Source organism: Bradyrhizobium sp. S3.2.6, from assembly GCF_040546885.1.
Taxonomy (GTDB): domain Bacteria; phylum Pseudomonadota; class Alphaproteobacteria; order Rhizobiales; family Xanthobacteraceae; genus Bradyrhizobium; species Bradyrhizobium cytisi.
The window spans coordinates 339,693-397,363 of the sequence record NZ_JBEPOS010000003.1; the positions used below are offsets into that span (position 1 = coordinate 339,693).

A 57,671-nucleotide genomic window follows, 5' to 3' on the forward strand; every position below is an offset into this window, starting at 1 on the left:
TGTTGCCGAGGTTGCGCAAGTAGGAGATGGCCCGGCCGATGTCCTTGATGATCGAGGGCTGGATGCCTTCCGTCGGCTCGTCGAGCAGCAGTAGTTTCGGCCGCATCACCAGCGCACGCCCGATCGCCAGCTGTTGCTGCTGGCCGCCGGAGAGATCGCCGCCGCGCCGGCCGAGCATGGACTCCAGCACCGGAAACAACGAGAACACGTCGTCCGGGATGTGCTTGTCCTCGCGCTTGAGCGGGCCGAAGCCGGTCTTGAGGTTTTCCTCGACCGTCAGAAGCGGAAAGATCTCACGGCCCTGAGGCACGAAGCCGATGCCCTTGCGCGCCCGCTCATAGGGCTTGAGGGCCGTGATGTCGTTGCCGTCGAACACGATCGCGCCCGAGGAGATCGGATATTGCCCGACCATGGCGCGCAACAGCGAGGTCTTGCCGACGCCGTTACGGCCGAGCACGCACGTCACCTTGCCGGGCTCGGCCGCGATCGACACACCACGCAGCGCCTGCGCCGCACCGTAGAACAGGTTGATGTCCTTGACCTCAAGCATGGCTCAGCGTCCCAGATAGACTTCGATGACCCGCTCGTTCGACGAGACCTGGTCGATGGTTCCTTCAGCGAGCACCGTACCTTCATGCAGGCAGGTGACCTTGACCCCGAGCTCGCGCACGAACGTCATGTCGTGCTCGACCACCATAACGGTGTGGGTCTTGTTGATCTCTTTCAGCAGCTCGGCGGTGAGATGCGTCTCGACGTCGGTCATCCCAGCGACGGGCTCGTCGACGAGGAGCAGCTTAGGGTCCTGCGCCAGCAGCATGCCGATCTCGAGCCATTGCTTCTGGCCGTGGCTGAGGCTGCCGGCGAGGCGGTTGCGGGCGTCGGTGAGACGGATCGTCTCCAGCACCTTGTCGATACGCTCCGACTCCGCCCTGCTGCCGCGCCAGAACAGCGTGCCTTTGACACTGTGATCGACATTGAGCGCCACCAGGAGATTGTCCTGCACGGTCTGGCTTTCGAACACCGTTGGCTTCTGGAACTTGCGGCCGATGCCGAGCTCGGCGATGCGGGTTTCGTCCAGCCGCGTCAGGTCGGTGACGCCGTCGAACAGCACGGTACCCTCGTCAGGCTTGGTCTTGCCGGTGATGATGTCCATCATGGTGGTCTTGCCGGCGCCGTTCGGACCGATGATGGCGCGCATCTCGCCGGGCGCGAGCGTCAGCGACAGGTTGTTGATGGCGTGGAAGCCGTCGAACGAGACGTGCACGCCGTCGAGATAGAGCATCGCGGAGGTCGCGCGGGTATCCATGACGTTCATGACCGCTTCTCCGCCATCGTCGGTTCGGTGACGCCGTCCTCGGCCGCAGCACTTGCGGTGGCCGCAGCCGGGCGCCTCTCTTTCGACGCTTCCCGCCATGCATTGAAGGTGCCGACGATGCCCTTCGGCAGCAGCAGCGTCACCAGGATGAACAGCGCACCCAGCATGAACAGCCAGTAGGGTGCCAGCACGCCGGAGGTGAAGAAGGTCTTGGCATAGTTGACAACGATGGCGCCGAGCGCGGCGCCGACCAGCGTGCCGCGGCCGCCGACCGCGACCCAGATCACCGCCTCGATCGAATTGCCCGGTGCGAATTCGCTTGGGTTGATGATGCCGACCTGCGGCACATAAAGCGCGCCGGCGACGCCGGCCATGCAGGCCGACAGCGTGAACACGAACAGCTTGTAGGATTCGACCCGGTAGCCAAGGAAGCGGCTGCGCGATTCCGCATCGCGGATCGCAATCAGGACCTTACCGAGCTTGGAGGACACGACCGCGCGGCAGATCAGGAAGCTGACGATCAGGCCGAGGCAGCTCAGCATGAAGAGGGCGCCGCGGGTGCCTTCGGCCTGCACGTTGAAGCCGAGGATATCCTTGAAATCGGTCATGCCGTTGTTGCCGCCGAAGCCGAAATCGTTGCGGAAGAAGGCGAGCAGCAGCGCATAGGTCATGGCCTGCGTGATGATCGACAGATACACGCCGGTGACGCGGGAGCGGAAGGCGAGCCAGCCGAAGCAGAAGGCGAGCAGGCCCGGCACGAACAGCACCATCAGCGCCGCGAACCAGAACATGTCGAAGCCGTGCCAGTACCACGGCAGTTTCGAATAGTTCAGGAACACCATGAAATCAGGCAGGATCGGATTGCCGTAGACGCCGCGGGTGCCGATCTGCCGCATCAGGTACATGCCCATGGCGTAGCCGCCGAGCGCGAAGAAGGCGCCGTGGCCGAGCGAGAGGATGCCGCAATAGCCCCAGATCAGGTCGATCGACAGCGCGAGGATAGCGTAGCAGACATATTTGCCCCAGAGCGCGACCAGATAGGTCGGCACCTGCAGGAACGAGCCCGCCGGCAGCAGCAGGTTGGAGAGCGGGATGAGGATGCCGCAAGCGGCGACGACGGCGAGAAAGATCGCCGCGCCGCGGTCCAGTGATCGCGTCAGCATGTGAGAGGTCATGCTTCCACCGCACGGCCCTTGAGCGCGAACAGGCCGCGCGGCCGCTTTTGAATGAACAGGATGATCAGAACCAGGATCGCGATCTTGCCAAGCACGGCGCCCGCGACCGGCTCCAGGAACTTGTTGGCGATGCCGAGCGTGAAGGCGCCGACCAGCGTGCCCCAGAGATTGCCGACCCCGCCGAACACCACGACCATAAAGCTGTCGATGATGTAGCTCTGGCCAAGATTGGGGCTGACATTATCGATCTGCGACAGTGCCACGCCGGCGATGCCGGCAATGCCCGAGCCGAGCCCGAAGGTCAGCGCGTCGACACGCGAGGTGGCGATGCCCATCGAAGCCGCCATGCGGCGGTTCTGCGTCACCGCGCGCATCTCGAGGCCAAGTGCGGTGTAACGCAGCATCGCGAGCAGGATCATGAACACGGCCAGCGTGAAGACGAGGATCCAGAGCCGGTTATAGGTGATGGTGATCTGGCCGAGATCGAACGCGCCGCTCATCCAGGAGGGGTTGCCGACCTCGCGGTTGGTAGGGCCGAACATGGTGCGCACTGCCTGCTGCAGAACCAGCGACAGGCCCCAGGTCGCAAGCAACGTTTCTAGCGGCCGGCCATAGAGGAAGCGGATGATGCTGCGCTCGATCACCACGCCGATGGCGCCGGCAACGAGGAAGGCGAGCGGCACGGCGATCAGCAGCGAATAGTCAAACAGCGCGGGATAGCGGGTGCGGATCACCTCCTGCACCACGAAAGTGGTGTAGGCCCCGATCATCACCATCTCGCCATGGGCCATGTTGATGACGCCCATCACGCCGAAGGTGATGGCGAGCCCGATCGCGGCGAGCAGCAGCACCGAACCGAGCGACAGCCCGTACCAGGCATTCTGCACCGTGGACCAGACCGCGAGCGAGCTCTGGATCGAGCCGATGGCGCTCGCCGCAGCCTTCGCGACGGAGGCCGGCTGGTCGGTGCCGATGTCGGACAGCAGCGCCAGCGCTTCCTGATCACCGCGCGCCTTGATAGTGGCGACGGCCTCGAGCTTCTGCACTTCGGTGGCGTCGGACTTGAACAGCAGGATCGCCGCGCGTGCTTCACCGAGCGCGGTCTTGACCGATCTGTTGGTTTCCTTGGCGAGCGCGCCTTCGACAGGATCGAGCGCCGTCTCCTCATGCGATTTGTAGACGGATTGCGCGGCCTGGAGCCGCGCGCCGAGATCGGGCGACTGCAGCGTCAGGCTGCCGAGCGCAGCATCGACGCTGCGGCGCAGGCGGTTATTGAGGCGGACGGCGCTTGCGCTATCGGGCACGCTGGCCACGGGCTCGCCGGTCGCGGCGTCAATCGACTTGCCGTCGGTGCCGGTGACGTAAACCTTCTTGCTGTCCGGGTCAGCCATGAGACGGCCGTCCTGGAGCGCGCTGATGATGGGAAAGGCAAGCTTGTTGCCGCTGCTTGCGACCACACCGATCGCTTCGTCCGTATCGGAATAATCGTCGTTGGCGAATTTTGCGACCGCATCCTCGAACGGACCGGCAAAGGCCGGCAGTGCGAACGCGATCAGGAACAGCGAGAGGAGAAAGGTGCAGAGACGAGCGGATAAATCGGTTGGCACTGTGGATCACCCCGGCAGAAGTGGGGAGAAGGCGGCAGAATAGCCGTCTTCTCCCATTGTGCAGTCGAACGTCAGATCCGGATCAGGAGCCGGAACCGAGGCACTTGTTGGTCTTGGTGTTGAAGTTGCCGCACTTCTTGCCGACCCAGTCGCCGATCAGGTCCTTGGAGCCGTCGAGCTCCTTCGACCAGGCGTCGCCCGCGACGAGACCCGGGGTCTTCCAGACCACGTCGAACTGGCCGTTGCCCTTGATCTCGCCGATGAACACCGGCTTGGTGATGTGGTGGTTCGGCAGCATCTTCGAGGTGCCGCCGGTCAGGTTCGCCGCCTCGATGCCTGGAAGCGCATCGATCACCTTGTCCGGATCGGTCGACTTCACCTTCTCGACCGCCTTGATCCACATGTTGAAGCCGATCACGTGGGCTTCCATCGGATCGTTGGTCGTGCGCTTCGGGTTCTTGGTGTAAGCCTGCCAGTCCTTGATGAACTTCTCGTTCGCCGGAGTCTTGATCGACTCGAAGTAGTTCCAGGCGGCGAGATGGCCGACCAGCGGCTTGGTATCGATGCCGGCGAGCTCTTCCTCACCCACCGAGAACGCGACCACCGGGATGTCCTTCGCCTTGACGCCCTGGTTGCCGAGCTCCTTGTAGAAGGGGACGTTGGCGTCGCCGTTGATGGTCGAGACCACCGCCGTCTTCTTGCCGGCCGAACCGAACTTCTTGATGTCGGCCACGATCGTCTGCCAGTCGGAGTGACCGAACGGCGTGTAGTTGATCATGATGTCTTCCTGGGCGACACCCTTGGACTTCAGGTAGGCTTCCAGGATCTTGTTGGTGGTGCGCGGATAGACGTAGTCGGTGCCCGCGAGCACCCAGCGCTTCACCTTCTCGTCCTTCATCAGATAGTCGACGGCCGGGATCGCCTGCTGGTTCGGCGCCGCACCGGTGTAGAACACGTTACGCTCGGACTCTTCGCCCTCGTACTGCACGGGGTAGAACAGGATGTTGTTGAGCTCCTTGAACACCGGCAGCACCGACTTGCGCGACACCGAGGTCCAGCAGCCGAACACGACCGAGACCTTATCCTTGGTGATCAGCTCGCGCGCCTTTTCGGCGAACAGCGGCCAGTTCGAGGCGGGGTCGACGACGACGGCCTCGAGCTTCTTGCCGAGCACGCCGCCCTTCTTGTTCTGCTCGTCGATCAGGAAAAGGATGGTGTCCTTCAGCGTGGTTTCGCTGATGGCCATGGTGCCGGAGAGGGAGTGCAGGACGCCGACCTTGATGGTGTCGTCCGCGGCCTTGGCACCGGAAATGGACGCCAGACCGAGCATCAGTCCGGCGGTCGCGGCGAGAACGCCGCGGCGGCTAAATGACGCCGCTATATCGTGAATGGGTTTGGTAGGCATGGATGTATCATCTCCCTGACGCAGACGTGAAAAACGCTGCGAAACGGCCCCACGGCCGCCTGCGATTAACGGAATCGCAAGAACCATGCCATGGGGTGGGCACTTGCCAAGTGTTTGGTCAGTCTAGACAATTTCGTCGCAATCAAACTTTCGCCGTAGTGCATCTGCCTAAAGTTTTGGCGACGTAAATGTATGCTTATGCGGCAGTCGGTTTATTTTTTAAGCAAAATTCCGCAGATGGCTAAAATTCCGGCATAACTATTTTTGCACTGCAATCGACGTCAGGTGAACGTCTGCCTTGAAACCGCCCCGTCGATGTTCCATATGAGGTGGAGATCGCTTGCGAATCGAGCGGTCGTTGCGAGCCGCGTGTTCTTAAGCCCTCTACGGGCGTCTGGCTTGCCCCATATCTCCCAAGCCATCCGACACCCCAAACACGCAGGTGTCTTCTCGACACCCCTTTGCGCGTGCCCCGCTGATTAGGCCGGGCGCCCGCTTTTGACATGAAAAGAGCCCCTCTTTTGACTTCCTTTCAGGACTTCGGCCTCGCCGAACCCATCGCACGTGCGCTCGCCGAAGAGAATTACGTCACCCCCACCCCCATCCAGGCCCAGACCATCCCCACGGCGCTGACCGGCCGCGACGTCGTCGGCATCGCCCAGACCGGCACCGGCAAGACCGCCGCTTTTGCGCTGCCGATCCTGCACCGCCTGCTCGAGAACCGCATCAAGCCGCAGCCCAAGACGGCGCGCGTGCTGGTGCTGTCGCCCACCCGCGAGCTTTCGGGACAGATCCTCGATAGCTTCAACGCCTATGGCCGCCACATCCGCCTGTCCTCGACGCTCGCCATCGGCGGCGTGCCGATGGGCCGTCAGGTCCGCTCCTTGATGCAGGGCGTCGAGGTTCTGGTCGCCACCCCCGGCCGCCTGCTCGACCTCGTGCAGAGCAACGGGCTGAAGCTTGGCAGCGTCGAATTCCTCGTGCTCGACGAGGCCGACCGCATGCTCGACATGGGCTTCATCAACGACATCCGCAAGATCGTCGCGAAGCTGCCGATCAAGCGGCAGACGCTGTTCTTCTCGGCCACCATGCCGAAGGACATCGCCGAGCTCGCCGACGCGATGCTGCGGGACCCCGCCCGCGTTGCCGTCACCCCGGTGTCTTCGACGGCGGAGCGGATCAACCAGCGCATCATCCAGGTCGACTTTTCGGCCAAGCCCGCCGTCCTGACCAAGCTCCTGAAGAATGAGCCGGTCAACCGCGCGCTGGTTTTCACCCGTACCAAGCACGGCGCCGACAAGGTTGTGAAGACGCTCGAGAGGGCCGGCATTGCCGCCAGCGCCATCCACGGCAACAAGTCGCAGAACCATCGCGAGCGGACGCTGGCGCAGTTCCGCTCGGGCGAAATCCGCACCCTGGTCGCCACCGACATTGCCGCCCGCGGCATCGATGTCGACGGCATCACTCACGTCATCAATTTCGACATCCCGAATGTACCGGAGACCTATGTCCACCGCATCGGCCGCACCGCGCGCGCGGGCGCCGAGGGCACCGCGATCTCGCTGGTCGCCGGCGGCGAGGAGCTCGGCTATCTCCGCGACATCGAGCGGCTGATCAAGGTGGCGCTGCCGCGGGAAGATAACCGCACGGACGCCGGCCGCAACGATGCAGGCCCGCCTCCGTCACAGCAACGGCAGGGCCGGCCGGGCCGCCCGGGCCAGCGCCCGCAAGGCGCAAGGCAAGGTGACGGACGCCGCGCTGATGAGAGGCGTACTGAAGGACGGCATAACGCCGGCAAGCAGGGCGACGGAAGGCCCGGCGAAGGTCGGCATGGTGATAGCAGGCATGTTGACGGACGGCCTGGTGGCGGCCAGAAGGTCTCGAAGGGTGCTCGCCGTCGCCCGGCCGGTGGCAAGCCGCATTCTTCGTCAAACGACCGACCGGAGCAGCGTTCTTCGCATAGCGCCGGCAAGCCTGATGGGATACAAGGCGTGGCCTTTTTGCGCCGCGACAGTCGGCCGATGGGCCAACCGACCCGCAAACCCTATTCGCACTAGCCGTCCACGACCTGGAGAAATTCATGGCTAAGGAAGAGCTGATCCAGTTCGAAGGACTGGTCACCGAAATCCTCCCCGACGCGCGCTATCGCGTGCAGCTCGACGCCGGGCACGAGATCGTTGCCTACACCGCCGGCAAGATGAAGAAGAACCGCATCAAGACGCTGGCGGGAGACCGCGTGACGGTGGAGATGTCGCCCTATGACCTCGAAAAGGGCCGGCTGATTTTCCGTCACAAGGACGAACGTCCCAGTGGGGCGGGTGGACCTCCGCGTCCCGGACAGCGCGGCGGCCAGTTCCGCCGCCGCTGATCCGCTTCAGGCACGCCAGTGCGGAAGTAAAATTCTGACCTGTATGCTGATCCGCCGCTCACATTGCGGCGGATCAAAAAATCGTGCGCGTCAGGATTGTTTTGGCGCCTTATTTCCAATAAAATCCGTTAATCGATTTTCGGCCGGACGACATTGGCATCCACCGGTACAGCCGGTTCAGACACGCTGACGACCCTTCCAGAAATTCGATCTAACCTGCCTGCGCAAGCGGGCTCTTACATTGTGTATCTGAGAAGGAACTACCCCGTGAGCATGGGAACCGTGAAGTGGTTTAACGCAACCAAGGGCTTCGGCTTCATTCAGCCCGACGAAGGCGGACAGGACGTGTTTGTCCACATCAGCGCCGTCGAGCGCGCCGGCCTCGGCTCGTTGCGCGAAGGCCAGAAGATCTCCTACGAGATCGTCGCCGATCGCCGGTCCGGCAAGTCGGCTGCCGACAACCTTCGCGACGCAGGCTGACCTCCAGCGCAAGCGCACCGAATAGCGAAAAAGGCCGTGCGGGATGCACGGCCTTTTTTATGCGCTATCGACGATCTCGCCGGCCATCCGGCTCAGCACGACGTCGGAACGCCACCATAGGCAACGCAGGTGACTTGCCGCGGCCGCGTATAGGAGACATCGCTCAGCGTGACGCCCGACTTCAGGACGTATTTGACGGGAGCCGTGTAGATGTAGCTCACCTGGCTGAAGATGAGATAGGTCGACGGAATCAGGAGCGTCGACGGAATCATCGATGTGACCGTGGTATTGGCCGCCAGTGTCGGCGGCGGAGCTGTCAGACTGGCCTGCGTCGCACCGCTCGCAATGACGGCGGACTTGCTCCATTGAGTCTTGGCGATGCTGTTTGCGTCGATATAGATCTGAGCAATCGTGCCGTTCACGAGCGTATTGTCGTACGGCGTGATGATCGACATGCTCGCCGTGAACGTGTTCTGGAGGTTGGAGTCGGTCACCGTCCCGGAGGACTGCGACGTCAAATCGGACAGAGTCCGCGCAATCAACGTCACCTTGCGGTCGACCGCCACCGCAGGCGATGACATCGCGTGAAATTCCCCAGCGGCAGCGATCTCTGCCCCGATCGGTACCGGAAACTGATTGTTTAAGTGTTTCAGACAATCCGCACCGGCCGGACCGAGTCGTTAAGATCGGGCGGCCCCGCGGACGCGGGGAGAACAGAAAGCCTGCCGCACGCAACAGCGTTGCGCGGGACCGGATGGTCCCGCCCGTCGGCCCCTCGGCTGATCTCGCTAGTTGGTCTTGGCAGCCGCGGCGCCGTTGCCGCTGGCACTGCTGCTCAGCGTCCCGGCCTGATTCATCGTGGTGCTGAAGTAATTGTCGCTGTCGCCGAGCGTGACGCGGCGCTGGCAGATCGGCAGGCAGCTATAGGACTCCCGCTCGATCCCTCGATAGACAGTCACGAGCCGGTCGCTCGGGCCTTCGACCTGGATCTGCCGATCGACCAGAATCTCGCCGCCGCGGTCGAGCGCGATAAAGTTGGTGGCGCCGTAACCCTTGCCGGTCACGACGATCATCCCGCCGGGCTGCAGCGTCACGTCGGCGATCAGGGGATTCCCGACCACGATCGTTGCCACCCTGCCGGGCAGCCGAACGAGCTTGGCCTGGTCGACATTGACCGCGATAGTATCGGCGGTGGGCTCGGCAAGGCCAACGGCCGGCGAAGCCAGCACGGCAACCGCAGCCAGAAGACAGATGCGCGCATGACGGCGCAGGAACTCTTTACGCATACTCTTACCCTGGGACGTCACAAACCGGCAGAATCGATCAAAAAGCGGAGCCGGCGCCCGACCCGGTTAACCTGCCTGTAATTCGTGAACGTTCCGCAAACTCGGCAGGTATTGTTTGAATGGACTGGCGTTTCTGTCGCCCCGGCGCCGGACGCAATCCTATTGGCGGAACGGATAAGCAAGCTGGCCGCCGATTTCCTTCGGCATCGTCGCTTCATCCTTGCCGTAATCCTGCGGCAGCTCGCCCTTCGGCATGCGGAAGGTCCCGAACAGCACGTCCCAGATCGGGAAGGTGCCCGCAAAATTGGTGTCGCCGCCCTCCTCGAGCGAGGTGTGGTGCCAGCGGTGGAATACCGGCGTCGCCAGCACATATCTGAATGGTCCGAAGCTCCAGTTCAGATTGGCGTGCACGAAGGCCGAATGGAAGGTCGTGAACGGGCCGACCCAGATCATCACGTTTGGCGAAATGCCGGCCATCAGCAGCACGACGTCGACGCCGATGGTGCCGAGCATCAGATTGACCGGGTGGAAGCGGGCCGCCGAGATCCAGCTGATCTCCTCGGAGGAGTGATGGATCGCATGATATTTCCAGAACCCGCCGCCGTGAAACAGCCGGTGCAGCCAGTACAGCATGAAGTCGGCCAGGACCAGGAACAGCACGCCCTGCACCCAGAGCGGCAACTGCGACAGCGGGCCGTGGCCGTTGTCGTAGAAGGCGATCAGCTCGTCGGCGTCGTGGATGTTGAAGACGACGCCGGCGGTGACGATCAGGAGTCCGATCCGCATGGTGCGGGCGAACACCGGAACGAAGAACCAGTAGCAGATGTCCGTCACGATCTCGCGCTTGCGCCACCACGACGGACCCGCATTGCAGGCCCAGAAATATTCAAGCACGGTGAAAACCACCGCGAGCATGAGAGTGACCGGGATCACCTTCTCGATGGTCTCGCCGAGCATCAGGGCGACTTGCATGGGTAGGCTCGACATCATCGCTTCTGCTCCAGTCCGCTGACCTCTCTTAGGCCTACTCCGCGAAATTTAAGGGAGAATGAAGTTGATGGCGCGTTCGGAACCGGAACGAATTGCAACCGCCGCCTTAAGGCGAAATTCACTCTGGCCAAAAGCACCGCGTGAGGCACGGGTTTGACCGATCGAATTAACTCTACCGAAAGAGCTCGGCTCACATTCTCGTCGCGTCAAGACAGCGCCGATCGAGGCGACCTCACCAGATGGAGTTTAGTTCATGAAGAACCTGATTGCGCGTTTCGCGAAGGATGAATCCGGCGCCACCGCCATCGAATACGGTCTGATCGCCGCCGGCATCGCGCTGGCCATCATCACCGTCGTCAACAACCTCGGCACCACGCTGAACGCCAAGTTCGGCTCGATCAGCTCCTCGCTGAAGTAAGCCGACCGGCAGACGATGGCAAAAGCCCCGGACCTCCGGGGCCTTTGTTTTTCGGACAGTGCGAGTTCCAGTGGCGTTGCGTAAGCACAGAACCGATGCCGCGGTTGCGGCGAACGAGGCGGACACGGCGCGAGGCGACGCCTCGGCATATTGGGTCTGCCTTGCGCTGCTGCTCGCCATGGTCACGCTCGCGATGCGCATCGCCAGCATGTGGTGAGCCTTTTGGCGCCGGATGACCGGCCCCGAAGCTGCTGCGATCGTTGTCGGTTTGTTTAGCACTGCCCCCTAGCATGCGCCGACGCCCCGATCCGGGCGACGGACCCAGGCCTCAAGACGCAGCCCATGATCCTCGACCTCGCGCGCCTTATGCTCTTCCCGGCCTTGATGGCGTTCGCAGCCGCCAGCGATCTCTTCACCATGACGATCTCGAACCGCGTCTCGCTGGCGCTGGTGGCAGGATTCTTCGTGCTCGCCTTTGCCGGTGGCATGGCACCTTACGAGATGCTGAGCCATGTCGGCGCCGGCGCGCTGCTCCTCGTCGCGGCGTTCACTTGCTTTGCGATGGGCTGGATGGGCGGCGGCGACGCCAAGGTCGCAGCTACCGTGGCGCTCTGGTTCGGCTTCGCCCAATTGATGGACTTCCTGCTCTACGCCTCGCTGTTCGGCGGCGCGCTGACCCTGCTCCTGCTGCAGCTCCGGCAATGGCCGTTGCCTTACGGGCTTGCCGGCCAGGCCTGGCTGGCGCGGCTCCACGACAAGCAGACCGGCATTCCCTACGGCATCGCGCTCGCACTTGGCGCACTGATGGTCTACCCCGAGACCGAATGGGTGAAAGCGATCGACCTCGCTCACCTCGCACTGCGCTGAACGCCCAGGATACAGCCGGCGTTAAGGCGATTTAGATACGCCTCATTAACCATGCTTTGACGAATAGCTGGTCAACTGCCGATTACGGCGGCGGCAGCGTCGCGGCGTACTGTGGAAAGTGAAGCGTATGAATAGGGCACGCATAGTCGTCCTGACGGTCGCCATCTGCGCCGGCGGCATCGCCGCGTATCTGGCGAGCGGCTCGGACTCTGCGCCGCCTCCAGCGGCTCCGGTCGCGCAGCTTCCCACCACCGACGTCCTGGTCGCCAAGAACGACATCGGCCTCGGGCAGACCGTGAAGCCAGACGACGTGCAGTGGCAGACCTGGCCGACCGCGACAGCCAGCGCCGCCTTCATCCGCCGCAGCGAGCGCCCCGACGGCGCGACCCAGGTCACCGGCTCGATTGCGCGCGCCCCCTTCATCCAGGGTGAGCCGATCCGCGACCAGAAGCTGGTCAAGGCCGATGGGTCCGGCTTCATGGCTGCGATCCTGCCGAGCGGCATGCGCGCCATCTCCACCGAAATCTCGCCGGAGACCGGCGCGGGCGGCTTCATCCTGCCGAACGATCGCGTCGATGTGCTGCTGACGCGCCGCCTCAAGAACCCGGACCAGAGCTCCGGCGCCCAGGATGTCGTCACGTCCGAGGTCATTCTGGTCAATGTCCGCGTGCTCGCCATCGACCAGGCGCCGAAGGAGAAGGACGGCCAGAACGCGGTGGTCGGCAAGACCGTGACGCTGGAACTCAATTCCGCACAAACCCAGCAGCTTTCCTCGTCCCGCCAGGCTGGAACGCTGTCGCTGGCGCTGCGCAGCATTGCCGACGTCAAGATGAGCGAGATCACGCTCGATGAATCCGCGCAGAAGCGCGATGGCGTTTCGATCATCCGCTACGGCATTCCAAGCCAGGCGGCGAAGGCACGATGAGGACAGTCGATATGAGATGCAGGGCAGATCTGGCGACGATGCGGACCTCGATGGTTCGCGCCCTGTCGTTCTCGGCCGCTCTCGCGCTGACGCTCAACCCCGCGTTGACGCCCGTAATCGCCGCAGATTACCGTCCCGCGGCGCCGGTTGCAGCCGACGGCCAGATGAATGCGCGCTTCCTCTCGCTCGGCATCGGCAAGTCGATCGTGATCGACCTGCCGCGAGACATCAAGGATGTGCTGGTTGCCGATCCCAAGATCGCCAACGCGGTGGTCCGCTCGTCCCAGCGCGCCTATATCATCGGCGCCTCGGTCGGCCAGACCAACATCGTGTTCTTCGATTCCGCCGGCCAGCAGATCGCCGCCTATGACATCGCGGTCAAGCGCGACCTCAACGGCGTGCGCGCGGCGCTGAAGCAGATCCTGCCCAATTCCGACATCCAGATCGACGGTCTCGGCGACGGCGTCGTCCTGACCGGGACTGCGGCCAACCCACTCGAAGCGCAGCAGGCCAACGATCTCGCCGCACGCCTTGCCGGCGGCCCCGAGAAGGTGGTGAATTCGATCGTGGTCCGCGGCCGCGACCAGGTGATGCTGAAGGTGACCGTCGCGGAAGTCGCGCGCACCGTCATCAAGCAACTCGGCATCGACCTCACGGCGAACCTGAACTACGGCACCTCGGTGGTGAGCTTCAGCAACTCCAACCCGTTCACGGCGCTTGGCAAGAATCTCGTAGACGGCAACGCTCTGACCACCAAGTTCGGCGCGACACCGTCGGTGCAGGCAACCCTGCGCGCGATGGAAACCGCAGGCGTGATCCGGACGCTGGCCGAGCCGAACCTGACCGCTATCTCGGGTGAATCGGCGACCTTCATCGCCGGCGGCGAATTCCCGGTGCCGGCTGGTTATGCCTGCGACCCCACCACGCATGTCTGCACCACCCAGATCAGCTTCAAGAAGTTCGGCATCTCGCTCAACTTCACCCCCATTGTGCTGACCGAGGGCAAGATCAGCCTGCACGTGATGACCGAGGTCTCGGAACTGTCGAATGAAAATGCGATCACGCTGTCGCAGGCCGTGACCTCGACTTCGGTCAACTCGCTGACGGTGCCGTCGATCAAGACCCGCCGTGCCGAGACCTCGCTGGAAATTCCCTCCGGCGGCGCGATGGCGATGGCCGGCCTGATCCAGCAGCAGACCAAGCAGGCGATCAGCGGATTGCCGGGGCTGATGCAGCTCCCGATCCTCGGCACCCTGTTCCGCAGCCGCGACTTCGTCAACAACACGACCGAGCTGGTCGTGATCGTGACGCCCTATGTCGTCCGCGCGGCGGCGCCAAAGGACCTGTCGCGGCCGGATGACGGCTTCGCGGCGCCCGCGGATCCGCAGGCTGAACTGATCGGCAACATCAACCGCATCTATGGCGTGCCGGGCCGGACCGAGCCGGCAAAGAACTACCGCGGCACCTACGGCTTCATCACGGACTGATGGCGGAACGGGGATATAGTATGATCACAACACGACCCCAGACCCGCTACCGCGCCGCCGGCCTCGGTGGCGCGCTTGTCGCTATCGCGCTCGCGCTCGGCGGCTGCCAACATGACGAGGCGGCCACTGCTTCCATTCCCGACGATTACAAGCAGCGTCATCCGATCGCGATCGAGGAACAGAACCGTTCGATCGTCGTGTTCGTCGGTCACGCCCGCGGCGGCCTGACCGCAGCCCAGCGCGCCGACGTGATGGGCCTGGCCTCGACCTGGATGCACGAGGGCACCGGCGCCATCCACATCGATGTGCCGTCCGGAACGCCGAATGCGCGCCCGGTGGCGGAATCGATGCGCGAGATTCAGGCGATGCTGGCAGCGGCGGGCGTTCCCCCGCGCGGCATCATCGCCCGTCCCTACCAGCCGGAAGACAAGCGCTTCCTGCCGCCCATCCGGCTGACCTATTCCAAGATCGCCGCGGTCGCGGGCCCCTGCGGCCTGTGGCCGGAGGATCTCGGCCCCTCGATGAAGAACAAGAGCTGGTTCGAGAACAAGGACTACTACAATTACGGCTGCGCCTATCAGCGCAACATTGCGGCCATGGTCGACAATCCATCGGACCTCGAGCAGCCGCGGTCCGAAACTCCGGCCTACACGGCGCGCCGCACTGCCGCCTTCGAGAAGTATCGCAAGGGAACTCCGACGGCGGTTGCCTATCCCGAGGCTGATAAGGCCAAACTCAGCGACACCGGCAAATGATCAACTACGCGCGCCAGACTCAAGAAGAGCAGCCGGAGACCCCTGCGCCGTTCGAGGAGCATATTGCGCCCGCGCCGCGCGTCTCGGTCCAGGCCTTCTGCGAAACCGTGGAGACTGCTGCAGCCGTGCAATCGGCGGGCGAGGATCGCCGTCTCGGCAAGGCCCATCTGAAGATCCAGATGGGCGGCATGGCGGCTGCGATCGAAGCCTATCGCTCCGCACCAACGCCGAACGTGATCGTGCTCGAGAGCGACGCCCGCAACGATTTGCTGGCCGGGCTCGACCAGCTGGCCACCGTCTGCGACGCCGGTACCCGGGTGGTCGTGATCGGCCGCATCAACGACGTCATGCTCTATCGCGAGCTGGTGCGCCGCGGAGTCAGCGACTACGTGCTCGCGCCGGTTAGTGCGATCGACGTCGTCCGCTCGATCTGCAACTTGTTCTCGGCGCCGGAAGCCAAGGCGGTCGGCCGCATCATTGCCGTGGTCGGCGCCAAGGGCGGCGTCGGCGCCTCCACCATCTCCCACAACGTCGCCTGGGCAATCGCGCGGGATCTCGCGATGGACGCCGTGGTCGCCGATCTCGACCTCGCCTTCGGCACCGCCGGGCTCGACTACAACCAGGACCCGCCGCAGGGCATCGCGGATGCCGTGTTCTCGCCCGATCGCGTCGACACGGCCTTCATCGACCGCCTGCTGTCGAAATGCACCGACCACCTCAGCCTGCTGGCGGCGCCGGCGACGCTCGACCGGGTCTATGATTTCGGCACCGACGCCTTCGACGCGGTGTTCGACACGCTGCGCGCGACCATGCCCTGCATCGTGCTCGACATCCCGCATCAATGGTCGGGCTGGACCAAGCGCGCTTTGATCGGCGCCGACGACATCCTGATCGTGGCGGCGCCGGACCTCGCCAACCTGCGCAACGCCAAAAACCTGTTCGATCTGCTGAAGGCCGCGCGCCCCAACGACCGCCCGCCGCTATACTGCCTGAACCAGGTCGGCATTCCCAAGCGGCCGGAGATCGCGGCGGGCGAATTCGCCAAGGCGATCGAGAGCCAGCCGGTCGTCTCGATCCCGTTCGAGCCTCAGATCTTCGGGGCGGCCGCCAACAACGGCCAGATGATCGCGGAGATCTCCGCCAACCACAAGTCGATCGAGATGTTCCTCCAGATCGCCCAGCGCCTGACCGGCCGCAGCGAGACGAAGAAACAAAAGTCGTCCTTGCTTTCACCGCTGATTGAGAAGTTGCGGCGAAAATAGGCGCCCCATGGAGTTGTTAAGTGTTCGGTAAGCGTAGCGGAACAGACACCGACCTTCGGGCTCCCAAGCCCGGCGCCGTGTCGCCAGAGCCTGCCTCGGCTCCGGCGCCGACGGTGTCGCGCGCGCCGCCCCCGCCGGCCGTCGCCTCCCCGCCGCTCGCCCCTTCCCGGCCTGCGCCGGCCATGGAGAGCCGCCGCTCGGACAATTATTACGAGGTCAAGGCGACCATCTTCGGCGCGTTGATCGAGGCCATCGACCTCGCTCAGCTCGCCAAGCTCGATTCCGAGTCCGCGCGCGAGGAAATCCGCGACATCGTCAACGAGATTATCGCGATCAAGAACATCGTGATGTCGATCGCCGAGCAGGAAGAGCTGCTCGATGATATCTGCAACGACGTGCTCGGCTATGGTCCGCTCGAGCCGCTTCTGGCGCGCGACGACATCGCCGACATCATGGTGAACGGGGCCGGCACGGTCTTCATCGAAGTCAGCGGCAAGATCCAGAAAACCGGCATCCGCTTCCGCGACAACCAGCAACTCCTCAATATCTGCCAACGCATCGTCAGCCAGGTCGGACGGCGCGTCGATGAATCCTCGCCGATCTGCGACGCGCGCCTCGCCGACGGCTCCCGCGTCAACGCCATCGTGCCGCCACTCGCGATCGACGGCCCCGCGCTCACCATTCGTAAGTTCAAAAAGGACAAGCTGACGCTGGATCAGCTGGTCAAGTTCGGCGCGATCTCGCCGGAAGGCGCGGAAATCCTCCAGATCATCGGACGTGTCCGCTGCAACGTGCTGATCTCCGGCGGTACCGGCTCGGGCAAGACCACGCTGCTCAACTGTCTGACCAACTACATCGAGCACGACGAGCGCGTCATCACTTGCGAAGACGCCGCCGAACTTCAGCTCCAGCAGCCCCACGTGGTGCGGCTCGAAACCCGGCCGCCCAACATCGAGGGCGAAGGCCAGGTCACCATGCGCGAGCTGGTGCGCAACTGTCTGCGTATGCGTCCTGAACGCATCATCGTCGGCGAAGTCCGCGGCCCGGAGGCCTTCGACCTTCTCCAGGCCATGAACACCGGCCATGACGGCTCGATGGGAACGCTGCACGCCAACAATCCGCGCGAAGCGCTGTCACGCTGCGAATCCATGATCACGATGGGCGGCTTCTCTCTGCCCTCGCGCACCATTCGCGAGATGATCTGCGCCTCGATCGACGTCATCGTCCAGGCCGCGCGCCTGCGCGACGGTTCGCGCCGCATCACCCACATCACCGAGGTGATGGGCATGGAAGGCGATACCATCATTACGCAGGACATCTTCCTCTACGACCTGGTCGGCGAGGACGCCAACGGCAAGATCATCGGCAAGCACCGCTCGACCGGCATCGGCCGCCCGAAATTCTGGGAACGCGCCCGCTATTACGGCGAAGAGAAACGCCTTGCCGCTGCCCTAGACGCCGCGGAATCGGCGCCAACGACGTGAGCGGGTCAACGCAGCCATGAACATGCAAGTCCTCGCCCTCGCCTTTCTCGCCACCGCCGCGGTCGGCGGCATCGCCTGGGTCTTCCTCTATCCGCTGCTGTCAGGCGAACGGAAGGCCGAGAGCCGCCGGGCCTCGATCGGGCGCGCCGACGTGCCCGCGGCCAAGCAGGCTGAAAAGAGCCAGCGCTCGCGCCGCGAGCAAGTCGAGACTTCGCTCAAGGATCTCGAGGCGAGGCGGGCACAGGAGAAGAGCGTCCCGCTCCACATCCGCCTGTCGCAGGCGGGGCTCGACTGGACGCCGAAGAAATTCTGGATCGCATCCGCCGTCGTGGCGGGCGTGTTTTTCTTCGGCGCGCTGTTCGGTGGCGGCGGCCTGATCGGCGCAGTCGGTCTTGCCTTTGCCGGCGGCTTCGGCCTGCCGCGCTGGGCGCTGGGCTTCCTGAAGAAGCGCCGCGAAAACCAGTTCCTGAAGGCGCTGCCCGATGCCGTCGACGTCATCGTCCGCGGCATCAAGGCGGGTCTGCCGCTGTTCGAATCCATCAAGGTCGTGGCGGCCGACGCGCCGGAGCCGCTGCGCAGCGAGTTCCTGGCCATCATCGAGACGCAGGCGATCGGCATGCCGCTCGGCGAAGCCTGCTCGCGCCTTTACGACCGCATGCCGCTGCCGGAAGCCAATTTCTTCGGCATCGTCATCTCGATCCAGCAGAAGTCGGGCGGCAATCTCTCCGAAGCGCTGGGCAACCTCTCCAAGGTGCTGCGCGACCGCAAGAAGATGAAGGAAAAGATCCAGGCGATGTCGATGGAGGCCAAGGCCTCGGCCGGAATCATCGGCTCGTTGCCGCCGATCGTGATGCTCCTCGTCTATCTCTCCACGCCCGGCTACATCTCGCTGCTGTGGACCCATCCCACCGGCCAGCTCATGCTGGTCGGCTGCGTCGTCTGGATGTCGATTGGCATCATGGTGATGAAGAAGATGATCAACTTCGATTTCTGATGGTGCCGTATGGTCGATTTACTCGTCACAAAGCTGCACGACGTTCACTTCATGACCATGCTGCTGGCGGCCATCGCCGCCAGCGCCACCGTGTATACGCTGGTGATGCCGCTCTTCGCCGGTGAAGGCCTCTCCAAGCGCATGAAGGCGGTGGCAAGCGAGCGCGAGCGGATCCGGCAGCGCGAGCGCGAACGCCTCAACAAGAGCGAGAAGGTCTCGCTGCGCCAGACGCCAAAGCAACTCGTCTCCAGGGTCGTCGAGGACTTCAACCTCACCAAATGGCTGGCGCAGGAAGCGGCGCGCGACAAGCTCATCATGGCGGGCTATCGCGGCCAGGCGCCTTACATCACATTCCTGTTCGCCCGCATGGTGGCTCCGCTCGTGCTGTTCGTCGGCTCGGTCGTCTACGTGTTCCTGATCGCGCATATGGAGAAGTCGGTCCCGATCAAGATCGGCATGTGCGTCGGCGCGGCCTATGCCGGCCTCCAGGCGCCGATGCTGTTCCTCAAGAACGCGATCTCTAAACGCCAGCTCTCGATCAAGCGCGCCTTTCCCGATGCGCTCGACCTGCTGCTGATCTGCATCGAATCCGGCATGTCGGTGGAAATGGCGTTCCGCAAGGTCGCGACCGAAATCGTCGGCCAGTCGATCGCGCTGTCGGAGGAGTTCACGCTGACCACGGCCGAGTTGTCCTATTTGCAGGACCGCAAGGTGGCGTACGAAAACCTGGCGAAGCGCACCGGGCTCGAAGGCGTCAAATCGGTGTGTCTGGCACTTCAGCAGGCGGAACGCTACGGCACCCCGCTTGGCCAATCCCTGCGCGTTATGGCGCAGGAAAACCGCGACATGCGCATGAACGAAGCCGAGAAGAAGGCCGCCGCGCTGCCGCCAAAGCTGACGGTGCCGATGATCCTGTTCTTCCTGCCGGTGCTGTTCGTCGTCATTCTCGGACCGACCGGCATCAAGATCTCCGAGCTGCACTGACGCAGAAGATTGCGGACCGAACGCGGTCCGCAGTCAATTTCAGGATCGGAAGATCGGGTCTGATCAGTCGGGCTGGCTGAGCGAAGCAACCGGCGTCCGCTTCGACGCACCGCGCGGGCCATCGTTGCGGTTCAGCATTTCCTTGAGATACGCGACGTTGGCCGCGGCCTGGTCCGGCGGCAGGTCCGCCTTCACGATGGTCTCGGCCTCAGCGAAACGGCCCTGGAGGCCGACCACCAGGCCGAGATTCTGCCGCACCCTGGAGCTCGCACGCGGTGAAGCGTAGGCCTGCCGCAGCGCCTCTTCCGCCTTGGGCAGGTCTCTCGACAACATGTAGGACAGGCCGAGATTGGAGAGCACGCCGGGATCGCCCGGCGCAATCTTCAGCGCGCTCGCATAATAAGCACGCGCCTCGTCGTGACGGCCCATCTGATCGAGCGCGGTGCCCTGCACCGACAGCAGGCGCCAATCCGGATTGTCGGGCGAATGCGCCTTGGACAGCACGTCGAAGGCCTGCTGGAAATTGCCGTTGTCGGCGAGCGCGCGGCCGTATTGGGCAAGCAGCTGCTTGTTGCCGGGATTGGCGATGGTCGCCTGTTCGAGCACCGCGGCGGCTTGGGCGCGTTGGCCGTTGGCACGCAGGGCCTGGCCATAGGCCAGCGCCACATCGGGATCCTTGGGGTTGGCGCGGTAGCGCTCGCTATAGGTCTCGATGGCGCGCGCCGGATCGGCCGGGGCGGCTTCCGCCTTCGGGCCGATCGAGCCGGTCACATCGGAGAGTTTTGACATTGCCGTGCAGCCGCCGAGGCTCGCTGCCGCCAGCGCGATCAGCGAGGCGGAGGCAAGAAGCCGGGCGGGACGGAACCGTTGACGCATGACGCTTTGACTCTCGAGCCGATTGATCGAGCCGAACGCGCCAGCAATAGAGTGTTAACCCTAATGGCCGGTTAACGCGGAAGACCACCGCCTTGTGGCGGCATCTCACTGCCAAGGCCCATATCGAGGTCGAGCAGCTTCATCTGGTCGTTCAGGTCCCGCAGCAATTGCAGCCGCTGGCGCGTCCTCCCCTCGATGTCGGCAGCCTCGCGCGGCAACGTCGGCCACCGGCGCGAGAGGTCGTCACGATTGACCAGGCGGTCGGCGCGGAGCTCGTCGAGCGCGGCGCGATCGATGCCGAGCGTGTCGGCAGATTGTCCGATCAACTGACGGAGCAGCCCCTTCACTTCGGCCAGCGCCGCGAGGTCGGTCCTCTGTACCGACTTCGCGAACCTGCCGGAGAGATCCGCCCACGCATGGGAGGTGACGAGATAGGTGTAGAGAATGTCAACCCAGTTCTGCCTGCCATCATCGTAGAAGGCGCGGCGCGACAGCAGTCGACGCGCAAGTGCCAGGACCTGATTCCGCTTCAACGATGCGCATGAGGCGATCTCGATCACCGATTGGACCGCAGGATCCCGGGACAGATCTCGTCCCACAGCAAGCCTGACGACACCATCCGGCAAATTCGAATCGAGCGGCCTAAAGGCGCCGTCATCGCGCGGCCGCGAATATCGGGCGATTGCGAAGCGGTGCTCGGGCCGCTCGGCGTCGGACGCCGCGCCAAAATGGACGATGTTGAAGCCGGCGTCGTCGCCGCCCTGCCCCGTGGAGGACGGGCAGGAGAGCACATAGATCGTGCGCCAGAAATCCTCGCCGCCGCTCCGGGGCGCACGCGGGTCGGGAATCGAATAGCGGGTGAGCCCCTCGACATGCCGGTGCCCGTGCAGGACCAGACTGACGTTGAGCGAGGTCGCCGCTTCGAGAAAGGTCGCGGGCGCGGCGAGATACATCAGCGGCTCGTCCGGAACGCCGAGAAACCGCTTGCCCTCGCCGGTTGCCTGCGGCAGCGGATGGTGATGCAACGCCAGCACACGCACCAGATTTTCCGCGGGCTCGGAATAATCGGCGCGTCCGGCCGAGCCGATGCTGCCGGCGAGCTCGACGCTCAGCCGGGCCGATTGCGCGACTATCGCATGATAAGCCTGCTCATCGATGTTGCCGCCGACAAGCGTCGTCAGGCTTGCCCTGTTGGAGTCGAGCAGCACCAAATCGAGACCGGCCTGGCGATAATAGACGCTCTTCGAGGTGCGCGGCAGGTGCAGATAGTCGTAGGCGTCGTGCCGGCCGCCGCGCTGACTGGGAGGCTTGGCGTCGTGATTGCCGGCAACCGCCTGGATGTCAGTGAACAGGCCGGTCCGCCGGAACGACGCGATGACCGCGAGCGCTTCGTCGAGCGCACGCGGTGTCGGGTCGTTCACGAGATCGCCTGTGATCAGCAGGATGCGGTCGGGCACATCCGAAAAGTCCGCCATCCGCTCGCGCAGCGCCTCGGCAAGGGCCTCGATCGTCGCAAGCAGCCGGCCTGACCCGTCCAGATGAAGGTCGGATATCTGCGCAATAACAAACGATCTATCCATGTTGCGCCGCTCATTGCGAATGTTGCGTCGCTCAAACGATTGAGAGAAATGCCTTCGACGAAGAGTTCAGTCAGATATCAACCGGGAACGGCGGACGGCACAACCTAAAAATATTCACCAATAATGCCACAACCGCAGCGCTAGTAAAGCCCTGCGGCAACCCGCTCGTGAACGGCAGTTCTCAAACGACATACGCGCGCAATCAGCGGATGGTTTCGCTGATGCGATCAATATTCGATGGCGAGACGCTTGCGGATCTCGTCAATACGTTTGTCGAGCGCATTGAACCGCGCATGGATCGACCGGTCATGGAGATAGAAGACGTAGCCGCCGGCGAGGAACGCGAAGACCCAGTGGTGATGCTCGACATAGCCAAAGACAGCCTCGATGGCCTGGCCGATGAATGTGATCACGCCCCACACAAATTCCATTGCAATTCCTCCCGGCACGCTTCGTCCTCGGTCACCGGCGTTCTCTGCGCAATCTGGCAACCGCTGCCGGAACCTAGCACGGCTCCCTCGCTGCGAGTAGCGGCTCACCGGGCGGTGACCGCAATGCCGATTGCAGCCACCGCAAAACTCTGCGAAGTCTCCTCCAACCGAATGACCTTGCGGACCCGCCAATGCCTTCCGTCTTCGAGACGTCCACGACTGCCACCCCGATCACCTTCGTCACCAAGTCGAGCTGGGATGCCGTGCGCGAGACGCTGCCGCCGGCGCAACGCCAGTTCGCCACGGCGAGCGCCTTTGCCGCCAAGCCGGGTGGCTATCTCGCACTGCCCGCGCCCGACGGCACCATCGCGCAAGTGCTGTTCGGGCTCGAGGACGACGATGCCAGATCGCGCGATCCGTTCCGGCCGGGCGCATTGCCCGGCCTGCTGCCGCCGGGCACCTATCGCTTTGCCAATGCACCGCACGATGCACGACTGGCGGCACTCGCCTTCGCGCTCGGCAGCTACCGCTTCGCCCGCTACCGCAAGGCCGACAGGCCCGACGTCCGGCTGGTGCCGCCTAACGGCATCGACCCCGCCGAAATCAACCGCATGGCGGATGCCGCGATGCTGGCGCGCGACCTCATCAACACGCCGTCCAACGACATGGGGCCGGAGGAGCTGGCCGCGGCCGCGCAAGAGCTCGCCGCTGAGTTCGGCGCAAGCTACGCATGCACCATCGGCGAGGATCTCAGAACGAACTTTCCGCTGATCCACGCCGTCGGCATGGCCTCGGACCGTGCGCCGCGGCTGATCGACGTCACGTGGGGCGATCCCAGCCATCCCAAGGTGACGCTGGTCGGCAAGGGCGTCTGCTTCGACACCGGCGGGCTCGATCTGAAGCCGTCGAGCGGCATGCTGATCATGAAGAAGGACATGGGCGGCGCCGCCAACGTGCTGGCACTGGCGCGCATGGTGATGGATGCGAGGCTGAAGGTGCGCCTGCGCGTGCTGATTCCGGCGGTCGAGAACGCGGTCTCCGGCAACGCCTTCCGTCCGCTCGACATTTTCACCTCCCGCAAGGGCATCACCGTCGAGATCGGCAATACCGATGCGGAAGGCCGGCTGGTGCTCGCCGACGCGCTGGCGCTGGCCGACGAGGAGAAGCCTGAGCTGCTGATCGATCTGGGCACGCTGACCGGCGCCGCGCGCGTCGCGCTGGGGCCGGATTTACCGCCCTTTTACACCAATGATGAGACGCTGGCCGCCGACGTTGCGCGCTGCGCGGTGAAGGAGAACGATCCCTTGTGGCGCATGCCGCTGTGGCCGCCCTACGATGCGTGGCTGGATTCCAAGACCGCCACCATCACCAACGCGCCTTCCGGCGGCTTTGCCGGCTCGATCACCTGCGCGCTGTTTTTGCAGCGCTTCGTCGAGCACGCCAGGAGCTGGTTGCATGTCGACATCTATGGCTGGACGCCGTCGGCCAAGCCGGCGCGTCCCGAGGGCGGCGAATGCCAGGCCGCCCGCGCCATCTACAAGGTGCTGAGCGAGCGCTATGCATGATCCGCGGTTGACACCGGCGCGGGGCGACCTCGCCGCCAAATATCTCGAAGGCAAGGTGCAGGCAGATCGTTTCGTCACCGGCGAGGAATTCGAGGTGATCGGGCCGATCGCAGCCGTGCGCGAGCAGCCGTCATCGAACGCGATGCTGATGACGGAGGCGCTGCGCGGCGAGCGCGTCACGGTCTATGATCGCAACGGCGAAGGCTGGGCCTGGGGCCAGCTCAATGGCGACGGCTATGTCGGCTGGCTCCCCGATGCGGCGCTGATGAAGCCGACCGCCGCGCCGACACACAAGGTGAGTGCGCTGCGGACACTTGCCTTCCCCGGTCCCTCGATCAAGCTGCCACCGGCCGACGCGCTGGTCCTGGGATCGAAGCTCACGATCGTGCGCGAGGACGGCAGTTTCGCCGTCGCGCGCGAGGGTACATTCCTGCCGAAGACCCATCTCGCCCCGCTCGATCATCGCGAGCCGGATTTCGTCGCCGTCGCCGAGCGCTTCGTCGGCACGCCCTATCTCTGGGGCGGCAAGAGCAGCCTTGGCATCGACTGTTCGGGCCTGGTGCAGGTGTCGCTGACGACAGCCGGCATCGGTTGCCCGCGCGACAGCGACATGCAGCTGGCCGGACTCGGCCGCGCGCTGGAGCCGCACGAGCGGAGCAAGCTGCAACGCGGCGATCTGATCTTCTGGAAGGGCCACGTCGCCATCGTGCGCGATGGCAGCACGATGGTTCACGCCAATGCGCACCATATGGCGACGGTGCTCGAAGCTATCGAGCCGGCTCTCGCACGGATCAAGCAGGCGGGTAGCGAGATCATCGCGATCAAGCGGCTCTGACGAGACCTACGTCGCCACCGATCCGTTGCCCGCCGTTTCAAGCCGGAACGCCGCCGCGAACAGCGCCCGCGTGTAGTCGGTTTTCGGGCTCTTGAACAGCTCGGCCGCCTGGCCTTCCTCGACTACCTTGCCGCCGCGCATCACGATGAGATGGCTTGCGAGCGAGGCGACGACGCGCAGATCGTGCGAGATGAACATGTAGGTGAGATCGCGCCGGCGCTGCAATTCACGCAGCAGATCGACCATCTGCGCCTGAATCAGCATGTCGAGGGCGCTGGTCGGCTCGTCCAGCACGACGAAATCCGGCTCCAGCACCACCGCGCGCGCGATCGAGATGCGCTGGCGCTGGCCGCCGGAGAATTCATGCGGATAGCGGTAGCGGGTGTCCGGCTTCAACCCGACGTCCTCCAGCGCCTTGACGACGCGCGCCTCGCGCTCGTCGCGTGACAGCTTCGGTTGATGCACAGAGAGGCCTTCGGCGATGATGTCGGCGATCGACATGCGCGGGCTGAGCGAGCCGAACGGATCCTGGAACACGATCTGCATGTCGCGCCGGAACGGCCGCATCTCCTTGAAACGCAGGCCCTGGATGTCCTTGCCCAGGAACACGATGCGTCCGTTCGATGAGATCAATCGCAGCAGCGCGAGTCCCAGCGTGGTCTTGCCCGAGCCGGATTCGCCCACAACCCCGAGCGTCTCGCCCTTGCGCACGGCAACACTGACACCATCAACCGCCTTGATGTGACCGATCGTCTTGCGCATCAGGCCGCGCTTGATCGGAAACCACACCTTGAGATCATCGGCCGACATCACCACCGGCGCATCCGGCTGTGGTGGCGCCGGATCCGGCTTCGGCTCGGCCGCCAGCAAATCGCGCGTATAGGGATGTTTGGGAGTCCTGAAGACCTGCTCGACCGGCCCCTGCTCGACGATCTCGCCGCCTTTCATGACACAGACGGTGTCGGCGATGCGGCGCACGATGCCGAGATCGTGGGTGATGAAGAGCAGGCTCATGCCAAGCCGCGCACGAATCTCGGCGAGCAGCGTCAGGATCTGCGCCTGCACGGTGACGTCGAGGGCCGTGGTCGGCTCGTCCGCGATCAGCAGGTCAGGCTCGTTGGCAAGCGCCATCGCGATCATGATGCGCTGACGCTGACCGCCGGAGAGCTGGTGCGGATAGCTGTTCAGCCGCGTCTCCGGCTCGGGGATGCCGACCTGCGTCAGCAGCTCCAGCGTCCGCTCGCGCGCCCGCGTATTGCTGGTCGGATTGTGCAGCTGAATGATCTCGCCGATCTGCGCTTCGATCGTGTGCAGCGGATTGAGCGAGGTCATCGGCTCCTGGAAGATGATGGAAATGTCGCTGCCGCGAATTTCCCGCATCTCCCGTTCGGACCGATCGATCAACTCCTGGCCCTTGAAGCGGATGCTGCCAGAGGGATGCGAAGCGCTGGGGTAGGGCAGCAGTTTCAGGATCGAGAGCGCGCTGACCGACTTGCCGGATCCGGATTCGCCGACCAGTGCCACGCATTCGCCGCGCTTGATCTGGAACGAGACCTTGTCGACCGCAAGCGTCGTGTTGCCGCCCTGGTGGAAGGCCACCGAGAGGTCGCGCACGGCAAGCAGGGGCTGGTTGATTGCGTCCACTAAGTTATTTCTCCGACCAGGCGCAACAAATTATCGCGATTGGGTAGGATCAGGGAGAAGCCGTTTGGCAGCCGGAGTCTTGCATCAGCCGATAGGATGGAGCGGCACCCGGCACGGATCGCGGTTACGACATGAATGGCGTCTGGCAATCTTGGCATGCCCGAATGTTTCCCATATTCGGCAGTTTCGACCAGGACATCTCGTGTTACCGGCTGAAGATCGAAGATGCGGCTCCAAACAATCAGATTGAGATACGTCCGCCGACGCACATCGATCGCTCCTGCCAACACTGCAGCTAACGTCAGCTCACTCGTGACGCCGATAGCGCGCCGTGTACGAAACAAATCGAACAGGCTGCGCAGAGGATCGGCTATCTCGCCACCTCCCTCAACCGCGTAGATAAAGACGTTTGCATCGAGGTAGATGAGGCGTTCAGTCATCCCATTCATCTCGTTGGCGTCGAAGCTCGTTGTCGATTTCTCCGGCCGTCTTGAACGGGGGCGTCCTGGAAGCCCAAATCTCTTCCAAGGTCATGACGCTGCCCTGCAAAGCAGCTTCCTGCTCGATCGTAATGGTAACCGTTGCCGCGGGATCGACGCCTGCCCGCAAGTCCTCGGGGAGACGTGACGCCGGATAGTGCTCCTTGACGATTCTGTTCATGACCCACCTCGTCCGGAAATCATATCACGCCTTCACCTGAACGTCTTGCGCGGATCGAAGGCGTCGCGCACGGCTTCGCCGATGAAGATCAGCAGCGACAGCATGATCGCGACCGAGAAGAACCCGGAGAAACCGAGCCAGGGCGCCTGCACGTTCGACTTGCCCTGCGACAGCAGCTCGCCGAGCGACGGCGAGCCGGGCGGTAGCCCGAAGCCGAGGAAGTCGAGGGCCGTCAGCGTCATCACCGAGCTCGACACGATGAACGGCAGGAACGTCATGGTCGCGACCATCGCGTTCGGCAGCAAATGCTTGAACATGATCACGGAGTTCGAAATACCGAGCGCTCGCGCCGCCTGGATGTATTCGAAATTGCGCCCGCGCAGAAATTCCGCGCGCACAAGTCCGACCAGCGACACCCAGGAAAACAGCAGCAGGATGCCAAGAAGCACGAAGAAGCCGGGCACCAGCACCGACGACAGGATCAGCAGCAGATAGAGCGACGGGATCGCAGTCCAGATTTCAATAAAACGCTGGAACAACAGGTCGATCCAGCCGCCGAAATATCCCTGCACGGCACCGGCGGCGACGCCGATGATGGAGGAGATAATGGTCAGGCAGAGGCCGAACAGCACCGAGATGCGGAAGCCGTAGATCAGGCGCGCCACCACGTCGCGGCCCTGATCGTCGGTGCCGAGCCAGTTGTATTCGAGGTCACGGCAGCTTTTGAGGCCCTTCTTCTCGACGACAGGCTTGCATTGCGCCTCCGTCAGCATCCAGGTTGGCGGCGACGGCGCCGGCGTCGGCAGATCGAGATTGTGGGTGTCGTAGGAGTAGCGGATCAGCGGCCAGACGATGCTGCCACCCTTGTCCTTGATCAGCTTCTGCAAATAGGGATCGCGGTAATCGGCCGCCGTTTCGAAGTCGCCGCCGAAGGTCGTCTCGGAATAGGTGACGAAGGCCGGCCAGTAGAGATGGCTGTCATATTTGACGAGGAACGGCCGATCATTGGCGATCAGCTCGGCGAACAGGGACACCACGAAAAGGATCATGAAGATCCAGAACGACCAGTAGCCGCGCCGGTTCGCCTTGAAATTATCCCAGCGCCGTCTGTTGAGCGGCGATGGCGCGAACGGCTTGCGCGTGATCGGCACTGCGATGCCGAGCGGCGACTTCGCGGTGGTCTCGATCGGGGTGGGGGCGGCCAGCGTCATCAGACTTCCCGCGCCTCGAAATCGATCCGCGGGTCGATCCACATGTAGGTTATGTCCGAGATGAGGTTGACCACGAGGCCGACGAGCGAAAAGATGAAGAGCGTGCCGAACACCACAGGGTAGTCGCGGTTAAGAACGCTTTCGAAACTGAGCAGTCCCAGCCCGTCCAGCGAGAAGATGGTCTCGATCAGAAGCGAGCCCGAGAAGAAGGCGTGGATGAAGGTGCTGGGAAAGCCTGCGATGACAATGAGCATCGCGTTGCGGAAGACGTGGCCATAGAGCACCCGGTTCTCGCTGCAGCCCTTCGCGCGCGCGGTCATCACGTATTGCTTGCGAATTTCGTCCAGAAACGAGTTCTTGGTCAGGAACGTCATGGTGGTGAACGCGCCGAGCCCCATCGCGATCAGCGGCAGCGTCAAATGCCAGAAATAGTCGATGATCTTCCAGTACCAGGGAAATTGCGACCAGCCGTCCGACGTCAGCCCGCGCAGCGGGAACCAGTTGAAGAACGAGCCACCGGCAAACAGGATGATCAGGAGGATCGCGAACAGGAAGCCGGGGATCGCGTAGCCGAGCACCAGCACGGTCGACGTCCAGGTGTCGAAGCGCGTTCCGTCCTTGACCGCTTTGCGGATGCCGAGCGGAATCGAGATCAAATAGGTCAGGAACGTCAGCCAGATGCCGAGCGAGATCGAGACCGGCAGCTTTTCCTTGACCAGCTGGAGCACGCTGACATCGCGGAAATAGCTGTTGCCGAAATCGAAGCGGGCGAAATTCCAAACCATCAGCGCGAAGCGTTCCGGTGCCGGCTTGTCGAAGCCGAATTGCTTCTCCAGCTTCTTGATGAAGTCGGGGTCGAGGCCCTGCGCGCCGCGATACTTCGAGTTGATGGCATCGCCTCCGGCGCCCAGCTGTCCGGGCGCGCGTTGCGCAAAGTCGCCACCGCCCGAGATGCGCGAAGTGCCGCCGGTGTCGGCGCCCGAAAGCTGCGCGATCACGCGCTCGACCGGGCCGCCCGGCGCGAACTGCACGACAATGAAAGACACGAAGAGAATCCCGAGCAAAGTCGGGATCATCAGCAGGATGCGGCGGGCGATATAGGCGCTCATGATTATTTCGCCTGCTCGAGCTTGGCTGCCTTGGCGCGGTCGGACCACCAATTCTCAGGTGCACCGACGCCTTGCGCATATTTCGGCGATTTGTCGGGATGGCTGAACTGGTCCCAATAGGCCACGCGATGGAAGTTCGCATACCATTGCGGCACCCAATAGCGCCCGGCCCGGAACACGCGGTCGAACGCCCGGCAGGCCGTCGTCAGTTCCGCCCGGGTCTGGGCGGCAATGATCTTCTCGATCAGCGCGTCGATGATCGGATCGGAGATGCCGGCGAGATTGTACGAGCCCTTGGTCTTGGCAGCTTGCGAGGAGAAGAACGCCCGCATGGCGTCTCCGGGCGTCGCCGACATCGAAAAGCGTTCGATCGTCATGTCGAAATCGAAATCCTCGAGCCGCGCGCGGTACTGCACGGCATCGACCAGGCGGAACGTGGCGTCGATGCCGAGCGTCGCGAGGTTCTTCAAGTAAGGCCCGTGATGCGGCTGGATCGACTGCTCGTCGTTCAGGAACTCGATCGTGAAGGGCTCGCCATTGGGCAGCACCCGCTTGCGGTCTTTGATGAGGTAGCCGGCGTCGTTTAGCAGCTCGCCCGCCTTGCGCAGCAGAGCGCGATCCTGGCCGGAGCCGTCCGACACCGGCGGCACGAAGGGCTGCCCAAATACCTCGTCGGGCACCTTGCCACGGAAGGGCTCCAGCAGTGCGAGCTCTTCCGGCGAAGGCGGGCCGGATACCATCATATCGGAGTTCTGGAACGGCGAGTGGGTGCGCGCATAGGCGCCGTACATGATCGACTTGTTGGTCCATTCGAAATCGAAGGCGTAGATCAGCGCCTCCCGCACCCGCGGATCGCTGAACTTGTCGCGGCGGAGATTGATGAACCAGCCCTGTGCGCCCGACGGGGTCTCGTCCGGCAGCTGCTCGCGCTTGACGCGACCGTCCTTCACGGCCGGGAAATCATAACGCGTGGCCCAGATGCGCGCCGTGAGCTCCTCGCGAAACAGATAGTTCTTGCCGGTGAACCCTTCGAAGGCGACGTCGCGGTCGCGGTAGAATTCGTAGCGCACCGTGTCCAAATTGTAGCTGCCGCGGCAGACCGGCAGGTCGGCGCCCCACCAGTCCTTGACGCGCTCGTATTCGATGTAGCGGTTGACCTCGAACCTGCCGACCTTGTACGGCCCGGACCCCACCGGCGTATCGAGCGTCGACTCATCGAAGGCGCGCGTGGCGTAATACGCCTTCGAGAAGATCGGAAGGCTCGCCACGTAGAGCGGCACGTCGCGCGCGCGGTTCGGCGCAAAGGTGACGGCCACGGTGGCGTCGTCGAGCGCCTCGGCCTTCACGAAATCGCGGAGCTGCACCACGATCAGCGGATGGCCCTTCTCCTTCAGCGTATTGAGTGAGAACGCGACGTCATGCGCCGTAAGCCTGGAGCCGTCATGGAAGCGGGCCTCGGGGCGCATCGTGAAGGTGTAGGTCAGCTTGTCCGGCGAGATCCGCACCGATTTTGCCGCAAGCCCGTACATCGCGTCGGGCTCATCATTGGCGCGCGCCATCAACGGCGCGAACGTCATGTCCATGCCTTGCGCACCCTCGCCCTTCAGGATGTAGGCGTTGAGCGAAGAGAACGTGAAATAGGACTGGTTGTAGGCCCGCACCGAAGGGATGAGCGAGAACGCGCCGCCCTTCGGCGCGTCGAGATTGACGTAGTCGAAATGGTGAAAGTCGGCGGGATATTTGAGGTCGCCAAACGCCGAGATGCCGTGGGCTTCGACGGGCCCCTCGGACGCCGCCGCGTTGCGGGGTGCGGCAGCGCTGAATGCGCCGCCGACACCGAGGACCAGCACATGCCGGCGTGAAAGCTGCGCCATGCGGGAAATGTCCTTCACGACTTCTTTGCGATCCGCGCCGCCTTGTCTGCGTCGTACCACCAGACGAATGGGAAGCCGGACTGGCCGTATTTGGGCAATTCCGCCGGCCGACCGAAGCGATCCCAGCGCGCCGTGCGCACCTTCGTATAGGTCCACTGCGGCACGACGTAGTGGTTCCACAGCAGCACACGGTCCAGCGCCTTCGTGGCGGCGACGAGATCATCGCGATCCCTGGAGTAGATCAGCCGCTCGATCAGCTTGTCGATCGCCGGATTCTTGATGCCGGCGATATTGCGCGAGCCGGCGATGTCGGCCGTCTTCGACGACCAGAACTCGCGCTGCTCGTTGCCCGGCGACTGCGACTCGCCCCAGGAGTTGGTGACGATGTCGAAATCCCACTCGCGCGTCCTGTTCTCGTATTGGGTCGGGTCGACCGTCCGCACGCTGACGGCAATGCCGAGCCGTTCCAGCGACGGCTTGTAGAACAGGGTAACCCGCTCGAAGCTCGGATCTGAGTTCATCAATTCAAGAGAGAACTGGGTGCCGCTCTTGACGTCGATCAGCTTGCGGTCGCGCACCTCGTAGCCGGCCTCCTTGAACAAGCGCAGCGCTTCGCGGAGATTGTCGCGCACTGCTTCCGGACTGCCGCCGACCGGATTGGTGTAGGGCGTCGTGAAGACTTCGGGCGGAACGTGGGCGCGAACCGTCTCGAGGATTTCGAGCTCTTTCCCCTCTGGCAATCCCGTCGCCATGAGCTCGTCGAGGCCGTCAAAATAGCTGCTGATGCGCTTGTACTGACCGTAGAAGAGCTGCTTGTTCATCTCCTCGAAGTCGAAGGCGAAGTTGAGCGCACGGCGAACGCGGGGATCGCTGAACTTGGCGCGGCGCAGGTTCGGCACGAAGGCCTGCATCACGCCCGAGCTGCGATTGGCGAACTCCTCAAGGATCACGCGCTTTTCGCTCACGGCCGGGAATTCGTAGGCGGTCGCCCAGTTCTTGGCGCTGTTCTCGGTGCGCCAATCGACCTGATCGGCCTTGAAAGCCTCGATCGCGACAGTGGCATCGCGGAAATACTCGTAGCGCAGCTCGTCGAAATTGTTACGGCCCACATTGGCGGCGAGGTCGCGGCCCCAATAGTCCTTGACGCGCTCCAGCGCGATCGACCGTCCGGCAACGAATTCCTTGACCTTGTAAGGGCCGGAGCCCAGGGGCACTTCAAGCGTGGTCGCTGAGACATCGCGCTTGCGGCCTTGCGCGTCCGTTCCCTCCCACCAATGCTTGGGCAGGACCGTGAGTTGCCCGACGATCTGCGGCAGTTCGCGGTTGCCCGGTGCATCGAATACGAATTTCACGTCGCGCTCACCGACCTTCTCAGCCTTCGCCACATGGCTGTAATAGGCCGAGTACATCGGATGGTGCTTCTTGAAGGAATCGAGGGAGAAGATCACGTCTTCGACGGTGACAGGCTTGCCATCATGCCATTTCGCCTGTGGCCGCAAACGATAGGTGACGAAGGAGAAATCGTCCGGATGGCTCACGGCTTCGGCCAGCGCGCCGTATTCGGTCGAGACCTCGTCGAGCGCGGGGGTCGTGAGGGATTCGTAGATGAAGGCGACGGCAGCAGAGACCTGCCCTTTCACGCCTGATACGACGATATTGAAATTGTCGAAGGTACCGACGGCGATCTGGCGCGCGACGCCGCCATTGGGCGCGTCCGGATTGACGTAGTCGAACCGCTTGAAGTCGGCCGGATACTTGACCTTCCCGAACAGTGACAGCGCATGGCGCCAGGGCAGGCCATTCGAAGATAGCTCACCCGCCGATTGCGCCTCGGCCGCGCCAATGACGGAAACGCCGGCTGCGGAACCGAGGGCGGGAAGCGCGGCGACTGCGGCGCCAGTGAGCAGAAGATCGCGTCGGGTAATGGCCAAATCAACATCCCTGTCTTGAAGGAGGTTACCCCTTTAAGTGCTCAATATAGGCGAGGTTTCGACCGAATATGTTGCTTTTTCCTCATCTTGGAAGCCCCGCCGGGCGGTTCGCTGCGGCCAAACGCCCCGATAACAACGCCGCGAGGCCCAGATATGGAAACGGCCAGGCTTTTCAGCCTGGCCGCACATCTGAGATCGAGACCGAAGAGCCTTATTTCGCCGCGGTCGGGAGCGGCTTCGGGCTGTCGGAGAGGCTGTTCAGATAGGCGATGACGTCGGCGCGCTCGCTGTCCTTCGGAATGCCGGCAAAACCCATCGCGGTGCCGGGGATGTCGCCCTTCGGATTGGCGATGAACTTGTTGAGTTCGTCGATGGTCCAGGTGCCGCCCTTGGCCTTCATCGCAGCCGAGAAGTTGAAGCCGTTGCGGCCTTCGCCGCGATGGTCGTCAACGATGCCGTAAAGGTTCGGACCGACCCGGTTCGGGCCGCCCTTCTCGAAAGTGTGGCAGGCGGCACACTTCTTGGCGGCGGAGGCGCCCTTCTCGACGGAGGCGGTCTGGAGCAGCTTTTCGATCGGCTCGGACGGGGCTGCGGCCGCGGCGGCGCCATCCTTGTCGCCGGCTTCTTCCTTCACAGCGATCTCGAAGCCCGGCTTTTCCGGCATTTTTGGCGAGAACAGCGCCTGCGCGGTGAAGCTCGTCACCAGCAAAACGAGACAGGTGCCGAGCACGGCACCGAGGATCTTGTTCAGTTCGAAAGAGTCCATTTCCGGCTAGGCCCCACACCGCAAGAAGGAAATAGCAGCCGGGCGGCCGCCAGGACGAGCCTCGGAGAATCAAACGTTCCTTATTGTTTCCCCGAGTTTTGCCATTCAGATATCGGTTTGCCCGGGGTCTGGCAACCCGTATAAGCGACCCGGCTTCCAGCCCATCCCCACCCCATTTCCCGATGCGGAAAACGTCCCGCTTCCAGGCCCTTGAACCAATGACCGATCCCCGCATCCTGGTGCTGATCCCGGCCCGCATGGCCGCCACCCGCCTGCCCGGCAAGCCGCTCGCCGATATCGCAGGCTTGCCGATGATCGTGCATGTGATGCGGCGCGCCGAGGCCGCCGGCATCGGCCGTGTCGCGGTGGCAACCGATACGGCGGAGATCGCCGCGGTCGTGACCGCCCATGGCGGCGAGGCGGTGATGACCCGCGCGGAGCATCCGTCCGGCTCCGACCGTATCCACGAGGCCATGCAGAGGCTCGATCCGGACGGCAAGGCCGAGATCGTAGTCAATCTCCAGGGCGATTTCCCGACGATCACGATCGATAATATCCGCGAGGTGCTGCCGCCGCTGGAAGACCCGGCCGTGGACATCGCCACGCTGGCTTCGCAGATCCACACCGACGAGGAGGATCTCGCGCCGAGCGTCGTGAAGGCGATCGGAACCCCGCTCGGGGGTAAGCGGATGCGCGCACTTTATTTCACCCGCGCCACCGCGCCGACCGGCGACGGACCGCGCTACCACCATATCGGCCTCTACGCCTATCGCCGCGCCGCGCTGGAGCGCTACGTTTCGCTGCCGCCGTCGCCGCTGGAGCTGCAGGAGAAGCTCGAGCAGCTGCGGGCGCTGGAGGCCGGGATGCGCATCGACTTCACCATCGTCGACACCGTGCCCCGAGGGGTCGACACGCCGGCGGACCTCGAGACCGCCCGCGGCATCCTTTCCAAATCCTGAGCCGCTGCTACAAGGCCCGTCATGAGCAAGCTGAAAATCGCATTCCAGGGCGAACCTGGCGCCAATTCCCATATCGCCATTGTCGAGGCCTATCCCGACGCCGAGCCGATGCCCTGCGCCACCTTCGAGGACGCGCTGTCGGCGATCTCCTCGGGCGAAGCCGATCTCGGCATGATCCCGATCGAGAATTCGGTCGCCGGCCGCGTCGCCGATATCCATCATCTGCTTCCGGCCTCAGGCCTCTTCATCATCGGCGAATGGTTCCTGCCGGTCCGGCATCAATTGATGGCGGTGAAGGGCACGAAGCTGTCCGATATCAAATCCGTCGAGAGCCATGTGCACGCGCTCGGCCAGTGCCGCCGCATCATCCGCAAGCTCGGCATCAAGGGCATCGTGCACGCCGACACCGCCGGCAGCGCCCGCGACATTTCCGAGCGCAAGGACAAGACCGTCGCCGCGATCGCCTCGCGCCTGGCCGCGCAGATCTACGGCCTCGACATCCTCGCCGAGGACATCGAGGACGAGGCCCACAACACCACGCGCTTCGTGGTGCTGGCGCGCGAGCCGAAATGGGCGGTACAAGGCTCTGGCCCGCTGGTCACCACTTTTGTATTTCGCGTGCGCAACCTCCCCGCCGCGCTCTACAAGGCGCTCGGCGGCTTTGCCACCAACGGCGTCAACATGACCAAGCTCGAGAGCTACATGGTCGACGGCAATTTCTTCGCTACGCAGTTTTATGCTGATGTCGACGGCCACCCTGAAGACAAAAGCCTTGCGTTTGCGATCGAGGAGCTAAAATTCTTCTCGCGCGAATTCCGCATCGTCGGCGTGTATCCCGGCCACCCGTTTCGGGCGACGTTCAGCGAGACGCAGCAGGATTAGTCCCGGACGCGTGAAGCGCGAGCCGGGACTTACGCTGCCTGCTTCGCCAGCCCGAACGCCACCGCGAGCAGCGAATACGACCTCTTGCGCGCTTCGTGGTCGTACACGGCCGTGATCACCATCAACTCGTCCGGCTTGCTCGAATCCATCAGCGGCTGAAGCTTCTTCTGCACCGTCGCCGGATTGCCGACAAACAGGCGCGAGCGGTTGCGCGTGATCGAAACGCGCTCGGAATCCGTATAGGAGTAGGCCAGCGCTTCCTCGACGCTTGGCAGCGGCAGATATTGACCGCGGTCGCGGCGCAGGCGGTTGAGGTCAAAAGACGTGGCGAGCTTTTCGGCCTCTTCGTCGGTATCCGCCGTGATGACGGCGACCGCAAGGATCGCATGCGGGGTCGCTCGCCAGGCCGAGGGCTGGAAGCGGTTGCGATAGTGCACCATCGCATCGATCGCATCGTGAGACGCGAAATGATGCGCGAAGGCGAAGCCCATACCGACTTGCGCGGCAAGCTCCGACGAATAATCGCTGGAGCCGAGCAACCAGATCGGCGGCAGCGGACTGTCATCAGGCATGGCGACGACGTTGTGGTAGGGATGGCCCGAGGGGAATTCGCGGGTCTCCCACAGGATCAATTCGTGAAGCCGCTCCAGGAAATCGTCGCCCTCGCGACGGTCGAGCCGGCTTCGCAGGGCATAGGCCGTAGCGCCATCAGTGCCGGGAGCGCGGCCGAGGCCGAGGTCGATGCGGCCGGGAAACAATGCCTCCAGCATCTTGAAGCGCTCGGCCACCACCAGCGGCGCATGGTTGGGCAGCATCACGCCGCCGGAGCCGACTCGGATGTGTTTCGTCACCGCCGCGATCTGCCCGATCATCACGTCGGGCGCCGGGCTCGCAACCGAGGCGAGGTTATGGTGCTCGGCGAGCCAGTAGCGGACATAACCGAGTCCGTCGACATGGCGCGCCAGGTCGATGCTGTTGCGCAGCGCCGCAGCGGGCTTTGTGCCTGATGTGACGACGGAGAGGTCGAGGACTGAGAGCGGGATCATGGCGCGCTAACGTAGTGGAGGGCCGCTCGGCGGCAACGGGCGAACAGCGCAGGTCTGGCGTGTGCGGACGGAGAGGCCGCACGGGCGGCAAGAGCGGGACGTTGGGACAGATGCAGCCGACGTAATACGGAATTCATTCTGCCCACCTCTCACGGATCGACTTTATCTGTGACTAAGATAGAGCTACATTACTGATATTATTGTATAATATATCTCTTAAGGCCATTTCCCACTCCGATCCTCCCTATCGCGATATTCGACATGATCTTACCAAAAGTGGGCCATTTCCCATCTCCGATGGGCTGTCGAGAAACCTGCCTTTGCCCTATCTTAGCCCCTCCAAAGTGAGACCCGACCGCCGCCGCCAGATCGCTGGCGAGTGGCCTGGAGTAAGTGGTGCCATGACCGATTTGACGACGCCTGCCGGGCAAGACGGGCACCTCGCCACAAGGCGGCCTGCGATCTCCTTCGAGTTCTTTCCGCCCAAGACCGAAGATATGGAGCGGAATCTCTGGGAGACCATCAACCGGCTGGCCCCGCTCGACCCGAAATTCGTCTCGGTGACCTACGGCGCCGGCGGCTCGACCCGCGAACGCACCCACGCGACCATCTCCCGCATCCTGAAAGAGACTGCGCTGCTGCCGGCTGCGCATCTGACTTGCGTTGGCGCCTCGCGCGGCGAGATCGACGAGATCGTCGACCGCTATCACGAGGTCGGCGTCCGCCACATCGTCGGCCTGCGCGGCGATCCCGCCGGCGGCATCGGCACGCCCTACTCCGCCCATCCCGACGGCTATCAGAGTTCGGACGCGCTCGTTGCCGGGATCAAGAAGCGGCACGCCGACATCGAAGTGTCGGTCTCGGCCTACCCCGAGAAGCATCCCGAGGCGCGCGACCTCGATGCCGATATCGATACGCTGAAGGCCAAGGTCGACGCCGGTGCGACGCGCGCGATCACGCAGGTGTTCTTCGATAACGACCTCTACTTCCGCTATCTCGACCGCGTCCGCGCCCGCGGCATCAACATCCCGATCGTGCCGGGCATCATGCCCATGCACAATTTCAAGCAGGCCCGCAATTTCGTCACCCGCGCCGGCACCACCGTGCCGGACTGGTTCGCCGCGAAATTCGAGGGCCTCGACGACGACGCCGAGACCCGCAAGCTGGTGGCCGCAACCGTCGCGGCCGGCCAGGTGCAGAAGCTCGCCAAGCACGGCGTCGACACCTTCCATTTCTACACCATGAACCGCGCCGATCTCGTGTTCGCGATCAGCCATTTGCTCGGCATTCGCGCCAAGAGCGCGCAGAAGGCGGCCTAAGACACCATGACCGTATCCACCTCGCCCAAGCGAACCGCCCTCATCAATGCCGCGCGCGAGCGTATCCTCGTGCTCGACGGCGCCATGGGCACGATGATCCAGAACCTCCAGTTCGACGAGGCCGCGTTTCGCGGCGAGCGCTTCAAGGCCTTCCATCGCGACCTGCGCGGCAACAACGATCTCCTGATCCTGACCCAGCCGCAGGCAATCGAGGACATCCACGCCGCCTACTTGCGCGCCGGCGCCGACATTGTTGCGACCAACACCTTCTCGACCACCTCGATCGCGCAGGCCGATTACGACCTCACCGACATCGTCTACGAGATGGCGCGCGAAGGCGCCCGCCTCGCCGGCAACGCCGCCAAGCGTGTCGCCGCCGAAGACGGCAAGCCGCGCTTCGTCGCGGGTGCCATCGGCCCGACCAACCGCACCGCCTCGATCTCGCCTGACGTCGCCAATCCCGGCTACCGCGCCGTCACCTTCGATGATCTGCGCAAATCCTATGGCGAGCAGATCAGCGGCCTGATCGATGGCGGCGTCGATCTGCTGCTGGTCGAGACCATTTTTGATACGCTGAACGCCAAGGCCGCGCTCTATGCGATCGCCGAGATCACCGAACAGCTCGGGATCGACATGCCGGTGATGGTGTCGGGCACCATCACCGACAAATCCGGCCGCCTGCTCTCGGGCCAGTTGCCGGAAGCATTCTGGAATTCGGTGCGGCACGCCAAGCCCGTCACCATCGGTTTCAACTGCGCGCTCGGCGCCGAAGACCTCCGCGCGCATATCGCCGATATCGGCCGCGTCGCCGATACGCTGGTCTGCGCTTATCCCAATGCCGGCCTGCCCAACGAGTTCGGCCAGTATGACGAGACGCCGGAGTATATGGCCCGCCTGGTCGGCGAGTTCGCTGCGTCCGGCCTCGTCAACATCGTCGGCGGCTGCTGCGGCACCACGCCGGACCATATCGCGGCGATCGCCGCGGCGGTCGCCCCGCACAAGCCGCGCATCGTGCCGGAGATCGAACCGCGCTTGCGGCTCTCCGGCCTCGAGCCGTTCGTGCTGACGGATGCGATTCCCTTCGTGAACATCGGCGAGCGCACCAACGTCACCGGCTCGGCGCGCTTCCGCAAGCTCGTCACCGCCGGCGACTACACCGCGGCACTTCAGGTCGCGCGCGACCAGGTCGAGAACGGCGCGCAGATCATCGACGTCAACATGGACGAAGGGCTGCTGGATTCGGAAGCCGCGATGGTGACGTTCCTCAACCTCGTCGCCGCCGAGCCCGACATCGCCCGCGTTCCCGTGATGGTCGACTCCTCGAAATTCTCGGTGATCGAGGCCGGCCTGAAATGCGTGCAGGGCAAGCCGGTCGTCAATTCGATCTCGATGAAGGAAGGCGAGGACAAGTTCATCCACGAAGCCAGGATCGCCCGCCGCCACGGCGCGGCCGTCGTGGTGATGGCGTTCGACGAGGTCGGCCAGGCCGACACGTTCGCGCGCAAGACCGAGATCTGCAAGCGTGCCTACGACATCCTGGTCAACCGCGTCGGCTTCGCGCCGGAAGACATCATCTTCGATCCGAATATTTTTGCGATCGCGACCGGCATCGAGGAGCACAACAATTACGGCGTCGACTTCATCGAGGCGACGCGCTGGATCCGCAAGAACCTGCCGGGCGCGCACATCTCGGGCGGCGTCTCCAATTTGTCGTTCTCGTTCCGCGGCAACGAGCCGGTGCGCGAGGCGATGCACTCGGTGTTCCTGTATCACGCCATCAAGGCCGGCATGGACATGGGCATCGTCAATGCCGGACAGATGATCGTCTATGACGACATCGATCCCGAGCTGCGCCAGACCTGCGAGGACGTCGTCCTCAATCGCGACGCGGGCGCATCCGAGCGCCTGCTGGCGCTCGCGGAAAAATTCCGCGGCAAGAAGACGGAGAGCAAGGAAGCCGATCTCGCCTGGCGCGAATGGCCGGTGGAGAAGCGGCTGTCGCATTCGCTGGTGCACGGCATCACCGAGTTCATCGAGCAGGACACCGAGGAAGCCCGCAAGGCCTCCAAGCGGCCGCTCGACGTGATCGAGGGCCCGCTGATGGCCGGCATGAACGTGGTCGGCGACCTCTTCGGCGACGGCAAGATGTTCCTGCCGCAAGTCGTGAAGTCGGCGCGCGTGATGAAGCAGGCGGTCGCCTGGCTGATGCCGTTCATGGAGGAGGAGAAGGCGCGCAACCTCGCCAACGGCATCGGCACCGAAGGCTCGAGCTCGGCCGGCAAGATCGTGCTCGCGACCGTGAAGGGCGACGTGCACGACATCGGCAAGAACATCGTCGGCATCGTGCTCCAGTGCAACAATTACGAGGTCATCGACCTCGGCGTGATGGTGCCGGCGGCCAAGATCGTCGAGACGGTGAAGGCGGAGAAGGCCGACATCGTCGGCCTGTCCGGCCTGATCACGCCTTCGCTCGACGAGATGGCGTTCTTCGCCGGCGAATTGCAGCGCGAAGGATTGAAGCTGCCGCTGCTGATCGGCGGCGCGACCACGAGCCGCGTGCACACCGCAGTGAAGATCGACCCGAGCTATCGCGCCGGTCCGGTCGTCCATGTCAACGACGCCAGCCGCGCGGTTGGCGTTGCGTCCTCGCTGCTCTCGCCTGAGAGGCGCGAGGCCTATGCCGCCGAGGTGCGCGCCGAATACGCAAAGATCTCGGACGCGCATTTCCGCGCGCAGGCCGACAAGAAGCGGCTGAAGCTGGACGTGGCCCGCAAGAACCGCGTGCCGGTCGACTTCGCCGCGAACAAGCCGGTGAAGCCGACCTTCCTCGGCACCAGGAGCTTCGACGACTACGACCTGGCCGAGCTCGTGCCCTATATCGACTGGACGCCGTTCTTCCAGACCTGGGAGCTCGCCGGCCGCTTCCCCGCGATTCTCGACGACGCCAAGGTCGGCGAAGTCGCGCGCTCGCTCTATGACGATGCGCGCAAGATGCTCGACCTCATCGTCAAGGAAAAATGGTTCCGCGCCCGCGCGACCGTTGGCTTCTGGCCGGCGAACGCGCAAGGCGACGACATCGTGCTCTATGCCGATGACAGCCGCACCAGGAGCATCGCGACGCTGCACACGCTGCGCCAGCAGCTCGAGAAGCGCGAGGGCCGCTTCAACGCGGCGCTGTCCGACTTCATCGCGCCCGCGGGCGTGCCCGACTATGTCGGCGGCTTCGTGGTCACCGCCGGCATCGGCGAGGATGCGGTCGCCGACCGCTTCAAGATGGCCAATGACGACTACTCCTCGATCCTGTGCAAGGCGTTGGCGGACCGCCTGGCCGAGGCTTTTGCCGAGCGCATGCATGCCCGCGTGCGCCGCGAGTTCTGGGCCTATGCGCCGGACGAGGCGCTCTCGACCGACGATCTGATCCTGGAAAAATATCAGGGCATCCGCCCCGCGCCCGGCTATCCGGCGCAGCCCGATCACACCGAGAAGGCGACGCTGTTCGAGCTGCTCGATGCGGAAGCCACCGCCGGCGTGAAGCTGACCGAGAGCTTTGCGATGTGGCCGGGCTCGTCCGTGTCCGGGCTCTATTTCGCGAACCCCGAGAGCTATTATTTCGGCGTCGGCAAGATCGAGCGCGACCAAGTCGAGGACTATGCCGCACGCAAGGGCATGAGCGTCGCGGAGACCGAGCGCTGGCTGGCGCCGGTGCTCAACTACATCCCGCCGCGCGAGGACGCCGACAAGGCCTTTGCCGCGACGCCCGCGAATGATGAGATGTCAAAGGACCTCGCCTCGCATCCGCCCGGCTGCACCTGTGCCATGCATCTGGTCTGGCAGAAGAAGCGCGCGGGCGCTGGATAGGCCCCGGCACTCAGAAGGCGAAAACAACCCCATGCACAGTAGGGATGGGGTTGAAAGGGCTTGAGAGATTTTCGGTCTTGCCGAAATCGCTTGCTCCGTCGGGCAAAACACCTGTATCAAGGCAGGATCGCCAATCTCGCTTGCTGAACGGCAGAAGCTCTCCCCCCCGATCTCGTCATTGCGAGCGCGGCGAAGCAATCCAGAATCTTGCCGCGGGGACAGACTGGATTGCTTCGCTGCGCTCGCAATGACGGAGTGCGGGCGAGGAGCGCCGCCCTTCCAACTCACATTTCACACAGCTGCGCACTTTCACGGCGTTTCCCCCACAGCGCGGTGAACGCAACACGCGCTCGCCGCGACCAATGGCGGTCGCCGTCGGGGAGCCAAGGAAATCAAATGCTGGATGCCCAACACTTGATGTGGACGCAGATTGCCGCCGCCGTCTCAGTGCTGCTGTTTGGACTGATGCTGTTCAGCCTGGTCCGCACGTGGCGGCTGTTGCAGGCCGCGCGGGGCTGGGACAAGGTCGAGGGCATCATCACGGTCTCCCGGGTCGATCAGCCGGCGACGCACGCCTCGGACGATCGGAACGATGCCAGGCCCATCATCCGCTATCGCTATCAGGCCGGCGGCCAGGAGCTGGAAAGCGACAAGATCTTTGTCGGCGGGCCCACCATCACCACAAGGGTGCTCGCCGCAAAACTGGCCGGACGATATCCGGTCGGCGCGCATGTCGATGTCTACGTCGATCCGAAGCAACCGACCGAGACCCTGCTGGAGCCCGCCGAAGCGCAGAACGTCGCGGCGCTGGTGGCGTTCGCGATCGTGCTCGGCTTCATTGCCGCGACCCTGACCGCGCATTCACTGGCAGGTCGCGTGCTCTACGCCGACAAGGGCGTTCCGCTGTTCGCGTTCGCGCTGCCGATCATCGTGCTCGTGGGCGGCGTGTTCCTCGTCGCCGAATATGTCAGGACCCGCCGGCTCGCAAGCGCCAGCCTGCGCTGGCCGACCACAGCTGGCAGGATCACCCGTTGCGACGTGATCGAGGAGATCATCGAGGAGAAGACCGATCACGACGATAAGCCGACGACCACCGAGCTCCGACATCGCTATCAGGTCGCCCTGCGCTACGCCTACAGGGTCGGCAAGCGCGACTTCATCGGCACCGAAGTCGATTGGGGCGGCACCATGATCTCCGGGTTTCGCGAGGTCGCGGAAAAGGCCGCGGCGCGATATCATCCCGGGCAGAATGTCAAAGTTTATTACGATCCGGACCAGCCGGGACAGGCCGTGCTGGAGCCTGCGAGCCGGGAAGGCGCGCTGGGGCCGCTGATCGGCGCCGCGGTCTGTGCGATCGTCGGCGGCTCCTTTCTGACCATTTTGATCAAGGTGGGATTCGCGTAACGGGCCTTGGTGTCATTCCGGGGCGCGCGGAGCGCGAGCTATGATGCGCAATTGCGCATCTGAGAATCCATTGTGCAGCAAGTGTCGCCGATGAATGGATTCCGGGCTCGCGCCAAGCGGCGCGCCCCGGAATGACGGGGCCCCTCACCCCTTCGGCGGCGCCAGCGGCTGCAATATCTCCTGGAACGGCGCCAGCGCCTCGCAGCGATCGGCATGTGCGCTCAACGCCGGATAGCGCGCCGTGTCGAACAGTTGCGGATGCGCCTCGCGGGTGAAGCGTGTGACGCAGGCGACTGCGATGTCGGCATGGCCGATGCGGCCACCCAGCCAGTACGGCGTCGTCACCTTGGCGCGCTCGGCTTCCAGCACGCCGAGCACGTCGCCGATCTGCGCCTGGCAGCGCTCGACCCATAGCGCGAGCTGCTCCTTCCGCAGCACGCGTTCGTAGAGCAGGCTGACCGCCTTGTCGCCGAGGCCGGTCGCGAGCGCGCAAATCCGCAGATGCCGGCGCCGCTCGACGCCGCTTCGCGGCAGCATCGCCTTCTCGGGCCCGACGAGCTCGTCGAGATAGTCCAGAATGATCGTGCTCTCGATCAGCGCTTCGCCGTCATCGAGCACCAGGGTCGGCACGCGGCGCAACGGATTGTACGGCGCTATTCTGTCGGCATCGCCGAAGGTCGACCATGGCTTGTGCTCGAAGCTAAGGCCGTAGAGCCGCAGCGCAATCGCGACGCGGCGGACGAAGGGGGAATCATATTGGCCGATCAGGAACATGGTTCTCGCTCTTCTCTGGCGGTAGATGAGGCGGGGCCGATCAGTTTCCACGATGAGATCGCAGCAGCGCAAGGACAATCCTGGACATGGAGCATTGCGCCTGACGCAACGGCGCTCGCGACAGCGCCTCCCGGATGCGCTATGAAGGACGCCATCATGACAGTGACATCAGACATCACCCGGGAGCGGATCGCGGCAACCGAGGCCGTCATTCGCCCGCACATCCGGCGCACGCCGCTGCTCGCCGCCGACCTCGCCGATTTCGGACTGCCGGCCGCGCCCGTCATTTTCAAGCTCGAGCTGCTGCAGCATTCCGGATCGTTCAAGGCGCGGGGTGCGTTTGCCAATCTGCTGCTGCGGCAGGTGCCGCAAGCCGGTGTCGTCGCCGCATCCGGCGGCAATCACGGCGCGGCCGTCGCCTATGCGGCGCAGCGGCTCAAAATTCCTGCCACGATTTTCGTTCCCGACATCACCTCGCCCGCCAAGGCTGAGCGGATCAGGGGTTATGGCGCCGAGCTCGTGATCGCGGGCAACCGCTACGCCGATGCGCTTGCGGCCAGCGAAGCGAATGTCGAACGGACCGGCGCCATGGCCGTCCATGCCTACGATCAGATCGAAACCCTGCTCGGCCAGGGCAGTGTCGGACTGGAGCTGGAGCAGGACGCGCCCGGCATCGACACGCTGCTGGTGGCGGTCGGCGGCGGCGGGCTGATCGGCGGCATCGCGGCGTGGACCGCCGGCCGGACCCGCATCGTTGCCGTCGAGCCGGAGCTCTCACCGACCCTTCACGCCGCTTTCGCGGCAGGAGCCCCGGTCGACGCGCCGGCCAGCGGCCTCGCCGCCGACAGCCTCGCGCCACGGCGCGTCGGCGAATTGATGTTCCCGATCGCACGCGCCCATGTCGAGCAGGTCGTCCTGGTCAGCGACGATTCGATCCGGCAGGCCCAGGCCGCGCTGTGGTCGCGCCTGCGTCTGGTCGCCGAGCCGGGCGGCGCGGCGGCGTTTGCCGCATTGCTCTCCGGCCGTTATCGGCCGTCGGTAGGCGAACGTATCGCGGTACTTGTCTGCGGCGCCAACACGACGGCGGTGAACTTCGACAATTAGCGGAGGAACGGCGACGCTCACGCCTCGTCATTGCGAGCGCAGCGAAGCAATCCAGAATCGTTCCGCGGAGACAAAACTGGATTGCTTCGCTGCGCTCGCAATGACGGAAGGAGCCGCGCCCCACACTCGCTACTCGATGATCGGAACGTGCTTCGCCGCATCGCGCGGCACCGTGCAGTCGAGCCGCGGATCATCCGCCACCTCGATCTGGCGGCGGAACGGGATGAAGCCTGAGCGCTGATAGAACGCGACTGCCGACGGATGATCGAAGGTGCAGGTGTGCACCCAGACGCGACGCACATCGCCAGACCACGCGCTCCAGTGCGCGGTTCATCAGGAAGCGGGCGGCGCCGGTGCCGATCAGGCCTGCTGTGACGCCGAAATAGACCAGCTCGCACTGGCCGGGGTCGCGGAAATCCAGCTCGAGCAGGCCCTCGTCGCGACCGTCCACGACGAGCGCGTAGATTTCGATGCCCGGCGCTTGGATGATCGCGGCGAGCTGTGCGTCGTTCATGCGCAGCCGCGAGAGCCACAGCCATTCCTCGCCGACGCGACGGTGGAGATCGCGGTACCAATGAAGCGGAGGCGCATCGGCCTTGCGCAAGGTCCATGCGCCGGGCGGATCGTCGCGGGCAGCGGGGCGTGCGGTCATCTCCAGATGGGTGACGACGGCGGCGATCTTGCCGGCGGGGATGTCGGAATAGCCGTCGGGGAGGGGCATGGCGGTTTCCTGTGAAGCCGAGCGCGAGCCACATATTCTACGTCGTCCCGGCGGAGGCCGGGACCCATAACCACGAATGTAGATTGTCTTGCGACGCTGTAACAACGAGTCCCATGCACAACATCTGCTGCGGAGTATAGGTCCCGGCCTTCGCCGGGACGACAGAGGTGTTTGCAGCCGCGTCCTTCTGAGCCTCGCTCACCTTGGCGTCAGCGTGATCGCTTCCGCGGTCGCGGCTTCGACTGCGGAGAGGCTGTAGAGCAGCGGGACATACTGGCCGTTGGCCCAGAGCGGGGCGAGGTCGCGGTAGTGGCCGCTGAAGGGATCGCCGGACTGGCCGGGCGTGTTGATGGTGCGGCTCGCATCCCAATTGCCGACGTCGAGCACCATGCGGAACGAGGCGCCTGCCAAGAGCTGATAGTCGGAGCGGCGATAGGTGGCGGCGCGCGGCACGTTGGCGGCGCCGCCATAGGCGAGCGGGCCGACCGACAATTGCGCCGCGGTCGCCTTGTCGGCGAGCGGCATCAGCGCGTGATCGAACTTTGCGACATGGAGCCGGCCCCAGCGCCAGGTGGAGGGATCAGGACCGAGCTTGCCGGCGACATCGGCCACCGCCGCACCCAGGCTGTCGCGCAAGATCTGGTCGCGCGCAGCTGCGGGATCGACGCCGAACGACGCATCCGGCGATTCCAGCGCGGCGACGAGCGCCGGAATGCTGGAGGCCTCAGGCGCGATCAGGTCCGCCGCCTTGGGCGCCGTGGTTTTCAGCAGCCTGGGGCCGAGATGATTGGCGATCCAAACCTCGAACACGGCCGCCGCGGCGCTGTCGGCGGAATCGCGCGCGTCCCACGGCTTGAGCAGATCGAGACCCTGCTTCACGTTGACATCATCAGACGACAACGGCTGCAGCAGCTTGACCAGCCGGCGTCCCAGCATGGCGGTGTCGTCGTTCTGCAGATCCATGGCGTCGGCGAGCGTCACCTTGCTGTTGGCCGCGAGCACGTCGGTGATGCGCTGCCAGCGCGCGCTGTCGGACCATTCGAAGCCGACCCTGCGCTCGTTGACGGGATAATCGGGCGGCAGGTTCATGTGGTTCGCCGTGGCGAAAAAGCCCTGCTTGGGCTGATACGATTTCGGCAGCTCGTCGAGCGACAAGAATCCCTGCCATTCATAACGGCCATCGCCGGGCACCGGCATGAGGCCGTCGAAGTTGAGGCGGCGCGGCGTCTTGCCGGCGGCGACCCAGCCGATATTGCCCTTGGTGTCGGCATAGACCTGGTTCTCCGACGGCGCGCCCCAGCGCCGCATGGCGCCGAGAAAACCATTCCAGTCTTTCGCGGTCATGTAGTCCGACGAGCCGAAGTAAGCCGAGGTGCCGGGCTCGAACCAGATCGAGCGCACGGCGAAGGCGCGCTTGTTGGCGTCGTCGACGAAGATCACGGGGCCGTGGCGGGTGAACTTCAGCTCGAGATCGCGATCGGCCTCGCCCTTGACCTGCTGCTTCTCGTGGACGATGCGCATGTCCTCCCAGCCATTGCCGTAGCGATACTGGTTGGGATTTTGCGGATTGAGCTCGTAGACGTAGAGGTCTTCCTGGTCGACGTTGAAGATGGTGAGGCCGAAGGCGATGGTGCCATTGTGGCCGATCGAGATGCCGGGCAGCGCCGGCTCGCCGGCGCCGATCACGGAGATGCCGGGCGCATTGAGCCCGACGATGTAGCGGAGCGAGGGCACGCTGTGCTCGCGATGCGGATCGTTGGCGAGGATCGGACGGCCCGTCGCGGTGCGCGAAGCCGCGATCACCCAGTTGTTGGAGCCGATGGTGTCGCGCTGCTGATCGGCTTGAGTGAGGTATTTGTCGGGATCGTGCGCGAGCGCGGCCTTCTGGTCCTTTGGCGCGGCAAAGGCCACCGGGCGGGTCGCGAGATCGTAGGCCGCGAGCACGGCCTTCGGCACGCTGCAGGGGTCGAGCCCATCGGGGATTTTCGTGGTCCAGGCCGGTTCGAGCTTGACGCGAAACCGATCGGCATCGAGGCCGGCGGCGCACGCGACCAGCGAGCGCTTCACTTCGGAGGCGACGTTGCGGGTCAGGCCGTGGCTGCGGATGCGGACGACGTCATCGGCGACCCAAAAATCCGGCATGGTGCCGGCGATCCTGAACTCGATCGGCAGCGGTCGTTTTCCCGCGCGCACGTCGGCGACATAGGCGTTGACGCCGGCAACGAAGGCGTCCGCATAGGTCTTTGCCTTGGGGCCGTAGGCCGCCCACTCCGCATTCATGTCGCCGCGATAGAGAAACAGCCGCAGCGCCTTGTCCTGCTCGGTATAGACCTGGCCGAAATCCCTGGCGAGCAGGCCGAGCCCGCGCTTGCGCCAAAGATCGATCTGCCAGAGCCGGTCGCGCGCGGCGTTGAAACCTTGCAGGAAGAACAAATCGTGCTCGTTGCCGGCGTAGATGTGCGGAATGCCCCAGACGTCGACCAGGATCCGGGCGGGGGCGTTGAGACCGGCGACATCAGCCTTGACCTGGCGCGCGCTGCCGAGCGGGTTCGGTTTTTCGCGCGCGATGGCGGTCGAAGTGAGCAGCGCAGCGGAGATCGCCGCAGCGCAGAGCTTTTGGATGACCCGGTTGAAATCCGTGTTCATTGTCTTCTCCCGTTGTTGTTGATTGGGGCGCAACGCGCCCGCTATTCCCCCTCGTCGCTCGCCAGCACGCCCTTCACCGCGCGGGCCCAGCCGGCGAGCTTTCGATCGCGCGTGGCCTGGCTCATGTTCGGCTTGAAGCGGTGCTCGAGGCGCCAATTGTCGGCGAATTTCGTCGGCTCGGGATAGACGCCGGCCTGGAGACCGGCGAGATAGGCTGCACCGAGCGCGGTGGTCTCCTGGATCACGGGGCGATCGACCGGGGCGTCCAGGAGATCGGCGAGACGTTGCATGGTCCAGTCCGACGCGGTCATGCCGCCATCGACGCGGAGCACGACGCTCGCGATTTCCGAGCTCGGCCAGTCCGCGCGCATCGCGGCCCAGAGATCGAACGTCTGGTAGCAGACGCTTTCGAGCGCGGCATGTGCAAGCTCGGCCGGGCCGGTGTTGCGGGTGAGGCCGAACAGCGCGCCGCGCACGCGCGGATTCCAGTAGGGCGCGCCCATGCCGACGAAGGCCGGCACGAGATAGACGCTCTGCATGGAGTCTGACTGATCGGCAAGAGGTCCGGTTTCGGCGGCGTGCTTGATGATGCCGAGACCGTCGCGCAGCCATTGCACGGCCGAGCCTGCGACGAAGATCGAGCCTTCGAGCGCGTAGGTGCGTTTGCCGCCGAGCTGGTAGGCGATGGTGGTGAGCAGCTTGTTCTTCGAGACGACAGGCGTGGTGCCGGTGTTGAGCAGGGCAAAACAACCGGTGCCGTAGGTCGACTTCATCATTCCCGGACGAAAGCAGGCTTGCCCGATGGTCGCGGCCTGCTGGTCGCCGGCGATGCCGGAGATCGCGATCGCGCCGCCGAACAAATCCGGCGTGCTCTCGCCGAAATGGGCGGAGGAATCCTTCACCTCGGGCAGCATCGAGCGTGGCACGCCGATGATCTCGAGCAGCTCGTCGTCCCACTGTCCGGTGTGGATGTTGAACAGCAGCGTGCGCGAGGCATTGGTGGCATCGGTGGCGTGGACCTTGCCGCCGGTGAGGCGCCACAGCAGGTAGCAATCGACGGTGCCGAACATCAGCTCGCCGCGGGCGGCGCGCGCCCGTGCGCCGGGGACGTGGTCCAGGATCCAGGCGACCTTGGTGCCGGAGAAATAGGGATCGATGATCAGGCCGGTCTTTTGCGAGATCAGCGGCTCGCGGCCTTCGTGCTTGAGCTTCGCGCAGATGTCGGCGGTGCGGCGGTCCTGCCAGACGATGGCGCGGTGCACGGCTTGTCCCGTGGCGCGATCCCACACCACGGTGGTCTCGCGCTGGTTGGTGATGCCGATCGCGGCGATGTCCTTCGCCGTGATGCCCGCCTTCTCGATTGCGTCGCGGCAGACCGTCACGGTCGAGGTCCAGATGTCCTCCGGCTCGTGCTCGACCCAGCCCGAAGCCGGAAAATGCTGCGGAAACTCGGCTTGCGCACGCGCAGCAATCGAGATGTCGCTGCGAAACACGATCGCACGCGAGGAGGTTGTGCCCTGGTCGATGGCGAGGACGAAAGACATGGAAGCTTACCCTGGCGTTCTCTTGGCGTAGTCTTGGCGTTCCCCTGAGGGGGATCATTGTGTCGCGCCAAAAGGAGCGGATTAGGGCAGGAAGGTCAAGGCCGCCGCATGTGGCGCTTGAGGACTGTGAACCTGCTTGGCCTCGTGGTTCGAGACGCGCCGTAAGGCGGCGCTCCTCACCATGAGGGTCTTAGAGCGTAGGGTTTGGATCAAGGTTTTGAAACGAGACCTCATCCTGAGGAGCCCGCCAAAGCGGGCGTCTCGAAGGATGGGCCGCGAGCAAGCCGCTGGCCCGGAGACTAGGATGGCGGGAGCGAAGATGCTACATCCCCGGACCGGCAATCCGGGGCGGCATGACATTCACTTCGTTTCAGTTCGGCATCTTCGTTGCGGTGGTGTTCGGCGCCTATTATTTGCCGCCGTTGCGCCGCTTCCAGGTCCAGCTGCTGGTGCTCGCAAGCCTGGTGTTCTATGGCTCCGGCCAGCCGGAACTGCTGCCGCTATTGCTGCTTGCCGTGCTCGGAACCTATCTCTGCCTGGTGCTGGCGTTCGACAACCGCGCGCTCTGGATGCCGGCCGGCATCGTGTTCAATCTCGCGCTGCTGGCGTTCTTCAAATACAAGCTGCTGTTCATCGACTTAGCCGCGGTTCACCCGACCGGCGTCGCACCGCTGGATGTGCTGCTGCGATTGCCGCTGCCGATCGGCATCTCGTTCTTCGTGTTCCACAATATCAGCCTGCTGGTCGACCTGACGCGCGAGAAGCAGCCGCCGCCACTGCGCGACGTGTTCCTCTACATCATCTTTTTCCCGCAGCTCGTGTCCGGGCCGATCACCCGCGCGGGGCAGTTCATGCCGCAGATCGCGCCCAAACGGCTCGCTGAGGTCGATGTCGTCGCGGCCGCAAAATGGGTCCTGACCGGCTTCTTCTTCAAGCTCTACGTCGCGAACAATCTCAACGAGATGACGTCCTACATGGACTATCCGCTCTACGAGACCGTGTCGACGCCGGACCGCTGGCTGCTCGTGTTCCTGTACAGCTACCAGATCTATGCCGATTTCTTCGGCTATTCGGCGATTGCGCTTGGCCTGGCGCTGCTGTTCGGCTATCGCCTGCCCGTCAACTTTGACCTGCCCTACATCGCGGTCTCGTTCTCCGAGTTCTGGACTCGCTGGCACATCTCGCTGTCGACCTGGCTCAGGACCTATCTCTACATCCCGCTCGGCGGCAACAGGAAGGGGCCGGCCCGGACCTGCCTCAATCTGATGATCGTGATGACGCTCGGCGGGCTCTGGCATGGCGCGAGCCTGAGCTACGCGCTGTGGGGCATGCTGCACGGCCTGCTGCTGGTCGTCGAGCGGCCGTTCCTGAGATTTCTCGGCGAAGCCGGGCCTGTGGTGCGGGTCGCCCGCATGGGCGTGGTGTTTTTCTCCGTGACGATGCTCTGGATCTTCTTCAAGCTGCCGAACTTCGATCACGCGCTCGGCTATCTCGCAGGGATGTTCGCGCCGACTGACAATCCCAATCCGACAAAGCTGTTCCGCAACATGGCGCTGCTCTACGCCCTCCCCGTCCTGATCCAGCACCTTGGCATCGGTGCGCTCCTGGAGGGCAAGCTGCGGCGATGGGAGCCGTACCTCTATGGCGCGCTGGCGGCGATGGCCTGGCTCGAGGCCGGGCCGGACGCCGCCTTCATCTATTTCCAGTTCTGACCATGCCGCAGTCACCGAGACTTTCATGGCTGATCAAATGCGCGGGCGTCGCGGTGGCGCTGCTGCTCGCCTGCAGCCTTGCCACCGCGCGTTTCGGCTTCGGGCTGCGGCAGCCGACCGTCACCACCCGCGACGGCACCATCATCACGCTCAACCGCTATGTCGGGGAGCCCGTACCTGACCTCGTGCTGGTCGGCAGCTCGGTCGCCTGGCGTCTGAAGGAGGAATATTTCACACGCCCCCGCGTCCGCAATCTCGCGCTCGCCGGCGGCTCGCCGGTGACCAGCCTGGACATCGTCGCGAAGCGGAAAAGCCTGCCGAAGATCGTCCTGATCGAGACCAACGTTCTCACGCGCCTGCCCGACGACGCGCTGATCGCCAAATTTTCCGGCGGCGCGCGCACCGAGACGCTATTCCTGCGCCCGGTGCGAACGGCGGTTGCGGCCTATGAAACGTGGAATCACACGCCGCCGAATCCTGCAGACGCGCGCGCCGAACGGGATCGCCTGCTCAAGGAGCCGCCGAGCACATTCGACAACAGGGTCTATCTCGACCGTGCCGTGCAACAGATGAATGACGACGACCCCACCGCTCCGGCGCAAGCGAACGTGGCGCGCATCAGACAGCTGATCGACGACATCGAGCGGCGGGGATCACGCGCCTTCCTGCTCGAGATCCCCTTCGCGGCGGAGATCGAGGATTCGCGCATGGTCAGGATGAGCAAGGCGATCGTCCACGCGGCCTTCCCGGATCGCGGGCGTTGGCTGCCGATCGATCCGCCGTCGGGCGAACTGCGCTGGGCCGACGGCGTGCACCTGGACGAGCGATCGGCCCTGCTCGTCGTGCGCGCGATCGAAGGTGCCCTGGCCGAGCGCGACCGGTAGCGGCCGTTGTTGCTCCGCTGATTCCGCTTGTTCGGTGTCATCGCCCGGCTTGACCGGGCGATGACGGCGGAGGCTTAAAACTCGTTTGCGATCTTCGACAGCATACCGAGCAGCGCTTCGCGGTTGGCTTGGCCCAGCAGCTCGTTCAGCCGTGACTCGTGCTTGGTGGCGACGAGCTTCTTGGCGCGCGTCAGCACGGCCTTGCCCTTGTCGGTCAAAACGAGAATATGCGAGCGGCGGTCGTTGGTGGAGCGGATCCGGGCGCAGAGGTCGCGGCTCTCGAGATTATCGAGCAGGGCGACGAAATTCGGCCGGAGGATGCCGAGGGTCGAGGCGATCTCGGTCTGGTTACGGCCCGGGTTCTTCTCCACCAGCAGCAGCACCGAAAACTGCGCCGGCGTCAGCTGGAGCGAGGCCACGCAGCGCAAGAAGTTCTCGAACACCTTGAGCTGGGCGCGCTTGAGCACGTAGCCGAGCTGTTCCGAGAGCTCGCCGAGCTGGAGGGCTTCGGGCAGGCCCTCGGCGGCATCCTTGCGGCCCTTGGCCCCGTCGCCAGGCTTTTCAGAGGACTTTTCAGCGGTTTTGGAAACGGTCATCGCCTCGTGCTCGTAATCCCGCTAAATTCGGGAGGGATGGTTCGCGGCCCTTGAGATTATATTTGATAATTGTTATGGACCATATCAAATATCGTCAGCGTATTTCAATGGCTGTGAACGGACCATCCACCGCGATCGCGGAGACCGGTCCTTAATCTTTGAGGGGGAGCGTCCGGTCTTGAACACCACCATCATGCTGTTCCTGCTGCAGGATGGCATCACCAATGGCGCGATCTATGCGCTGCTCGGCCTGGCGCTGGTGCTGGTATTTGCCGTCACCCGCGTCATTCTGATCCCCCAGGGCGAGTTCGTCACCTATGGCGCGCTGACCTATGCCTCGCTGGCCTCGGGCCAGATGCCGGGCACGGCCAAGCTGGCGCTCGCCATGGGCACCGTCGCCTTCGCTTTCGACCTGTTCGTTGCCCGCAAGGCGCTGCATGGCCGGCTGATCGTCCGCAGCGTCCTCGCCAACATCGTGTTGCCGGCCATCGTGCTGGCGGTGACGCTGTACTTCGCCGGCCAGAAGCCGCCGGTTGCGGTCTGCATCGCGCTGTCGCTGCTGATCGTCGCGATGATCGGCCTGTTTCTGTATCGCATCGCGTTCCAGCCGCTGGCGCACACCTCGGTGCTGGTGCTGCTGATCGCCTCGGTCGGCGTCCATCTGGCGCTGCAGGGGCTGGGCCTCTTGTTCTTCGGCGCCGAGGGCCAGCGCGGCCCTGCCGTGCTCTCCGGCGCGTTCACCGCGGGCTCGCTGCGCTTCACCGGCCAGAGCATCACGGTCTACGGCATCACCATCGCCTTCATCGTCGGGCTCTGGCTGTTCTTCGGGCTGACGCTTTACGGCAAGGCGCTGCGCGCCACCGCCGTCAACCGGCTCGGCGCGCGGCTCGCCGGCATCCGCACCACGCTGTCGGGCCAGATCGCCTTCCTGCTGGCCTCCGTCATCGGTGCGCTGTCGGGCATCATGATCGTGCCGATCACGACGCTTTACTATGACTCGGGCTTCCTGATCGGCCTGAAGGGCTTCGTCGCCGCGATCATCGGCGGCCTCGTCAGCTATCCCCTCACGGCGGTCGCAGCCCTCTTCGTTGGCATCGTCGAGGCGTTCTCGTCCTTCTATGCCTCCAACTACAAGGAGGTGATCGTGTTCATGCTCCTGATCCCCGTGCTGCTGCTGCGGTCGCTAGCCGCACCTGCCGTCGAGGAAGAGAAGGACTGACGCCTAAGATGCAGAGCCGGATTCCCATCCTCATCTTCGCAGCTTTGATGGCAGCGATCCCGTTCGTCCCGGGCATGCCGCCGTTCTGGATCGTGCTGCTCGACAATATCGGCCTCACCGCGCTGGTCGCGATGGGCCTCGTGCTGCTCACCGGTGTCGGTGGCCTGACCTCGTTCGGCCAGGCCGCCTTCGTCGGCTTCGGCGCCTACACCACGGCGCTGCTGACGACGGCTTACGGACTGTCGCCGTGGCTGACCTTGCCGCTCTCGCTCGTGGTCAGTGGATTGCTTGCGGTGCTGCTCGGCCTGGTTACGGTCCGCCTCTCCGGCCATTATCTGCCGCTCGGCACGCTGGCCTGGGGGCTCGGCCTGTTCTACCTCTTCAGCAAGCTGGAATTCCTCGGGCGTAACGACGGCATCTCGGCGATCCCGCCGCTGTCGATCGGCACGTTCAGGATGCTCTCACCCGGCTCGATCTACTTTGCGATCTGGGTCGCGGTCATCCTCTCGGCCCTGCTCACGATGAACCTGCTGGACTCCCGCACCGGCCGTGCCATCCGCGCGCTGCGGCGCGGCCATGTGGCGGCCGAAGCGTTCGGCGTGCACACGCCGCGCGCGAAGCTGCTGGTGTTCATCCACGCCGCCGTGCTTGCGGGCCTCTCCGGCTGGCTTTACGCCCATCTCCAGCGCGCGGTGAACCCGACGCCGTTCGGCGCGCAGGCCGGCATCGAATATCTCTTCATCGCGGTGGTCGGCGGCGCCGGTTATGTCTGGGGCGGCGTGCTGGGTGCTGCGATCGTCGTGATCCTGAAAGAGGTGCTGCAGAGCTACCTGCCGCTGATCCTGCCCGGCTCCGGCCAGGTCGAGACCATCGTGTTCGGCATCCTGCTGGTGGCGCTGCTGCAGCTCGCACCCGGCGGCGTCTGGCCCTGGCTGATGTCATTCCTGCCCGAGCGCACGGCTGGCAGGAAGCCGGACACCTCGCTGAAGCTGGAGGCGCGACCCCGCCCGCCCGGCCAATCCAGCGTGCTGCTCCAGGTCGAGAAGGCGCGCAAGCAGTTCGGCGGCGTGGTCGCCGTCAACAATGTCTCCTTCGAGGTCCAGGCCGGCGAGATCGTCGCGCTGATCGGCCCCAACGGCGCCGGCAAGAGCACCACCTTCAACCTGATCACCGGCGTGCTGTCGGCGACCTCGGGCTCGATCTCGGTGCTCGGCAGGAAAGTGGATCGCGCGCCGCCGCAGGAGATCGTCAAGCTCGGCATCTCCCGCACCTTCCAGCACGTCAAGCTCGTGCCCGATATGACCGTGCTGGAGAATGTCGCGATCGGCGCGCATCTGCGCGGCCATTCCGGGCCGCTCGCCTCGATGCTGCGTCTCGACCGCGCCGACGAGGCAAAATTGCTTGCGGAGGCCGCCCGCCAGATCGAGCGCGTCGGCCTCGCCGACCAGATGCATCAACTCGCAGGATCTCTGTCGCTCGGCCAACAGCGCATCGTCGAGATCGCCCGCGCGCTGTGCGTCGATCCGATGCTGCTGCTGCTCGACGAGCCCGCGGCCGGCCTGCGTCACATGGAAAAGCAGCAGCTTGCGAAATTGCTGCGCGATTTGCGCGACGGCGGCATGAGCGTGCTGCTGGTCGAGCACGACATGGGCTTTGTGATGAATCTCGCCGACCGCATCGTGGTGCTGGATTTCGGCACCAAGATCGCGGAAGGCACGCCTGCCACGATCAAGACCAATCCCGAAGTGATCAAGGCCTATCTCGGAGTGGCGGCATGAGCGCGCTGTTGTCCGTCACCGATGCGCATGTCGCCTACGGCAAGGTCGAGGCCGTCCGCTCGGTCGCACTCGAGGTCGGCGAGAACCAGATCGTCACCATCGTCGGCGCCAATGGCGCCGGCAAGACCACGCTGCTCTCGGCCATCATGGGCATCCTGCCGTTGAAGGGCCGTGTCGCCTTTGCCGGCCAGGACCTGGCCCGGCTCGACATCGAGGACCGCGTCGCGATGGGGCTCGGCCTCGTGCCGGAGCACCGCGAATTGTTCGTGACCATGAATGTCGAGGACAATCTCGAGCTAGGCGCCTTCCGCATCGAGAGAAGCAAGGCAAAGGCCTCGATCGAGCAGGTCTATGCGCTGTTTCCGCGGCTCAAGGAGCGGCGCAAGCAGCTTGCCGGCACGCTCTCCGGCGGTGAGCAGCAGATGCTCGCCATGGGCCGTGCGCTGATGGGCGCGCCGAAGCTCCTGATGTTGGACGAGCCGAGCCTCGGCCTCGCGCCGATCATCGTCGCCGATATTTTCCGCATCATCACCGAGCTGCGCGCCAGCGGCGTGTCCGTGCTGCTGGTCGAGCAGAACGCGCAGGCCGCGCTGAAGATCGCCGACCAGGCCTATGTGATGGAGCTCGGCGAGTTCGTGCTCAGCGGCAAGGCCAGCGACATCGCGGCGAACGAGGCGGTGGCGGCGAGCTATCTCGGCTTCCAGCACGAAGGCGCAAGCGTGCTATAACTACGTGCGGCTCGCCGTCCGCACAAAACCCCAGGCGGCGATCGCGGCCATCAGCAGCGAGATCAGCACGTTGTAGCCGGCGAGCGACAGGCCGAGGAAGCGCCACTGCACCTCGTCGCAACGCACCACCTTGACGGTGTCGAGCCGCAACAGCAGATCGCCGGCGCTGCCGAGATTTCCGACCGGACCCGTGCAGTCGGTCGGCCCCTTCCA

The 57,671-nt window shown here is 64.2% G+C and carries 51 protein-coding genes and 1 pseudogene (2 of these 52 cut by a window edge); 26 read left to right on the forward strand and 26 right to left on the reverse strand.

The genetic code is table 11. From position 1 onward, the window contains the following. The 5 genes from urtE to urtA form a co-directional block, all read right to left on the reverse strand. Positions 1-550, reverse strand: partial view of an urea ABC transporter ATP-binding subunit UrtE gene (gene urtE / locus ABID58_RS09390; RefSeq protein WP_148755270.1) — the 5' portion only. 146 nt of this gene lie to the left of the window's left edge; only the first 550 of its 696 coding nucleotides appear in the window; the start codon lies at positions 548-550; its stop codon lies beyond the left edge, outside the window. Positions 551-553: 3 nt separating this feature from the next. Beyond that, on the reverse strand, positions 554-1,315 hold the full coding sequence (urtD, locus tag ABID58_RS09395; RefSeq protein WP_354032415.1) for an urea ABC transporter ATP-binding protein UrtD: 762 nt from the start codon (positions 1,313-1,315) through the stop codon (positions 554-556). Then, on the reverse strand, positions 1,312-2,490 hold the full coding sequence (gene urtC, locus ABID58_RS09400) for an urea ABC transporter permease subunit UrtC (RefSeq protein ID WP_354032416.1): 1,179 nt from the start codon (positions 2,488-2,490) through the stop codon (positions 1,312-1,314). Before urtC ends, urtD begins: the two co-directional genes overlap by 4 nt. Beyond that, entirely contained in the window at positions 2,487-4,097 is a 1,611-nt protein-coding gene (gene urtB / locus ABID58_RS09405; protein ID WP_354032417.1) for an urea ABC transporter permease subunit UrtB, read from the reverse strand. The genes urtC and urtB overlap by 4 nt, the downstream gene beginning before the upstream one ends. 82 nt (positions 4,098-4,179) lie before the next feature. After that, the gene (urtA, locus tag ABID58_RS09410) at positions 4,180-5,502 is read right to left on the reverse strand and encodes an urea ABC transporter substrate-binding protein (RefSeq protein ID WP_148755273.1); all 1,323 of its coding nucleotides are present in this window, start codon (positions 5,500-5,502) and stop codon (positions 4,180-4,182) included. Between the two features lie 503 nt (positions 5,503-6,005). Between urtA and ABID58_RS09415 the strand changes: the two genes are divergently transcribed. The 3 genes from ABID58_RS09415 to ABID58_RS09425 all read left to right on the forward strand — a co-directional run bounded on the left by ABID58_RS09415 (position 6,006) and on the right by ABID58_RS09425 (position 8,350). Beyond that, positions 6,006-7,559, forward strand: coding sequence for a DEAD/DEAH box helicase (locus ABID58_RS09415; protein WP_354032418.1), 1,554 nt, complete (start codon positions 6,006-6,008; stop codon positions 7,557-7,559). A gap of 23 nt (positions 7,560-7,582) precedes the next feature. Next, positions 7,583-7,870 (forward strand): translation initiation factor IF-1, encoded by a 288-nt coding sequence (gene infA / locus ABID58_RS09420; protein WP_148755275.1) that lies wholly within the window; start codon positions 7,583-7,585, stop codon positions 7,868-7,870. 267 nt (positions 7,871-8,137) lie between these two features. Then, complete coding sequence (locus tag ABID58_RS09425) at positions 8,138-8,350, forward strand: cold-shock protein (RefSeq protein ID WP_148755276.1); 213 nt, start codon at positions 8,138-8,140, stop codon at positions 8,348-8,350. A 92-nt stretch (positions 8,351-8,442) separates the two neighbouring features. Here ABID58_RS09425 and ABID58_RS09430 read toward each other — a convergent pair whose 3' ends face one another. From ABID58_RS09430 to ABID58_RS09440, 3 genes are all read right to left on the reverse strand, one after another. Further along, positions 8,443-8,931 (reverse strand): pilus assembly protein, encoded by a 489-nt coding sequence (locus tag ABID58_RS09430; protein ID WP_354032419.1) that lies wholly within the window; start codon positions 8,929-8,931, stop codon positions 8,443-8,445. Between the two features lie 207 nt (positions 8,932-9,138). Continuing rightward, positions 9,139-9,636: a pilus assembly protein N-terminal domain-containing protein gene (locus ABID58_RS09435; RefSeq protein WP_354032420.1), complete on the reverse strand. Its 498-nt coding sequence runs from the start codon at positions 9,634-9,636 to the stop codon at positions 9,139-9,141. A gap of 159 nt (positions 9,637-9,795) precedes the next feature. Further along, complete coding sequence (locus ABID58_RS09440; RefSeq protein WP_354032558.1) at positions 9,796-10,623, reverse strand: sterol desaturase family protein; 828 nt, start codon at positions 10,621-10,623, stop codon at positions 9,796-9,798. A gap of 256 nt (positions 10,624-10,879) precedes the next feature. Here ABID58_RS09440 and ABID58_RS09445 point away from each other — a divergent pair, with 256 nt between their 5' ends. From ABID58_RS09445 to ABID58_RS09490, 10 genes are all read left to right on the forward strand, one after another. Then, positions 10,880-11,044: a Flp family type IVb pilin gene (locus ABID58_RS09445; RefSeq protein ID WP_008131913.1), complete on the forward strand. Its 165-nt coding sequence runs from the start codon at positions 10,880-10,882 to the stop codon at positions 11,042-11,044. A gap of 76 nt (positions 11,045-11,120) precedes the next feature. Beyond that, a complete protein-coding gene (locus ABID58_RS09450; RefSeq protein WP_354032564.1) occupies positions 11,121-11,261 on the forward strand; it encodes a hypothetical protein in 141 nt (46 codons plus the stop codon). 125 nt (positions 11,262-11,386) lie between these two features. Then, on the forward strand, positions 11,387-11,911 hold the full coding sequence (locus ABID58_RS09455; protein WP_354032421.1) for an A24 family peptidase: 525 nt from the start codon (positions 11,387-11,389) through the stop codon (positions 11,909-11,911). Between the two features lie 127 nt (positions 11,912-12,038). Then, positions 12,039-12,836 (forward strand): Flp pilus assembly protein CpaB, encoded by a 798-nt coding sequence (gene cpaB / locus ABID58_RS09460; protein ID WP_187435325.1) that lies wholly within the window; start codon positions 12,039-12,041, stop codon positions 12,834-12,836. 11 nt (positions 12,837-12,847) lie between these two features. Then, positions 12,848-14,323 (forward strand): type II and III secretion system protein family protein, encoded by a 1,476-nt coding sequence (locus ABID58_RS09465; protein ID WP_354032422.1) that lies wholly within the window; start codon positions 12,848-12,850, stop codon positions 14,321-14,323. 20 nt (positions 14,324-14,343) lie between these two features. Next, positions 14,344-15,078, forward strand: a complete 735-nt coding sequence (locus tag ABID58_RS09470) for a CpaD family pilus assembly protein (RefSeq protein WP_354032423.1) — start codon at positions 14,344-14,346, stop codon at positions 15,076-15,078. Continuing rightward, complete coding sequence (locus ABID58_RS09475) at positions 15,075-16,340, forward strand: CpaE/TadZ family protein (protein WP_148755283.1); 1,266 nt, start codon at positions 15,075-15,077, stop codon at positions 16,338-16,340. Before ABID58_RS09470 ends, ABID58_RS09475 begins: the two co-directional genes overlap by 4 nt. Positions 16,341-16,360: 20 nt before the next feature. Then, positions 16,361-17,824 (forward strand): TadA family conjugal transfer-associated ATPase, encoded by a 1,464-nt coding sequence (locus tag ABID58_RS09480; protein ID WP_148755284.1) that lies wholly within the window; start codon positions 16,361-16,363, stop codon positions 17,822-17,824. Between the two features lie 16 nt (positions 17,825-17,840). After that, the gene (locus ABID58_RS09485; protein ID WP_148755285.1) at positions 17,841-18,818 is read left to right on the forward strand and encodes a type II secretion system F family protein; all 978 of its coding nucleotides are present in this window, start codon (positions 17,841-17,843) and stop codon (positions 18,816-18,818) included. A 9-nt stretch (positions 18,819-18,827) separates the two neighbouring features. Further along, entirely contained in the window at positions 18,828-19,802 is a 975-nt protein-coding gene (locus tag ABID58_RS09490; protein ID WP_148755286.1) for a type II secretion system F family protein, read from the forward strand. 63 nt (positions 19,803-19,865) lie between these two features. Here ABID58_RS09490 and ABID58_RS09495 read toward each other — a convergent pair whose 3' ends face one another. From ABID58_RS09495 to ABID58_RS09505, 3 genes are all read right to left on the reverse strand, one after another. Then, positions 19,866-20,678: a tetratricopeptide repeat protein gene (locus ABID58_RS09495; protein WP_354032424.1), complete on the reverse strand. Its 813-nt coding sequence runs from the start codon at positions 20,676-20,678 to the stop codon at positions 19,866-19,868. Positions 20,679-20,749: 71 nt separating this feature from the next. Further along, the gene (locus tag ABID58_RS09500; RefSeq protein ID WP_354032425.1) at positions 20,750-22,258 is read right to left on the reverse strand and encodes a metallophosphoesterase family protein; all 1,509 of its coding nucleotides are present in this window, start codon (positions 22,256-22,258) and stop codon (positions 20,750-20,752) included. A gap of 227 nt (positions 22,259-22,485) precedes the next feature. Then, positions 22,486-22,689: a hypothetical protein gene (locus ABID58_RS09505; RefSeq protein ID WP_148755289.1), complete on the reverse strand. Its 204-nt coding sequence runs from the start codon at positions 22,687-22,689 to the stop codon at positions 22,486-22,488. 191 nt (positions 22,690-22,880) lie between these two features. On the opposite strand from ABID58_RS09505, the gene ABID58_RS09510 reads away from it, so the two are divergent. Both ABID58_RS09510 and ABID58_RS09515 read left to right on the forward strand, forming a co-directional pair. After that, positions 22,881-24,254 carry a leucyl aminopeptidase family protein gene (locus ABID58_RS09510; protein WP_354032426.1) on the forward strand — a complete coding sequence of 458 codons (1,374 nt, stop codon included), beginning with the start codon at positions 22,881-22,883 and terminating at the stop codon, positions 24,252-24,254. Beyond that, positions 24,247-25,089 (forward strand): C40 family peptidase, encoded by an 843-nt coding sequence (locus ABID58_RS09515; protein WP_148755291.1) that lies wholly within the window; start codon positions 24,247-24,249, stop codon positions 25,087-25,089. Before ABID58_RS09510 ends, ABID58_RS09515 begins: the two co-directional genes overlap by 8 nt. A 6-nt stretch (positions 25,090-25,095) precedes the next feature. Here the strand turns inward: ABID58_RS09515 and ABID58_RS09520 are convergent, their stop codons facing one another. From ABID58_RS09520 to ABID58_RS09555, 8 genes are all read right to left on the reverse strand, one after another. After that, entirely contained in the window at positions 25,096-26,733 is a 1,638-nt protein-coding gene (locus tag ABID58_RS09520) for an ABC transporter ATP-binding protein (protein WP_354032427.1), read from the reverse strand. Further along, positions 26,733-27,173, reverse strand: coding sequence for a type II toxin-antitoxin system VapC family toxin (locus ABID58_RS09525; protein ID WP_354032428.1), 441 nt, complete (start codon positions 27,171-27,173; stop codon positions 26,733-26,735). Before ABID58_RS09525 ends, ABID58_RS09520 begins: the two co-directional genes overlap by 1 nt. Continuing rightward, on the reverse strand, positions 27,166-27,393 hold the full coding sequence (locus tag ABID58_RS09530) for a hypothetical protein (protein ID WP_148755293.1): 228 nt from the start codon (positions 27,391-27,393) through the stop codon (positions 27,166-27,168). The genes ABID58_RS09525 and ABID58_RS09530 overlap by 8 nt, the downstream gene beginning before the upstream one ends. A gap of 32 nt (positions 27,394-27,425) precedes the next feature. Further along, the gene (locus tag ABID58_RS09535; RefSeq protein ID WP_148755294.1) at positions 27,426-28,604 is read right to left on the reverse strand and encodes an ABC transporter permease; all 1,179 of its coding nucleotides are present in this window, start codon (positions 28,602-28,604) and stop codon (positions 27,426-27,428) included. After that, on the reverse strand, positions 28,604-29,713 hold the full coding sequence (locus ABID58_RS09540) for a microcin C ABC transporter permease YejB (protein ID WP_354032429.1): 1,110 nt from the start codon (positions 29,711-29,713) through the stop codon (positions 28,604-28,606). Before ABID58_RS09540 ends, ABID58_RS09535 begins: the two co-directional genes overlap by 1 nt. Before the next feature lie 2 nt (positions 29,714-29,715). Then, complete coding sequence (locus tag ABID58_RS09545; RefSeq protein WP_354032430.1) at positions 29,716-31,587, reverse strand: extracellular solute-binding protein; 1,872 nt, start codon at positions 31,585-31,587, stop codon at positions 29,716-29,718. A 14-nt stretch (positions 31,588-31,601) separates the two neighbouring features. Continuing rightward, positions 31,602-33,518, reverse strand: a complete 1,917-nt coding sequence (locus ABID58_RS09550) for an ABC transporter substrate-binding protein (protein WP_354032431.1) — start codon at positions 33,516-33,518, stop codon at positions 31,602-31,604. A gap of 211 nt (positions 33,519-33,729) precedes the next feature. Continuing rightward, positions 33,730-34,284: a c-type cytochrome gene (locus ABID58_RS09555; RefSeq protein ID WP_354032432.1), complete on the reverse strand. Its 555-nt coding sequence runs from the start codon at positions 34,282-34,284 to the stop codon at positions 33,730-33,732. 218 nt (positions 34,285-34,502) lie between these two features. Here ABID58_RS09555 and ABID58_RS09560 point away from each other — a divergent pair, with 218 nt between their 5' ends. Next, the gene (locus tag ABID58_RS09560; protein WP_354032433.1) at positions 34,503-35,243 is read left to right on the forward strand and encodes a 3-deoxy-manno-octulosonate cytidylyltransferase; all 741 of its coding nucleotides are present in this window, start codon (positions 34,503-34,505) and stop codon (positions 35,241-35,243) included. 21 nt (positions 35,244-35,264) lie between these two features. Further along, a complete protein-coding gene (locus tag ABID58_RS09565; RefSeq protein ID WP_354032434.1) occupies positions 35,265-36,125 on the forward strand; it encodes a prephenate dehydratase in 861 nt (286 codons plus the stop codon). A gap of 29 nt (positions 36,126-36,154) precedes the next feature. Here ABID58_RS09565 and ABID58_RS09570 read toward each other — a convergent pair whose 3' ends face one another. Then, positions 36,155-37,171 (reverse strand): LLM class flavin-dependent oxidoreductase, encoded by a 1,017-nt coding sequence (locus ABID58_RS09570; RefSeq protein ID WP_354032435.1) that lies wholly within the window; start codon positions 37,169-37,171, stop codon positions 36,155-36,157. 401 nt (positions 37,172-37,572) lie between these two features. On the opposite strand from ABID58_RS09570, the gene metF reads away from it, so the two are divergent. The 3 genes from metF (at position 37,573) to ABID58_RS09585 (ending at position 43,752) form a co-directional block, all read left to right on the forward strand. After that, positions 37,573-38,490, forward strand: a complete 918-nt coding sequence (gene metF, locus ABID58_RS09575; RefSeq protein ID WP_354032436.1) for a methylenetetrahydrofolate reductase [NAD(P)H] — start codon at positions 37,573-37,575, stop codon at positions 38,488-38,490. Positions 38,491-38,496: 6 nt separating this feature from the next. Next, positions 38,497-42,348 carry a methionine synthase gene (gene metH, locus ABID58_RS09580; RefSeq protein WP_354032437.1) on the forward strand — a complete coding sequence of 1,284 codons (3,852 nt, stop codon included), beginning with the start codon at positions 38,497-38,499 and terminating at the stop codon, positions 42,346-42,348. A gap of 396 nt (positions 42,349-42,744) precedes the next feature. After that, a complete protein-coding gene (locus tag ABID58_RS09585) occupies positions 42,745-43,752 on the forward strand; it encodes a DUF3592 domain-containing protein (RefSeq protein ID WP_148755304.1) in 1,008 nt (335 codons plus the stop codon). 144 nt (positions 43,753-43,896) lie between these two features. Here ABID58_RS09585 and ABID58_RS09590 read toward each other — a convergent pair whose 3' ends face one another. After that, entirely contained in the window at positions 43,897-44,526 is a 630-nt protein-coding gene (locus tag ABID58_RS09590; protein WP_354032438.1) for a glutathione S-transferase family protein, read from the reverse strand. A gap of 156 nt (positions 44,527-44,682) precedes the next feature. Here ABID58_RS09590 and ABID58_RS09595 point away from each other — a divergent pair, with 156 nt between their 5' ends. Then, on the forward strand, positions 44,683-45,630 hold the full coding sequence (locus tag ABID58_RS09595; protein WP_354032439.1) for a threonine/serine dehydratase: 948 nt from the start codon (positions 44,683-44,685) through the stop codon (positions 45,628-45,630). A gap of 129 nt (positions 45,631-45,759) precedes the next feature. Here ABID58_RS09595 and ABID58_RS09600 read toward each other — a convergent pair. From ABID58_RS09600 to glpK, 3 genes and pseudogenes are all read right to left on the reverse strand, one after another. Further along, positions 45,760-46,351: pseudogene (locus ABID58_RS09600) on the reverse strand (GNAT family N-acetyltransferase). Positions 46,352-46,549: 198 nt separating this feature from the next. Continuing rightward, positions 46,550-48,997, reverse strand: coding sequence for a penicillin acylase family protein (locus ABID58_RS09605; protein ID WP_354032440.1), 2,448 nt, complete (start codon positions 48,995-48,997; stop codon positions 46,550-46,552). 41 nt (positions 48,998-49,038) lie between these two features. Further along, positions 49,039-50,541 (reverse strand): glycerol kinase GlpK, encoded by a 1,503-nt coding sequence (gene glpK / locus ABID58_RS09610; protein ID WP_354032441.1) that lies wholly within the window; start codon positions 50,539-50,541, stop codon positions 49,039-49,041. 353 nt (positions 50,542-50,894) lie between these two features. On the opposite strand from glpK, the gene ABID58_RS09615 reads away from it, so the two are divergent. Further along, positions 50,895-52,253, forward strand: a complete 1,359-nt coding sequence (locus ABID58_RS09615) for an MBOAT family O-acyltransferase (protein ID WP_354032442.1) — start codon at positions 50,895-50,897, stop codon at positions 52,251-52,253. A gap of 53 nt (positions 52,254-52,306) precedes the next feature. Next, a complete protein-coding gene (locus tag ABID58_RS09620) occupies positions 52,307-53,137 on the forward strand; it encodes a hypothetical protein (protein WP_354032443.1) in 831 nt (276 codons plus the stop codon). Between the two features lie 74 nt (positions 53,138-53,211). On the opposite strand, the gene ABID58_RS09625 is transcribed toward ABID58_RS09620, so the two are convergent. Continuing rightward, the gene (locus ABID58_RS09625; RefSeq protein ID WP_148755312.1) at positions 53,212-53,733 is read right to left on the reverse strand and encodes a MarR family winged helix-turn-helix transcriptional regulator; all 522 of its coding nucleotides are present in this window, start codon (positions 53,731-53,733) and stop codon (positions 53,212-53,214) included. A 178-nt stretch (positions 53,734-53,911) separates the two neighbouring features. Here ABID58_RS09625 and ABID58_RS09630 point away from each other — a divergent pair, with 178 nt between their 5' ends. The 3 genes from ABID58_RS09630 to ABID58_RS09640 are packed head-to-tail and all read left to right on the forward strand — an operon-like array spanning position 53,912 to position 57,458. After that, a complete protein-coding gene (locus ABID58_RS09630; protein WP_187435330.1) occupies positions 53,912-54,952 on the forward strand; it encodes a branched-chain amino acid ABC transporter permease in 1,041 nt (346 codons plus the stop codon). An 8-nt stretch (positions 54,953-54,960) separates the two neighbouring features. Beyond that, the gene (locus tag ABID58_RS09635; RefSeq protein ID WP_354032444.1) at positions 54,961-56,730 is read left to right on the forward strand and encodes a branched-chain amino acid ABC transporter ATP-binding protein/permease; all 1,770 of its coding nucleotides are present in this window, start codon (positions 54,961-54,963) and stop codon (positions 56,728-56,730) included. Continuing rightward, positions 56,727-57,458 carry an ABC transporter ATP-binding protein gene (locus ABID58_RS09640; RefSeq protein ID WP_354032445.1) on the forward strand — a complete coding sequence of 244 codons (732 nt, stop codon included), beginning with the start codon at positions 56,727-56,729 and terminating at the stop codon, positions 57,456-57,458. The genes ABID58_RS09635 and ABID58_RS09640 overlap by 4 nt, the downstream gene beginning before the upstream one ends. Here ABID58_RS09640 and ABID58_RS09645 read toward each other — a convergent pair whose 3' ends face one another. Further along, positions 57,459-57,671, reverse strand: partial view of a disulfide bond formation protein B gene (locus ABID58_RS09645; RefSeq protein WP_354032446.1) — the final stretch only. Its footprint extends 327 nt past the window's final position; 213 of the gene's 540 nt are visible here — the last part of the coding sequence; its start codon lies off the right edge, out of view — the gene reads right to left on this strand; it ends in the stop codon at positions 57,459-57,461.

Bases quoted from the DNA above. Each gene is read 5' to 3' on its own strand.
- urtD (WP_354032415.1), bottom strand. From the start codon at position 1,315: ATGAACGTCATGGATACCCGCGCGACCTCCGCGATGCTCTATCTCGAC.
- urtC (WP_354032416.1), bottom strand. From the start codon at position 2,490: ATGACCTCTCACATGCTGACGCGATCACTGGACCGCGGCGCGGCGATC.
- urtA (WP_148755273.1), bottom strand. From the start codon at position 5,502: ATGCCTACCAAACCCATTCACGATATAGCGGCGTCATTTAGCCGCCGC.
- ABID58_RS09415 (WP_354032418.1), top strand. From the start codon at position 6,006: ATGAAAAGAGCCCCTCTTTTGACTTCCTTTCAGGACTTCGGCCTCGCC.
- infA (WP_148755275.1), top strand. From the start codon at position 7,583: ATGGCTAAGGAAGAGCTGATCCAGTTCGAAGGACTGGTCACCGAAATC.
- ABID58_RS09430 (WP_354032419.1), bottom strand. From the start codon at position 8,931: ATGTCATCGCCTGCGGTGGCGGTCGACCGCAAGGTGACGTTGATTGCG.
- ABID58_RS09435 (WP_354032420.1), bottom strand. From the start codon at position 9,636: ATGCGTAAAGAGTTCCTGCGCCGTCATGCGCGCATCTGTCTTCTGGCT.
- ABID58_RS09440 (WP_354032558.1), bottom strand. From the start codon at position 10,623: ATGTCGAGCCTACCCATGCAAGTCGCCCTGATGCTCGGCGAGACCATC.
- ABID58_RS09445 (WP_008131913.1), top strand. From the start codon at position 10,880: ATGAAGAACCTGATTGCGCGTTTCGCGAAGGATGAATCCGGCGCCACC.
- ABID58_RS09455 (WP_354032421.1), top strand. From the start codon at position 11,387: ATGATCCTCGACCTCGCGCGCCTTATGCTCTTCCCGGCCTTGATGGCG.
- cpaB (WP_187435325.1), top strand. From the start codon at position 12,039: ATGAATAGGGCACGCATAGTCGTCCTGACGGTCGCCATCTGCGCCGGC.
- ABID58_RS09465 (WP_354032422.1), top strand. From the start codon at position 12,848: ATGAGATGCAGGGCAGATCTGGCGACGATGCGGACCTCGATGGTTCGC.
- ABID58_RS09470 (WP_354032423.1), top strand. From the start codon at position 14,344: ATGATCACAACACGACCCCAGACCCGCTACCGCGCCGCCGGCCTCGGT.
- ABID58_RS09475 (WP_148755283.1), top strand. From the start codon at position 15,075: ATGATCAACTACGCGCGCCAGACTCAAGAAGAGCAGCCGGAGACCCCT.
- ABID58_RS09485 (WP_148755285.1), top strand. From the start codon at position 17,841: ATGAACATGCAAGTCCTCGCCCTCGCCTTTCTCGCCACCGCCGCGGTC.
- ABID58_RS09490 (WP_148755286.1), top strand. From the start codon at position 18,828: ATGGTCGATTTACTCGTCACAAAGCTGCACGACGTTCACTTCATGACC.
- ABID58_RS09495 (WP_354032424.1), bottom strand. From the start codon at position 20,678: ATGCGTCAACGGTTCCGTCCCGCCCGGCTTCTTGCCTCCGCCTCGCTG.
- ABID58_RS09500 (WP_354032425.1), bottom strand. From the start codon at position 22,258: ATGGATAGATCGTTTGTTATTGCGCAGATATCCGACCTTCATCTGGAC.
- ABID58_RS09505 (WP_148755289.1), bottom strand. From the start codon at position 22,689: ATGGAATTTGTGTGGGGCGTGATCACATTCATCGGCCAGGCCATCGAG.
- ABID58_RS09510 (WP_354032426.1), top strand. From the start codon at position 22,881: ATGCCTTCCGTCTTCGAGACGTCCACGACTGCCACCCCGATCACCTTC.
- ABID58_RS09515 (WP_148755291.1), top strand. From the start codon at position 24,247: ATGCATGATCCGCGGTTGACACCGGCGCGGGGCGACCTCGCCGCCAAA.
- ABID58_RS09525 (WP_354032428.1), bottom strand. From the start codon at position 27,173: ATGACTGAACGCCTCATCTACCTCGATGCAAACGTCTTTATCTACGCG.
- ABID58_RS09530 (WP_148755293.1), bottom strand. From the start codon at position 27,393: ATGAACAGAATCGTCAAGGAGCACTATCCGGCGTCACGTCTCCCCGAG.
- ABID58_RS09535 (WP_148755294.1), bottom strand. From the start codon at position 28,604: ATGACGCTGGCCGCCCCCACCCCGATCGAGACCACCGCGAAGTCGCCG.
- ABID58_RS09540 (WP_354032429.1), bottom strand. From the start codon at position 29,713: ATGAGCGCCTATATCGCCCGCCGCATCCTGCTGATGATCCCGACTTTG.
- ABID58_RS09545 (WP_354032430.1), bottom strand. From the start codon at position 31,587: ATGGCGCAGCTTTCACGCCGGCATGTGCTGGTCCTCGGTGTCGGCGGC.
- ABID58_RS09555 (WP_354032432.1), bottom strand. From the start codon at position 34,284: ATGGACTCTTTCGAACTGAACAAGATCCTCGGTGCCGTGCTCGGCACC.
- ABID58_RS09560 (WP_354032433.1), top strand. From the start codon at position 34,503: ATGACCGATCCCCGCATCCTGGTGCTGATCCCGGCCCGCATGGCCGCC.
- ABID58_RS09565 (WP_354032434.1), top strand. From the start codon at position 35,265: ATGAGCAAGCTGAAAATCGCATTCCAGGGCGAACCTGGCGCCAATTCC.
- ABID58_RS09570 (WP_354032435.1), bottom strand. From the start codon at position 37,171: ATGATCCCGCTCTCAGTCCTCGACCTCTCCGTCGTCACATCAGGCACA.
- metF (WP_354032436.1), top strand. From the start codon at position 37,573: ATGACCGATTTGACGACGCCTGCCGGGCAAGACGGGCACCTCGCCACA.
- metH (WP_354032437.1), top strand. From the start codon at position 38,497: ATGACCGTATCCACCTCGCCCAAGCGAACCGCCCTCATCAATGCCGCG.
- ABID58_RS09585 (WP_148755304.1), top strand. From the start codon at position 42,745: ATGCTGGATGCCCAACACTTGATGTGGACGCAGATTGCCGCCGCCGTC.
- ABID58_RS09590 (WP_354032438.1), bottom strand. From the start codon at position 44,526: ATGTTCCTGATCGGCCAATATGATTCCCCCTTCGTCCGCCGCGTCGCG.
- ABID58_RS09595 (WP_354032439.1), top strand. From the start codon at position 44,683: ATGACAGTGACATCAGACATCACCCGGGAGCGGATCGCGGCAACCGAG.
- ABID58_RS09605 (WP_354032440.1), bottom strand. From the start codon at position 48,997: ATGAACACGGATTTCAACCGGGTCATCCAAAAGCTCTGCGCTGCGGCG.
- glpK (WP_354032441.1), bottom strand. From the start codon at position 50,541: ATGTCTTTCGTCCTCGCCATCGACCAGGGCACAACCTCCTCGCGTGCG.
- ABID58_RS09615 (WP_354032442.1), top strand. From the start codon at position 50,895: ATGACATTCACTTCGTTTCAGTTCGGCATCTTCGTTGCGGTGGTGTTC.
- ABID58_RS09625 (WP_148755312.1), bottom strand. From the start codon at position 53,733: ATGACCGTTTCCAAAACCGCTGAAAAGTCCTCTGAAAAGCCTGGCGAC.
- ABID58_RS09635 (WP_354032444.1), top strand. From the start codon at position 54,961: ATGCAGAGCCGGATTCCCATCCTCATCTTCGCAGCTTTGATGGCAGCG.
- ABID58_RS09640 (WP_354032445.1), top strand. From the start codon at position 56,727: ATGAGCGCGCTGTTGTCCGTCACCGATGCGCATGTCGCCTACGGCAAG.